This is a genomic window from Lentilactobacillus senioris, from assembly GCF_026798195.1.
In the GTDB taxonomy this organism is placed as follows: domain Bacteria; phylum Bacillota; class Bacilli; order Lactobacillales; family Lactobacillaceae; genus Lentilactobacillus; species Lentilactobacillus senioris_A.
The window spans coordinates 57,672-115,342 of record NZ_JAPQEZ010000002.1 but is presented as its reverse complement, the minus strand read 5'-3'; the positions used below and the strand labels follow the sequence as shown (position 1 = coordinate 115,342).

Below are 57,671 nucleotides of genomic sequence, written 5' to 3'. Positions count from 1 at the left end.
ACCAATTATCGCTGCCATTTTAATTTGTTTAGTTACTGCTTTTATCTTTATTAGTGCTTACGGCGTTGGCTCAGCGATTGCTATCGGGGTAATTTTATTGCCAATTATGTTCGCAATTGGGGTTCCTAGAAATATTGCAGTTACTGCATTTACCCTTTCAATCGGAGCCGCAATGTACGTCAACGTGGTATTATTTAATCAAATCAAAGCATTCTTCCCAGAAGTAACATATGGCGATCGTTACTTAAAATTCGGTTGGATCGGAGCTGCCATCCAAATGGTAGCGGTCATTATCTTATTGCTGTTAAACGCCAAGAAAATTCGGCAAAATAATCAATTAGGTAACGATGCCATTGCTGAATTTGATAGTCCTGATAGTGACGTCACTCCGGCCAAAAAAGTTTCTCACTTAACCTACATCATTCCGATTGTGCCAGTATTGTTAAACATGGTTTTCAAATGGGATGCAATTCCTTCGCTCTTAATCTCAACCCTACTAGCCATGCTAATGACTGGCGAATTCAAGAACTTTAAAAACGCTAGTGAGTTTATTGGAGCCACAATTCAAAAAGCCATCTCAGATATTGCCGGCTTAATTATGTTTTTAATGGCCATCGTAATGTTTTCAGCTGCTGCAACCAAAAATGCAGCCCGGTTCGCGGATATCTTTAAGTTTATTATTCCGCACAGCACCTTAGTTCTGTGTTTAATTTTTGGTATCTTAGCACCATTAGCACTATTTAGAGGACCATTACATGTTTGGGGAGCCGGAGCCGCCACTGCTTCAGTTTTAGCCGGCTTACACCTCTTCTCACCTTGGTTCTTACTACCTTTGCTTTACGTACCAACTTTGCTTGCCGTTTCAACGGATGTTACCCAATCATGGAACGTGTGGGCCCTGAGCTACTCTAAGCTAGATAATAAAACCTACTTAAAAACCGGGGTACCGGTAGCTTGGATCGTTGCTATTATTAATGAAATTGTTGTTTTCTTACTATTCGGATAATCATTGGAGGAAAAAATCATGAGTGAATTTTTAACAATTGGCGAACCCATTTCTTTATTTGCATCAGAAGATGCGGACATGTCTTTAGCTCAAGCAACTAGTTTCCACAAATACTTGGCTGGAGCGGAAGTCAACGTAGCCGTTGGCGTTTCTCGCTTGGGTCACGATGCTGAATACCTAACTAGACTAGGTCAAGATCCCTTTGGGGAATTTATTACGGATCAACTCCGCGAAAATAATATTGGCACTGAACATATTGAAACCACACCAGATTACTGGACAGCCTTTCAATTAAAACAACGTGTGACCCACGGCGATCCCGGTATTTTCTACTTTAGAAAGGGTTCTGCTGCTGCCCACTTCTTAAAGAGCACCTTGGATAAAGTCGACTTTTCTCACATCAAGCTAGTTCACCTTTCAGGAATCTTCCCAGCCATTTCAGAGCAAGCTAAGGAGGCCTTCCAGTACCTTATTGAATTAGTTAATCGTTACCACATTACTACTACTTTTGATCCCAATTTACGACCTCAACTTTGGGCATCTCAAGATGAAATGATTACCACTATCAATAGTTTTGCCGCTCAAGCTCAAATTATTCTGCCTGGTATTAACGAAGGTGAAATTTTAATGGGCAGCCGTGATCCTGAAAAAATTGCTGATTTTTACCTTAACCAAAGCGAAATTACCCACACGGTTGTAGTGAAAACCGGTGAAGATGGGGCCTACGTTAAGACTAAAGACGGCAACAGCTATTCAGTTTCTGGTTATAAAGCTGATGAAGTAGTAGACACAGTCGGAGCCGGTGATGGCTTTGCAGTTGGTCTAATCACAGGGATTTTAGAAGGCTTACCATTTAAAGAAGCTGTAGCTCGCGCTAATGCCGTTGGTTGCCTAGCTGTCCAAGCTCCTGGCGATAATGATGGTTACCCTACTCCTGAACAACTAAAAGCCTTCATGGCTAAGCAATAATTTCCAACTAATAATTTACTTACGAAGCTAAAAAATCCTCCAACGTTTTAAAACGTTGGAGGATTTTTCGATTAACTCTATTTATTATTTAACGTCTTTAACGACTGGCCATTGTGGTGCAACGTTGTCTTTAACTACCTTAACAATTTCACCAGCTGCATCTACTGCCATCCGGCTCATGCATTCCACGGTATTAGAAGCAATATGAGGAGTCAACAATACATTTTCTAATTGGAACAACTCGCTATCCATTGGTAGCGGTTCTTGGTCAAAAACATCCAAAGCTGCCCCGTAAATATCATGATTCTTCAAGGCTTCGATCAGATCGTCTGTCTTTACTAGTTCCCCACGAGCTAAGTTAATTAGGGAAGCTGAGTTCTTCATCATATCGAATTCAGCCTTACCAATACTATTAGCTGTTTCAGGAGTGACCGCCATGTGTAAGGTAATGATGTCTGCAGTTTTAAAGAGTTCTTCTCGACTAACCGCAGTGGCCACATCATTTTCCTTAGCAAATCGATCATTATAAATGATCTTCATATCCAATTGACTAGCTTTTTTAGCTACCATTTGGCCAATTCGACCAAATCCCAAAATTCCTAAGGTTTTACCCTCTAAATCGAAACCTCGATGGGAGTGTTTATAATCGGAAAAATCACCGTTTCGCATAGCTGTTGAATCATTATAAATGTTTTTAGACAAGTCAAACATTTCAGCCAAAGTAGTTTCTGCTACGGTAGAAGCATTAGCAGTAGGAGTAATGGTAACCCAGATTCCGTGTTGTGCACAGAAATCAACGTCAATATTGTTGAACCCTACCCCGTTTCTGGCGATTATCTTCAGGTTTTCAAATTGTAAAATTTGTTCGTTAGTAATTTTTTTAGTCCCTAATAGCAATCCATATGCATCTGGCGCCTTGACCAAAGCATCAGCAACGGTTCCGTCTGTTTCCACAATTTCAAAACCATTAGCCCTTAATAGTTTCTTACCATTATCAGCAAGTGATTCTGCAACAACAATTTTCTTCATGTGATTGAATCCCCTTTCATTGCTTAAAACTAGCTATTATTATTCTTAACACCATGAGTATATCACAATTTTGGGAACCGGTTCCCAAAATTTGCAAAAATCTATTGTTTTTTTCTGGAAAGTGCCAGATAATAACCATGGAACCGTTTCCCTAAAAATTAATCTAGGAGGCTTTTATTATGTACACTGCAAATGATAATCGTTACGACCAAATGCCCATTCGCCGGGCTGGTAATTCTGGATTTCAATTACCCGCCTTGTCATTAGGTTTGTGGCGTAATTACGGTAACCATGCCGATATCGCTAACAGCGAAGCCACAATGTTAACCGCGTTTGACAACGGAATTTTTCACTTTGACTTAGCTAATAATTACGGTCCGGATGCCGGTACTGCTGAAGAGACTTTCGGTCAAATTATGGTTAAGGATTTACGGCCGTACCGTCACGAACTAGTTTTATCTACTAAGGCCGGATTTAGCATGTGGCCAGGCCCATATGGTGAAATGAGTTCGCGTAAGACTCTAATTACTAGTTTAGACGAAAGCCTTAAACGCATGCAGGTCGATTACGTGGATATCTTTTACTCTCACCGACCAGATCCGGTAACTTCCTTTGAAGAAACCGCCGAAGCCCTAGCAGACATTGTTCGCTCTGGTAAAGCACTTTATATCGGTATTTCTAATTACAATACGGAACAAACCAAGCAAATGGCTACTTTATTGCGGAAACGAAACGTACCTTTCGTGGTTAACCAATATTCATATAATTTGTTGAACCAAGAAGCCGTAACTACCGGTTTGCTTGATGAACTCAAACAAGATAACGCTGGAATGGTGGCTTACGGCCCACTTGCAGAAGGATTGTTATCAGGTAAATACAATTCCGGCATCCCTAGTGACTTTCCTATCCACAGAACCAACAAGTTCTTATTTGCAAACGGGACCGATCAGGTAGTTACTAAATTAAATCAATTAACTGAGTTAGCTAATAATCGAGGACAAACATTAGCTCAAATGGCAATTGCCTGGTTATTACATGATCCAGTAGTTACCAGCATCATTCTGGGGGTTTCTAACCAAGACCACCTAATTTCTAATTTAGAGGCTTTAAATCACTTAGAATTTACCACTGATGAACTAGCCAAAATCAATGAGATCGTTAACCAATAATCGCAAAATAACCACCTCCATAATTAGATGGAAGTGGTTATTTTAATTTCTTAATTACAATCTAACGTGGCCAATTTTTTGTAATAATCTTCGACCATTAAAGAAATTGTGGGTAACCGAAACGTGTTTAATAAAATGAGCTCCTTTAGTAATTAAACGCACCGCCGAGCGGCTGGGCCAATAACCTTTAAATTGATTATGGCTGATTTTAACGTTCACCGTATGGGGCATGTGCCCATATTGATTAGAAATAATAATCCAATTTTCTGGTCGAGCTCGTTTTAAGGTAGCTTGAAAAACATTATGCTTAATTGAAATAGAACTGGACGATTCAAAATGTACCGGGGCCCCAAAGTAATTGGTGTCAGCCCCCATCCCGCTTAAGCGAATGGGATTTTTAATTAGATTATATTCAAACGTCACGTGTTTAATTTTACGTCGGTTACTACTAATCGTATCGTGCTCTCCAATAGCCGTCTGGGCTAATGAAACCAATCGTTTTCCGGAGTACTCTGGCCGCCAAGTGTTGTGGGTGACAGTTACGTAACTGGTAGGTTGATGATTGAAATGTCCCTTACCATAACGATTAAAATTACCCCCGCCACTATTGTAATTGGCGTAGTCAGTTTGAATTGCTTCCGCGTATTCACCGTGATGGCCTTTTTTACGCAGTTTTTTTAGGTTTAACGTATGACCATACCCATAAAACTGACAGTTAGTAATTTTGACGTGCTTACTTCCCATCAAATCAAAAATATGACCACCAACTCCACAAGCTTGATGAAAAGTTAGTCCATTAAAGACTGCATTTTGGGTGCGTAACAGTCGAAAGGAATGGCCGCCGCTATAAAAATATCCACCGGTCCATTTCAATCCCCTATTTACTATTCCGTAAAAGAACCCCCGCTTTCCCGTAAACGATGCCTTAGTCGCCTTCACTTTTACGTTTTTAGCCGTTGGTAATTTGACGTCCTTTTTCATTTTAAAATTACCTACCAAGGTAATCGTTTGTCCTTTATGGGCACGCTTAAAACGGCGACTCAAATCAGAACTAGTCTGCTGCGTTACTTTAATAGTTTTACTCTTAGTAACGTGTTGGTAACTAATTTTAATAGTGGCTTTGCCGGCTTTTATGCCCTTAATTTTACCGGCTTGGTTAACCTTAATGATTTTAGAATTACTTGATGACCAATGAGGTCGCGCCGTCATGTTGGTGATTTTGCCAGCTAACCGTTTGTGTTCCCCTACTAAAATTCGGGTACTCCCCTTTAATTTTAGTACCGGAGTTGGCGTAGCATTAGCCGTTGCTGTACTAGAATTAGAAGTTTGAGCAGTAACCGTATCAGCCAAAGCAGTTAAATTCTGACTGGTCTCTAATAAACCAAATCCCCCTAGCATTAACATCATAATTATTATTTTTTTCATTATTTCTACACCCGCTCAATTAGCATATCTATGCTTAAACAGTTAACTTCATCTTAACACTAATTTAACTTTTTAAAATCAATTAATTCTCAAGACAATAAAAAAGCCCGTAATTGAAATTCAATTACGGACAATTGATTATTTAACTGCTTTTAAAATCCACGTGATACCAAATTTATCTACCACTTGACCAGCCTTTTCACCAGTGGGTTTCTTTTCGTATGCACTAATAACTTTGACTCCATCCGAAGTCGAGACACGCTGATACAGTGCTTCTAATGCACTCACTGCGGCCGAGTCTTTTTGACTGACCTGCAACATCAAAGACACCAGTGAAGAAACTACTGGCTTTCCCAGAAAACTATCAGCACAGAAAACTTTTTGTCCAAGAATGGAAAAACCACCTTGCACAGTCAGTTCATTAAGATCAACGTCGGCATTTAACGACATTTCTTCTGCTTGTCTTGGAGTTGGCACTGTCCGAAAAACATCAGTGGCTCCGAAGATTTTTTGATAATAATCCAGAGCGCTTTTCGTATTTTCAAACGTCAAGTACGGAATTAACTCTGTTTCCATCAATTAAACTACCTCATTTATAATCATTTACACTAAAAATAAGAATAGACCTGATTTTCTGAATTGTCAATTTGTCACCCATGAGGCGCTTGGCCAGCTTTTTAGAATCGACAGTGCTAAACTGAGGATAAAGTCAATTTGGAGGTGACAGTATGGAATTGGCAATTACAATTTTTGTGCTTAACGCGCTGTATATTTCTATCAATACTTTTCGAACTATGTTAGTTGTTAAGGGCCACCGGTATCTAGCACCAGTAGTGGCAGTGGTGGAAGAATTAATTTACGTTATGGCGTTGGCAATTGCCTTGCAACACATTGACAGCAAACTAAATATCGCTGCTTATGCTATTGGATTTGGGGTTGGTATTTATATTGGGATCATTATTGAAGATCGCATCGCCTTAGGATACGTCAACTTCCAAGTAACCGTCCAAATCGACCCTACTAATCCCCTGCATGAACACAATGAAGAGCTGCCCGAAATTCTTAGAGAAAAAGGCTACGGAGTGACCGTTAGTCATGCTGATGGTCGTAGTGGTCCACGCCTAGTTTTAAGTATTTTAGCTCCTCGAAAAGCCGAACGTAGGTTGATGGAACAAATCAAAGAGATTTCCCCAGATGCCTTCATTATGGTTCAAGAACCAATTGAATTATCCGGCGGTTTTTGGAGCAAAGAAGTCGACAAACGATACCATAAGATTAATAAAAATTCCTAGTTCTTAAATAAATTCAGTTGAGATGGCTGCGAATGCTGTGCAGGCGTTTCAGCTGTTTTTTTCATTTGATCCATGGTTTGGTTTAATAGTTCATCCACAAAAACATTGCCGTGGTTTACAGCATGTCCCTTAGTCCATTCAAATTGTAATTGACTAAATTGCGGTAATAATTGATCCACCTGGCGCCATAACTCTGCATTTTTTAGTGGTGCATTACCGGCTCGGTGCCAATTTTTGCGTTTCCAACCAGCCAACCACCCTTTTTGAATGGCGTTTAAAACGTATTGGGAGTCCAATACAGCCAAAATAGCCTTCCGGTTATATTGATGTTCGATCAAGTACATCAGGGCCTTAATGAGCCCCATAATTTCCATACGATTATTGGTGGCTCCCCATTCACCGCCAGAATCACTAACTGTTTGCTGATCTGGCAATTCAATTAAATAAGCCCAGGCAGCTTTATCATCGGCATGCACATGATCACCAGCAACATTACCGTGGTTTCTAGAACCGCCATCGGTATAAAAAGTAATTTCGGATGATTGTAACGGAGTCACTGGTCGAACTGGCGCCTTAGTTTTAGCAGCAGTGTTATTAACAGTCGTCCCTTTCATGAAAGCATCAGCTTGGCTACGGCTAGTAAATCCCTTATAAACTGCTCCTGAATAACCACTCACTTGTTTTTTAGCTTCGTCCCAAGTAGTGTAGATTCCCGGTTTGCGCCCTTTTTTTATTGCGTAAAATTTTCCCATCTGTTGCCTCCAGATAATTATTAGTAAAATAAAAAGTTAATAAATGGTTATGAAAGTTCTTATTCCTTTTCAAGATATTCATTTTGTGCGAAAATATACATAAAAGGGGGTAAACTCAAATGACCCAAACAACTGCCCAACTAATTACCGTTGAAGACGCACGGGCGTTGCTTAAAGATCGACACGAACAAATTAATGATCGCTTTCCCCAACTGAAACGCCAAGGTAAATTCATTTTACCCGATTTTCGCTTAACAAGAAAACGGGAAGCGTTCAAAATTCGCCGCCATACCTTTTTGCAACATCACGCACGTTCCTATGTTGCTTTTGACTCTGAAAATGGTCAAACGCTTTGGATGCACAACTTCCCTAGTTTAACCGAAGCACTTTTTTGGTTAGACACTGGTTTAAAGCCTACCGATACTGATACTAACTTCTCATTTAAACAATGGAAAGTTAAACATGAGGATGATATCGTTGCCTTAAAAGACGAGCTCAAGGCTAGAAAACATAAAAAAGAAGTTGCCCACAAGAAGTATAAAAAAGCATAAAAGTCCGCCGATGGCGGACTTTTTTAAGCTTTAAAATAATTTTGGACGTGTTTAGGTTGAGTGGCTACCAAAATCTCCCCATTATGAATTGAGTATAAAATTTCAGCCCGTTCATTTAACGCATTATAGAAATTATCACTGTTCATCAAAATACAATTAGCAGGCATCCCCACCTTAATGCCGTAATGATCAGTGATGTGCATGGCCTTAGCTCCATGAGTGGTAACGAATTGATAAGAATTTAAGATATCGTTATACCCCATCAAATGACCAACGTGTAAGCCCATTGAAACTGGGTCCAACATATTGCCATTTCCCATTGGGTACCAAGGATCCTTGATATCATCTTCGCCAAAGGCTACGTTCATGCCGGCTTCACTAAGTTCTTTCACCCGAGTCATTCCCCGTCGTTTGGGGTATGTATCAAAGCGACCACCAAGGTTAGTATTAACTAACGGATTGGCAATAAAATTGATTCCTGACATTTTCAGTAAGCGGAATAATTTGTAAGTGTAGGCGTCATTGTACGAGCCCATGGCGGTAGTATGACTAGCGGTAACCTTGTCTTTTAAGCCACTTTCTAATGCCAAGGTAGCCAAGGTTTCCAAACTTCTAGATTGCGGATCATCGATTTCATCACAGTGAACATCGACTAAGCGGTCATTTTGTTCTGCTAGCTTGATAATGAAGTGAAGTGATTCCACCCCGTATTCGTGAGTAAATTCAAAATGAGGAATGCCACCCACCACGTCAGCTCCCATTGCTACAGCATCACGCATTAACTGTTGACCGTTAGGAAACGACATAATACCTTCTTGAGGAAACGCTACTAATTGTAATTCCACTTGGTCTTTAACTTCTTCTCGAACTTCAATTAAAGCTTTCAAAGCCGTTAAATCCGGATCTGTAACGTCAACGTGGCTCCGAACAAATTGAATGCCGTTAGCTACTTGTAACTTAATAGCATCCTTAGCCCGTTGTTTGACGTCTTCTTTGGTTAACGTTTTTTTGCGTTCACTCCAAATTCGGATACCATCAAATAGTGTTCCGGTCTGATTCCATTCTGGATCACCAGCAGTCATAGTAGCATCTAAATGAACGTGGGGGTCTACAAACGGCGGTAATAATAGTTTATGGTTACCATCTAATACCTCTTCACCTGGTTGAGGAGTTAAATGAGCGGCAATCTCACTGAATTTACCGTCAACAATCCGAACATCACTAGCTTCCGTTGCATTTTCAATCAAAACATTTTGAATTAACATGAAAGGCCCTTCTTTCATTGATTTTTATTATTATAATTCAAAACTGACATTTAGACCACGAATTTTTGGCCAAATAAAAAGCACGAAACAATGTTTGCCCCGTGCTCAGTATTATTTAGCTGGTTTTTGCTTCAAGAATTTTTGCAAATCTGCAACTTCTTTGTTACGCTTTTCAGCCTTTTTAACGTTGATTGGTCGACGGCCTTGTACACCGTGTGGATGACAAATACGCATAATTACAAATCTCCTTATCTTAAAAAGTTACTTCGGTTATTCCTAATTTCCAATAGACTATCACATTATAATACACATTTACTTTAAAAAGCAAATCGACTTACTAATGTGTTACCGTTTTCTTATTTGTGGTATCCTTAGCATAATAACTAGACTAAATTTGAGGTGACTAACATGTTAACACAATTTCCCCAAGCCCTAACCATTGCTGGTTCAGATAGTGACGGCAGTGCCGGTATGCAAGCCGACTTACACACGTTTTTCCGGCGTCACGTGTACGGTGCATCAGTTTTAACCGCCTGCGTTGCCGGTAATAGTTACGGTATCCACGATGCCGTTAATTTACCAACGGAATTCATTGACAATGAATTCAAAGACTTAGCCGATGATTATCATATCCGTGCTAGCAAAACTGGAATGTTATCCGATTCCACTTTGATTAACACCGTCGTTAAAAACTATCAACAATACGACCTAGGTCCATTAGTGGTCGATCCAGTTATCACTACTAAACACGGTAACGTTTTGTTAGAAGAAGAAGCCTACACCACCCTACGCGATGAATTAATTCCATTGGCAACCGTGATCACTCCTAATTTCTTTGAAGCTCAAAAATTAGCCGAAATGGAAATTAACGGTGAAGATGACATGGAAACTGCCGCACAAAAGCTTCAAGATCTTGGTGCTAGCAACGTGATTATTAATGGTCGCCATGATTCTGAAGACCAACTCGAAGTCGCTGATTTTGTTCTCTTGGAGTCTGGCAAGTCATTTTGGTTACGTGATCCTTACCACCATACTGATCGCGTCAATGGTACTGGAGATACCCTATCAGCATGTATCACTGCTGAATTGGCTAAGGGTAACGATATCGAAAGCGCTATTCGGATCGCTAAAAAATTCGTTAATATTGCTATTCAAAACGAAATCATCGTTGGTCATAAATTTGGCCCGATCAATCATTGGGCACCAGAAGACGAAATCTAAGCAAAAAGCTTTTAGTGTCGATTATGACATTAAAAGCTTTTTTGCTACCTATTATTTTCTATATCGTAAAGCATTCCACTAAATAGCGCAATAAAACTAAGAATGGAAATTACTGCTGCCGCCTTGGCCCATATAGTGTAGGTACTAGTCACTGTAACATTGCCTTTCATATGAGCCTTAAACGCTACAGTTCCCCGATTAGAAACATATGTATTGACTGGCTTTCCGCCAATGGTAACCCTAGTTCCCACACTATATATTATTGGGGTATCCACAATTTCTTTAGGAGTTACAAATTTAACTCGATTACCAAAAGAATCTCTGGTAATGATTTTTTGTTTTCCGTTAATAAAAAAAACATTAGTGGTGATTGATTTCATATTATGAATTACAGCTTTAGGTAAGTAGTCATTGATATTGTAAAAGCCCACTAAACCGGTTCCCACTTCATTGTTGTAGCTAATCCTTTCGGTTTGGGGCGTAGACAATTGCCATTGGACCATCGGAACCAGAAACGCTACTAAGGCAAAACCACTTACTAACCAACTCAACCACTGCTTTTGGTAAGAAACTACTACGAAACTTCCTACTAAACCAATAAGTAACGTTGCCATCATCATCAACATTCCTGGTAACATCAACACAAAATTAAACTGCTGGCCTAATAATGTCCAAGGAACGATGCCAGTAGCTAAAACTAAGCTAATGGTTCCTGCAATCAACGCAGAACGGTATATAGAGTTTAACTTTTGCCACTGAGTAAATGACCAAATTATTAAAACCAGAATGACTAATCCGATTCCATAACTAATTATATTGTTAGTAACTGAGTTGGTTAAAACTTTAATGGGACCCAGCATTGCTGGTTGAATTTGAAAATGTTTAGCCGGTTGAAACGGAATAGTAATTTCTTCTAATAATGGAATCCAGTAGAAAGATGTAGTAAAGAAAGATATTAATGCTGCCTTAGTCAATCCTAACCACATGGATTGCAGGTTGGTAACTCTATTTTTTAAAATGATTAATCCTATTATCAAATAAAGTGACACTACCCACGCAATCGTAGGATATGTGTAAGTAATTAAAGTCAGCGCCAAAGTTACTATCCACCAACTTTTGCCTTGGGTTTTCACCAGTTTATAAAGGCCAAAAAAAAAGCTAGCGGAATAAACGCAAAAACTAATGCCTCACCAGCAACGTTTCTGGTAATGTCAAAAGTTCTATACGCAGCAAACGTCCATATTGTTGCAAATAAAAATGCTTGGCTATTATTGTTAGTAACTTGTTTCACGACCAAATAAGCAATTGCCAGGGTTAAGTAGGTAAATATTGCAACAACAGCCATATAACCATAAATAAAGCTAGTTAGTACATGTCCAATCGGATATGCTATAAGATAAATTAACCACGGTTGAAATAAATTGGCTGGGCTGCCAACAAACCCGTCTACAACATAGTTGACTGGTCCTTTGAATATGGCTTTTATACTACCAATTCGATTCAATTCAAAAGAAAGTACTCCTGAATGACGTCCGATAATTGTTCTATCATAAAATAGAGCTACCATAAAAAGAATAGTTAATAGTAAAAATGATAACCATGGTATAATTTTTTTCATGTTTTTAATCTCCTAAACACATGTATACGTTGGTTATTTTATAATAATTATTTAGATAAATCTATAAGAATTAAAATTCAAATATAAAAGACATGATGACAAATAGACCCAAAATAAATTATATTTTTATCATCCATTAAACTATAACAACGCAATATCATCTTAATGCTAAGTAGTATACTAATTGCAGATAAATATACAAATAAAATCCCTTGAGTGAAATTAAAAATTTCACTCAAGGGATTTAACTTGATAACTTCTATAATTAATGACTCGTCATTACTACTAACAATAATTTACATACTAACCGCATTAGCAAGATTAATATTACCAATATATAGCATCTAATCCCTGTAAATTAAATATCTACTAGATTCTGATAATCTCATTATCAGTAACTAAAGTATTAATCTTAATATCATGATCTTCAATTGGCCATTTGTTAGTGGTAAAGCTCATCATTGGGGGAACCAAAGATACGGTTCTACCCAGATAATGGCTTAAGAAACGATCATAGTAACCACCACCAAAACTTAATCGATTATTACTGTCAAGGGCAAAAGCCAGCCCAGGAACGATAATTAAATCAATTTGCTGATTAACCAGTGTTTCGTCGTAAGCGGGTTCTAATAACCCAAAATTACTTTTAACTAACTGATCGTATCCGATAAAAGGTAAAAAAGCCATCTGCCTTTTAGGCATTACTTTTGGTAAATAGACTTGCTTACCCTCTATTTGTGCTTGCTTAATTAAATTTTTAGTTGGGAATTCAATTGGTCCACTGATAACGGTAGCAATGCTATGAGCTTCTTGCCATTCAAAAGTGCTAAATAGATTATCTAAAATTTTTTGTTCTTCTTGTGAATCTACATTGTCAGAGTTTTTTAATTTAGTTAGTTGATTATTTCTAAATGTTTTTTTATCAATCAATTTTTCCCCTCCTCTCAAGTTAAGTTAGCCTAATTAAAATATATTATAGTTTATAAATCTCTTTAATATCTACTATAACGACTACCGCATTAGGAAAATGTTCATCTAAGCCGCTTTGCTTCAATTCCGTTTCTGACACTTCATCATGATCATGAAGATAAGCAATTCCATTAATCCGATAAGATACATGGTTTTTATTATCAAATGAAGTTACAGCCACCCGATTATTACTTTGAATGTTATTGTACGCATGGTCTAAAGTAAATTCTACATAAATTAAATGTTGATTATCTAAAACCCGAATTGAGCCTTTAGGACCAATTTGTGGTTGACCATCATCACTTACTGTGGCTAAGTAATCTAGTTGATTATCAAAAAAAGAAGTTAGTTCAGAATCTAAGGTAGTTGTTTCAAGTAAGGTTGCCATTGCATTTTACTCCATTCCATTATTTTATAGTAAAGTCCGTAATCAAAAATAATTATTTTACTAATCTTTAGTTAGGCCTGCTATATAAGATTAACACCCCTTTATAAGCCAAATTAATCCAACTAATAATCCATAACTATCTATTATTATGATAAGCTAAATATACATTTACATATTTGGAGGACTAATTTTGATTTATAATTATCATCAAAACCACTCATTAACCTTAGACTTAGTAGCATTATCGCAAGCAACACCTGATTTACATCCGTCTTCTGCACTATTGATATGTAAAACTGATTGTATCTTACAAATTGATCAACGTAATTTTCATTTGAAGCAACAAGATATAGTTCTTTTACGCTATAAACAACCAATTAATTTAATGCCTATAGATCAGCAAGCTTTTTACGTTAGTTTATTTTTTGTTCCTATCGCTTGTGGTATAGAATGTGGACCTAACGAATTAGTTACTTCTATGACCTGCTCTCAAACGGATGCACACATTGTTTTTCGGCGATTTAATTATCAAATATGCGTTAATTATCTTAACCAAATTAAGGCATTAACAACTATTCAACCTCAAGATAATTTCTTAAAATACCAAGAAAGTACCTTAATGAGCTTATTACTAACAGAACTATCTAGGTACGGCATTGACGCTATTGCAATGATTGAGTCTAATTTTTTAGAATATGATTTAAAAAAATCATCTCGATCCATTCAATTCGGTATTATTTTAAACTACATAGTAGCGAACTTAGCAACCGTGAATCTAACTAAAGCGGCTTTGCATTTTGAGTACGATCCCAACTACTTCTCTAGATTAACGCGCCAATTATTCCACAAAACTTTCACTGAAGAAGTCCGTTTTATTCGCATGAGTGAAGCCCAAAAACTATTAGAAATAACTAACCGTTCCGTTGCGGATATTGCGTTAACTTTAGGATATCAGTCCCCCTCTACTTTTAACCGTTACTTCAAGCAACGAGCGGGACAAACCCCGTCCGCTTATCGCAAACTATATCAAACATAACAACTTTAATTAAGTAACTGTATATCATTTCAACTATCTATCAAGTAGAACTTAAAGAATTTATGGAATTACTTGGGAACGGCGTAAGATGGGGGAACTAGCTAAATATCGTCGTGGTTCATTCCCACAACCATATGGAAATAAAGCATGGTATGACGGTAAAGACGCTATGCCATTCGTTCAAGTTGTAGATGTGACTAACCAACTAACTTTAGTTGAAAATACAAAACAGAAAATTAGCAAATTAGCTCAACCCAAAAGTGTATTTGTTCCAAAGGGTAAAGTTGTAGTTACGTTACAAGGAAGTATCGGACGTGTGGCAATCACGCAGTATGATTCATTTGTAGACCGTACCTTGCTTGTTTTTGAAGGCTACGAAAAAGAAACTGACGAACGATTTTGGGCATATACAATTCAGCGAAAATTTGAGTTTGAAAAACTAAAAGCTCCTGGTGGAACTATTAAAACAATCACAAAAGAAGCCCTTTCGTCATTTGTTGTTTATTTTCCTCAATTTGAGGAACAATTAAAAATTGGTTCATTATTTAATGTGTTGGACTCCCTTATCGCTTCCAACCAGTTCCAGCAAAAAAGACGTTTTCCGGGCTTAAAAAACGTCTTTTTGTCGTACTTATATAAGGCTAGCTAAATGTTTCATAACTTTATCATTATCTTGATTCTCTAATTCCTGAATTATATGCAAATATGTTTGCTGAGTCGTATTCATATTGGAATGACCTAATCTGTGGGCTACCGAAGCTATGCTTACTCCCGAATACAGCAATAGTGACGCATGGGTATGGCGTAGTCCGTGCACTGAAATAACAGGGATCTCTGCTCTCCTACATAATCTTTCTAAATAGTGATTAACTGTATCATTATAAACCTTCTTATCCTGCACAAAAATTGGTTGTTGTGGTGGCATTCCCTTAGTTAACTGGGAAAATTGAATTACCGTTTGCCAATCTAATTGAACATTTCTAACCGAAGCATGATTTTTAGTAGGTGCAAAGTCGCCCTTATCAGCTTTATAGTTCCACGTTTTATCTATCTTCAAATTTTGTCTAGCAAAATCAAAGTCATCTGGGGTGACACCTAAAGCTTCCGCAAACCTTAATCCCGTTTTACTAATCAACAAAATAAAATAATCCCAATTAACCCCTTCGTTTAAGGTTAGGACGTTCAACAATGATTGGACTTCATGTTGGTGTAAAAACTTAGTTTTATGTTTTCGATGTTTAATTCCCTTTAAAACGGCTTTTCTGGTCGGATCTCGTTCAATAATTCGTTCTTCTAATGCATCCATCAACGCACTTCTAACATGTCGATGAAAATCCATAACCGTTTGACGTTCATGAGTTGTAGCATACTCATTCAATATTTTTTGGTAAGTTAATCTCGATATTTGGTTCATTCTAATATCTGGGGCTAATCGGCATAATTGACGATGTGTCATTTCGTATTTTTGATACGTAATTGGTTGTACCGCGTCTCGCTTATACAGTTGCATCCATTCGGCAAAATATTCGTGTAACTTGGGTGACTGTTCCATCGATGTTCCCTCCAAATAAAAAAATTAGAATCTCATTTTGAGATCCTAATTAATTATTACAGGATATAAACTAGTTTAGCTAATTTGAAGAAACTTTCGCTGATTAGATGCGACAGCTAGTTCAAATTAAACAAACATATTTTGCATTAAATATTTTTTAAGCGTTTTAAGTTGATTCAGGTGTTGTTGGTTGGAAGCGATAAGGGAATCAATACTTTTTAAGAACATACCCACTTTTAATTGTTCTTTTTTACTTTCTGGAAAACAAACATGATAATTCAAAAAATCATTTGGAGTAATTCTTTTTTGACTATTAGACGTACCGGATGAAATTGACTCTAATTTTATTGTTGTTTTATCAGATAGCATAATTTGTTTCAAGAAATTTAAATCAACATCTAAAGACCTATAAGGAATGAATTCTTCTGATGCAACTGACGATTTATCTTTGACGTGAACTAACCAAATTCTTTTTTTTCTTACATTAAGTTTGTTTACCAATAAAATTTCACCGGAAATTCCGATTCGATTGCTACGCATAACTTTTCCTAATACAACTTCAGGTTCTTGATTTTTATCATATGCAGGCATACTGTATTCAAAAAAAATATTGTTAGGAAACAACTGAGGGTTAACACTTACTTTGATTATTTTTCCTACTTCCCCCAACTTACGCCGTTCCCAAGCATCAGCAAACCCTGCAAATCTTAATTGTGGGAACTTGCTACCATTTTTGGGGAACAATTTCTGCAAATATCCCTGTTTAAGTTCCTTAAGCTTAGCTAACTTACGCTGATGAAGAGCGATAGTGTCATCTAAATGTTTGAAGAATGAACCGATTTTTTGTTGCTCTCTTTCAGAAGGACAATAGAATTCAAAATTTTCAACGTTTGGTTTTGAAATATTTTGAACCTTAGTTCCGGCTCCTCTTTTGCTAAAATATGCTTGTGATCTATTTATAGACATAGATAAAAAATAGCTGTCTATATTTGTATTTGGTTTTATTTCTGCGACACGTTGATTGAGAACATACCTATTGTTTTCTGGTATTTTAGCTGTCATTCCTAATAATCCAGGAGCTTGTTCGCTTAAAATCATAACTAGTGTATCTTTTTCTAAAGTTTTAGTTTCTCTATTTATAAATTTTCCAGAACTCACTAGTTTTCCTGACATATTTACTGATTTTAAAGTAATTAATTCATAAGTACCGTTTTCTACAACGTCATTTTCATAACTTCCACCGTTTGAGTATTTTGAGACTTCCCCCAACTTACGCCGTTCCCAGTCGTCCTGAAATCCCTTAAACCTAATTCTAGGTGTCATTTTTTCATCCATTACTTAAACAGCTCCTTTAACTTCTCAAGCTGCTGTTGAGCGTCAGGGTCTTGACCTACTAGTTCAGCTAGCATGCTGGTAAATTCTGTTTCCTGTTCAACGATTTCTTGATTAGTATCTCGGATATCAGCCACTAGTTTATCCACATCAACCGGTGGTTCCTCTTCAAACGTATCTACATAGCGCGGAATGTTTAAATTAAAGTCGTTTTCCTTAATTTCATCAAGGGGTGCAACATGGGCATACTTATCCACATCAGCTCGTTGTTGATACGTTTCCACAATCTTATCCACTTGTTCGTCAGTTAAATTATTTTGGTTTTTCCCCTTCTCAAAGTCATTGGAAGCATCAATAAAGAAAATATCATCAGTAGTGCGTTGTTTCTTAAATACTAAGACTACCGTTGGAATTGACGTTCCATAAAATAAGTTAGCTGGTAATCCAATTACGCCGTCCAGCACATTATCGCGTTCAATCATGAATCGGCGAATCACTCCTTCGGCAGCCCCGCGGAAAAGTACTCCATGGGGTAAAACTACTGCCATCTGGCCGTCATCATTTAAGTGAAACAACATGTGCTCTACAAAGGCAAAATCAGCTTTGGATTTAGGCGCAGTTTTCCCGTATTTTCGGAACCGTTCATCGTCTAACTTACCATCCGTACTCCACTTAGCTGAATATGGTGGGTTAGCTACCACCGCATCAAATCGTTGACCGGCAAACTTATCGTCTTCTAATGTATCGCCTTGTTTCATTTCAAAAAGGCTAAAATTGATGCCGTGCATCAGCATATTCATCCGCGCCAGGTTAAATGTCGTGCCGTTTAATTCTTGACCGTAGTAGTTTCCAACGCGAGCGTATTTACCTACTTGCAATAATAGAGAACCAGATCCCATCGTAGGATCGTAAACACTTTTAATTTCTGTTCTATCTAACGTTACTAACCGGGATAATAATTTGGAAACTTGTTGGGGGGTATAGAATTCACCAGCCTTTTTACCAGCAGTAGAGGCAAATTGACCGATCAAATATTCGTAAGCATCCCCCAAAACATCAATCTCAGCTTTACCTTCACCAAAGTCTAAATCAGCCAAATTTAGCATTACTTTAGCAATTAAATCGCTTCGCTGAGCCACGGTAGAGCCTAATCGAGATGAGTTTAAGTCTAAATCTTCGAATAAGCCCCGAAAATCGGTTTCAGATTCCTTACCAATTGTGGAATTTTCCAATTCATTAACCGCATTAGCCAATTTTTCCACATCAAAATGGCCTGCTTGAATATCCGCCACTAAGCTAGAAAATAAATTATCCGGACTAATGAAAAAACCTAAAATATTAGTAATTGCATCTTGCAACATATCTCTCATATCTTCATCAGCATAAGCTTCTTCAAATGTTATCCCGTCGTTGGCTAACTGTTCAGCAGCCACATCATCTTCTCTTTGGGATAAGAAGCGGTAAAAAATTAATCCTAAAATATAATTCCGAAATTCGCTCGCATCCATATTGCCCCGCAAATCATTGGCAATACTCCACAAGCGTTTTTGTAATTCAGCTTGCTGTTGAGCTTGCTGAGTGTGTGTTTCTGACATAATTCTTTTCTCCTACGACATCGTGAACCGTTCAACGGTTTGCAACACGAAACTCTTTATTTTTTTAGACAATGAAACTTTTTCCTTAAAGCCATAGCCCGCCTTATTCAACTCTTCTGTTACCCTTCTGGGGTTAGTATGACCGTAAAAATCATAATCATCAATTTCACTATTAATTAATTGGGCCGGCACCTTATTTTCTTCAGCAAAATCATTTACTTCTAATTTGCGACGTTGAGCCAAGAACCGGTTTAGTTCATCACCCACATTAGCATTATCTGGTAAATTAGGAACGACTGAATCCAAGAAGGCAGCAATCAAATCAGCCTTAGATCTTAACTTCAGATCATTAGTATCGTTAAGCATTTGTTTGATCCGCTTACTATCGGATTGACGGTTAGCCTGAGAATCTAAATCGATCGCTTTGACCAAGTTAATAATATAATCAACATCAATTCGATCAGTTTCTAGCAATTCAATTTCAAAGTTAATATCTTCCAAAATAGAGGCTGCCTCTGGCTGTTCTCTATTGCGTTGCAAGTAGCGATAGGCATCCACATATTTACTTTGAAAATCAGCCATTAACTGGGCATTAAGACCATCTGCAGTAAAATTATCCCACTTAAAATCTTCATAGACCCTAATCTTATTATGAATACGCAATACTTCTCGAAAAGCTAATACAAAGGTCTTAATAGCTGAATCTCCTTGATTAAATAATTCATCCACTGCCTTTGCATCTGGAGTAATAGTTACTAAAGTAGCAATTGCTGGACGCAGTTCCGCTGCCAATTCAGCGTAACTTTTAACGTAAAAATCCTCTTTAGAACCAGCAGAATAAAGGGTCACTGCTTGATCCGTAGCAACTTTAAGATTGCGATAGCTAACAATATTGCCGCTGGGTTTAGAATCTGTTTCTACCCGGTTAGTCCGCGAAAATGCTTGAATCAAACCTTGATACTGCAAGTTTTTATCTACATATAAAGTGGCTAACCGCTTAGAATCAAACCCAGTTAAGAACATGTTAACCACAATTAAAATATCAATATTGCTGTCAGGTGATTGATCATTATGTTCTTTCATCCGTTTAGAAACATCAGCAAAATATTCAGAAAACGTATCAGTACTAAATTCCGTTCCATACTGTTCGTTATAATCAGCAATCACTTGGTCTAAGCCCAATCGGGATGATTTAATTGCTTGATCTTGTTTTTCCACTGCATTTTCTTCGTTAGCGACCCAAGTAAAAATAGTGGTAACTTTCAACTCATGATTAGGATCTAGTTGCTTAAATGCCTGGTAGTACTTTAAAGCTATTTCCGTACTAGGAACCGTAAAAATAGCGTTATAATGACCATTTTTGGTAAGTTGCCCATGATTCATTAAGATGTGTTTAGTCACTAGTTGAACCCGTTCATCAGCTTCAAATACTTCAGCCGTATTGATTTTAGCCACTTGCTCATTAATTTCTTCAGTGGAAAGGTCATCCTTGCCTTTTAAGGTGTTAATGTATTGTACGCTAAATCCTAGAACGTTATGATCACGAATGGCGTCTTTAATAAGGTAGTGGTGTAATTCTTCGTCGTACAATGATTCGGTAGTGCGTCCATCTTGGCCCACGTTTTCTGCAAAAATAGGTGTTCCAGTAAATCCAAAATGTTGCGAATTAGCAAACCACTGATTAATGTTTTTACGCATATCACCAAATTGACTCCGATGAGCTTCGTCTTCAATAAAAATAACGTGTTTATCGTGAAATTCTGTTAATAATTTACGATAACGAGAATCTTCTTTCACTGCCGTATTCATCTTTTGAATGGTAGAAATAATTAGGGGTGTATCGCTAGCCTGTAGCTGCCGCACCAAACTAGCGGTACTATTGGTTTGATCAATAGCGGGCTCATTTGTGGTAGATTGCGCTGAATAGGCATTAAAATTCTTAGCCGTTTGGATATCCAAGTCCGAACGATCGATTAGGAAAATAACTTTTTCTGCATCAGTTTCCCTAGTCAAAATCTGACTGGCTTTAAAAGCCGTAATGGTCTTGCCTGAACCAGTTGTATGCCATACATAGCCATTTTTATCAGGGTGATTTTGAGCCTGATTAACTATGGCCTCCACTGCGTAAACTTGATAAGGTCGCATAATCATAATACTGTCATTACTATGATCAAAAACGGTGTACTTACTAATCATGCTATGTAGCCTAGATTTACTCAAAAATGAAGCAGTAAAATCCGTAATATCATTTAACCAATTATTTTCTTTATCGGTCCAATAAAACATAAAATTAGCGTTTAAATTGCCATCACCATTAGCGAAGTATCTAGTATCAACACCGTCAGAAACTACAAAAATTTGGACGAAACGATAAAGATTTCTAAAAGAATCATTTCTATACCGAATGATTTGGTGGAAAGCTTCTTCGAAGTCCCCGCCCCGGCGTTTTAATTCTACCTGAACTAACGGCAATCCATTTACTAAAATCGTAACGTCATACCGATTAGTATATCTAGCATTAACGGTTACTTGATGAGTCACTTCAAAAATGTTATTTGCAACTACTCGTCCATCAAAGAATTCTAAATAAACGTTCGAACCATCATCACGTTGGATGCTAATCTTACCCGCTGGTTGAATATCAGATCCCCGCAATAATTGAGCAATTTCAAACAACGTTTTAGAACCAACTAATTCATTCATTACCCGACTAAATTCCGTATCGGTTAATTCTTCATCCTTTAAGTTAACTCGATTACGTTGATTTAAAATCAGCCTAAAATGATTGATTAATTCCGTTTCGTTATCAATTTGAATTGTTTGATAGCCTTGCTTTGCTAACTGCTGCATAAACCGATCTTCTAGTTGTGCTTCAGATTCTACTTCTTTAGCCACTTGGCTCACCTCTTTTGAGTCCTTCATATCTGTCATTAGTATATCAAAATAATGAACATTAAAAAATGCCAGCAATATTGCTGGCATTTTTATTATTTTTAATCCCCCACTCTTCCCCTCAAATACTTCAACGTCAAACTCTGCACGCCCTCCTGCACTAATTTCAGTGGGCTGCCAGCAGCCATAATTCGGCCACCTTGATCGCCACCCTTAGGACCCATGTCAATCATGTAATCAGCGTTAGCAATCAAATCTAAATCGTGAGTGATCGTAATTACCGTTGCTCCATTAGCAAGTAATTGATCAAAAATTCGTAAGAGAGTTTGCACATCAAGAGGATGTAGTCCCACCGTCGGTTCGTCAAAAATAAACAACGAATCATTTAACTGGTGGGCCAAGTGAGTAGTTAATTTCAAGCGTTGCGCTTCCCCACCGGAAAGAGTTGGCGTGGCCTCACCTAATTTCAGGTAACCCAGTCCCATGCCGGTTAAAGTAGTCAAGGTGCGCATAATTTTAGGATTATCGTCTAACACCGACTGAGCTTTATCGACTTCTAAGTCTAAGACGTCGGCGATACTCATTGATTGCCACTTCACTTGCAACACATCAGGGTTAAACCGTTTGCCGTGACAAGTTGGGCATACTTCCACCATGTCCGGCAAGTACTGAATATCTAGCGAAATTTCACCAGTCCCGCCACATGTAGGACAAGCGCCCTGTTTATTATTGTAGGAAAAATACGACGGAGTAAATTGTTTTTGCTTGGCTAATGGTTGTTTCGCATACAGTTTCCGCAATTCGTCCATAATATTGGTATACGTGGCCACCGTTGATCGAGCATTTTTGCCGACCGGAACGGCATCAACACTTACCAAGTTGTTAATCGCAGCCGCATCTAACTTGATCACGTGGTCAGGCAGCTTTTCTCCGTGAGCTTGAGCGGTTAAGGCTGGCAATAAACTGTCCAATATGAGCGTCGTTTTCCCTGCTCCAGAAAAACCAGTCACCGCAGTTAATCGATTCAATGGAATTTGAACGTTCACATTATGCAAATTAAAGCGTTCCTCAACCGTCAAATCAATACTACCGTTAGCCATAATTTCTGCTTCAGCAATTGGTTTGCGGACCAACAATGGTGCTTTTCCGGTTAAGAATGGTCCAATTAACGACTGCGGGTCCCGTTTGATTTCTGCCGGTGTTCCCTGAGCAATCACCTGACCACCTGCAGCACCAGAACCGGGTCCAATTTCAATAATCCAATCGGCGGCATCAATAATGGAAGTTTCATGATCCACCACGATCACCGAATTCCCCTGTTCAATCAACTGATGAAAAATTTTGATTAATCCGGCTACGTTATCCGGATGCAACCCGACAGACGGTTCATCTAAAACATACAATACTCCCGTCGTTTCGGTTCGCAACGTGCGCCCTAATTGAATTCGTTGTAGCTCGCCAGTTGAAAGACTACTACCGGCTCGGTCCATTGTCAGGTAGTCCAGCCCCAAATCAAGTAATGGTTGCAATTGGTTCACCAGTTCTCCGGTTAAATTATTAGCTAAGTTCAACATATTTTCCGGTAACCATTCTTTAGCTTGAGCAACCCAAGCCGGTAATGCCGCCAATGGTAAAGCACTCACCTCAGCAATATTTTGACCGTTAACTAATTGAGTTAATCGGTTCGGATTTAATCTGGTTCCATGACAGGTTGGACAAGTTGAGAACCGGTAAAATCGATTTAACCGTTTCAGGGCTACTTCACTTTTGGTAGTAGCCATACTATCGGTAACGGCGTTATAGGCGTTTTCATAAATGGCGTTATCCATATGAAACACCCGGCCGTTTTTAGAAGGAATGTCCACCGGAATCGTTTGATTGGGGCCATGCAGTACAAAATCTTTTTCCTTATCAGACAAATCTTTAAACGGAATATCAATCCGAATCCCCGCTGAACGAGCAACACTGGGCATAAAATTACGTCCCGGAATCCGCCAAGCCGCTACTGCCCCATCCTCAATAGACTTATCCGGATTATCAATTAATTTACTAGGATCCAACTGCTTGGTAACCCCTAATCCATCACATTCTGGGCAGGCACCATCAGAATTAAAAGCAAAGTCCTCGGCCCCATATGCATAGAATTCAACTCCACAAGTTGGACACGTAATCCGCCCCATGGCCTCACCAGTTTTATCCATCGCTTCTGCAATTTCAATTGTGGGTGGAACTTGATGACCATTAGGACATTTAGGCGATCCTAACCGTGAATAGATTAAGCGCAAAACGTTATAAACTTCAGTCATGGTTCCAACAGTCGACCTAACTCCTGGTACTGAGGGTCGTTGACGTAGTGCCAATGCCGATGGAATATGTTTCACAGATTTGACGTCAGCCCTACCAAACTGGCTAATTCGCCGGCGAGTGTAGGTAGCCAAAGCGTCCAGGTATCGTCGCGCTCCTTCAGAATACAAGATTCCCATCGCTAACGATGATTTTCCAGAACCCGAAAGTCCTGAAATTGCCACAAATTGATGTAGTGGAATATCAACATCAATATTCTTTAAATTATTAACATTACCGCCCCGTACTTCAATATGGTCAGCAACATTTAGCTTACTTGTCATAGCTACCTCCTTAACTCTTATCCTTTTATTATAAGCTTTTGAATGAAAGTCATGCTCTTATAAGCAAATTAATATCTGTCCTTCAAAATCTGCGATAAACTTATAGTAGTAACTATTTATTAGGAGGGATTTCCATGGCAAGATTTATCACTCACACTAAACTCAAATCCATCGGCCGCCAAACTATTAACCAAGCGGGGACTCACCAGTATCTAGCAGATGAACCATTGTCTCAACACGGAACCGACGCCGGACCATCTCCAGTTCAGTACCTCTTAGGAGCCCTGGGGTCTTGTCTCGGCGCTAGTATTCGAAGCATTGCCGATAAGGATCCTAATATTGAAATCAAGCTTTTTAACGTTGATACCCTCGGCGAAATGGAAATTTACCCCGATAAATCCTCAAAAATCGTGAACATTTCAGTTAAAATCACTTGTCACACTAATTTAGAACCAGAACAACAAACCGATCTCATTAACCGCGCAATTCATATTTGTACCGTTCATAATACTTTAAGGGCCGCTATTCCCATCGAAATTGAAATTCTAGATTGATAACTTTAAAAGTTAGCACTCGTTTAAAACGAGTGCTAACTTTTTTAATATATTTTTAGACAAACACTATTAGGTAGGCGTTTTGTGGTGGAATTATTTCGAGCATATCATTTGTATACATTACTAAATAGTGATAATATATAAATGTTGAAAGAAAACATCTTTTAATCTTTAATTTTAAAACCACTCGATTTAAGGGAGGAATTATTACATGAATAACGATATGTTTGGCTTTAACAACTTAGACGATATTTTAAACGATCCATTCTTCCGAAACGCCATGAATACTGGCAACGGTCGAATGACTATTAATGGGCAACCAGTGAGTCCCGAACAACTAAAACAAATGCAAGCTGGTCAATCTGGCCAGCAACCACAACAACCTAAGAGCAAACATCCTTTGCTCGATGAATACGGAACCGATATGACTCAATTGGCTAAAGACGGCGATTTAGATCCCGTGATTGGTCGAGACAACGAAATTGAACAAATGGAAGAAGTCTTGAGTCGCCGAAGCAAGAATAACCCCGTTTTAATTGGTGAAGCTGGGGTTGGTAAAACTGCCGTCGTTGAAGGGCTTGCCCAAAAGATTGTAGACGGCGATGTTTCTGAAAAACTCTTAAACAAGCGTATCATCTCCATTGATGTTGTGTCCCTAGTTCAAGGTACCGGGGTGCGGGGCCAATTTGAAGAACGGATGAAACAATTGATCGATGAAGTTTCTGAAAACAGTGACATCATCCTCTTTATCGATGAAATCCACCAAATTGTTGGTGCTGGTTCTACTGGTGAAGGCGACAAGATGGATGCTGGTAACATTTTGAAGCCTAAATTGGCTCGGGGTGAATTCCAATTAATTGGTGCCACTACTAACGCCGAATTCCGTGATATCGAAAAAGATCAAGCCTTAGCTCGGCGGTTCCAACCAATTACGGTTAACGAACCTAGCGAAGAAGACACCATCCAAATTTTGGAAGGCTTGGCTCCTAAGTACGAAAAGTATCACCACGTTCACTACACTCCAGATGCTTTGAAGGCTGCCGTTTCATTAGGTAATCGTTACATCCAAGATCGGATGAACCCCGACAAGGCAATTGATTTAATTGATCAAGCTGGTGCTAAAGTCGCCATGACCTCTCACCTTTCCAAGGACAAAGCTACCTTGCAACAACAAGCTGAAGACCTAGAAAAACAAAAGAACGAAGCTTCTCAAGCCGAAGACTTTGAAAAGGCCGCTCAACTTAAAGACCGCATTGGTAAAATTAATCAACAAATTGAAGATATCGATGATGGTAAAAAGGTAGAAACGCCAGACGTTACCGCAGCAAATATTCAAGCAGTAGTTGAAAAAATCACTGGAGTTCCTGTTACTAGTGTTGATGAAGACGAAGTCAGCCAATTAAAGAACTTAGACAAGGATATGAAAGCCGAAGTAATTGGCCAAAATAAAGCCATTGACGCTATTTCCGCTGCCATCAAGCGTAGTCGGGTCGGCTTTACTCAAGGTAACCGCCCTATTGGTAGCTTCCTCTTCGTTGGCCCTACCGGGGTTGGTAAAACTCAAACTGCTAAGGCTTTAGCTAAGGAACTGTTCGGAACTGAAGATTCCATGATTCGATTCGATATGTCTGAATACATGGACAAGATTAGCGCAAGTAAATTAATCGGTTCTGCTCCTGGTTACGTAGGCTACGGCGAAGGTGGCCGATTGACTGAAGCAGTTCGGCGTCATCCATACAGTTTGATTTTGATGGATGAAATCGAAAAGGCTCATCCAGACGTTTTAAACTTGTTACTTCAAATCTTAGATGACGGTCGTTTGACTGACGCCCAAGGGAAAACTGTTGATTTCAGTAATACCGTTATCATCATGACCAGTAACGCCGGTCAAGATAACTTAGACGAACAACCAGACGTGATCGAACGTCTCAAGCCATTCTTTAGAATTGAATTCTTAAACCGAATTGACGATATCATCCAGTTCGAAGCCCTTTCTAAAGACAACATTTTGAAGATCTTAGACCTCATGCTTAACGATCTTAACAAGATGGTTAACAAGGCTAAGGGAATCTCCTTCACCGTCACTAACGACGCTAAGAGTAAATTAGTTGAATTAGGTTACAACGAACAAATGGGAGCTCGCCCTATGCACCGGGTTATCACCAAAGAAATCACCGATCCATTGACTAACGTCTACTTGGAAAATCCTGAAGTTAAGGAATACAAAGTAGCCGTCAAAGATGGTAAGGTTGTAGTTGAACCTGCCAAATAATTTAACTGCCCATAAAAAAATAAAGCGATATCATAAAGATCAGAGTGGCCACCCGGTTTCTCTGGTCTTTTTTGAATTTTATTAAAATTTATTTTAGTTAAAACGATTTTCATAGAGTAAAGTAGTTTGACATTCCCCCCAGTTGTTGGTATATTATGGTCAATGTGTTTTAGAGTTTCGCTTTTTAAGGTAATTGTTTTATAGCTTTATGAAATAACTCCTTAATCGTGTTCAACTAGTTAAGATGCATTACATTAGATCGCGCTTAGCGCAAGGAGGTTTCATAATTATGAAACAAGGTACTGTTAAATGGTTCAACGCTGATAAAGGTTACGGCTTCATTACTACTGACGATGGTGACGTATTTGTTCACTTCTCAGCTATCAACAAAGACGGCTTCAAGTCATTAGACGAAGGTCAAAAAGTTACCCTTGACGTTGAAGATAGCGACCGCGGCCCACAAGCTGCTAACGTTAACGTTGTTGAAGAAGGCTAATTTTTAATTAACTTTCCAAAGAGTCTGGCATTTGCCAGGCTCTTTTTTTATTTTTTAAACTAAATCCTTGCATTTTAAAAAGTAATGAGCGTATAATATAGGTATAGTTTAGCTAATAAAAAGTAAGTAAATTGGAGGCATCAGTTCATGACTAATGTTGGAATTATCGTTGGGAGTCTACGTGAAGACTCTTTCACCAAAAAAATCGCCAAATCAGTTGCCAGCTTCTTGCCTAGCGACTACAACGTATCTATCATCGACATCAATTTAGATCTTTACAATGAAGATTTAGATCAACCTGGAAAGGTACCTGCATCTTGGGAAACTTTCCGAGCTCAAATGAATGACGTAGATGCTGTGATCTTTGCTACCCCAGAATACAACCGTTCTATTCCTGGTGGTCTTAAGAACGCAATTGACGTTGGCTCTCGGCCAATGGGTTCTAGCATTTGGGACAAGAAACCCGCTCTTATCTTGAGCGTTTCTCCTGGTGCAATTGGTGGTTTCGGTGCTAACATGGCTCTTCGCCAATCACTCGTCTTCTTAAATATGCCAGTGGTTCAACAACCAGAAGCATACATTGGCGGCGTAACCAATATCTTGGATGCTAACGGCGAAGTAACTGAACAACGTGAGCTTGACTACTTCAAGTCAATCGCTGATACCTTCGTAGACTTAATCAACAAAAATAAATAATAAATAAAAGCCACGACAATTCACTTGTCGTGGTTTTTTAATGCTAAATTCCGGCTAAATCAAATGACTAGCGTTAAAATAAAAAACAATGATTTTAAAGATTCTAGAGGAGATATTTTTATGAGTACCTTATAATCAAAGCTCACCCTAACGTTAGTCAAATTTCCAATTCAATGGCAATTTGTGATCGGTTTGTTACAGCTTATCAAGAAACCCACCCTAACGATACCGTTCTACAGCATGACTTATACGCTGAAGGCAATATTGAAATCGATAGTTCCAATTTCCAAACTTGGGCTAAATTGTCCGAAGGCGTTAAATATTCTGACTTATCAAGTGATGAACAAATTTTAGTAAGCCGTCAACAACTCCTGCAAGAAGAATTCATCAAAGCCGACAAATATGTCTTTGCTAACCCAATGTATAACCTCTTCTTACCTGCGCGGCTTAAGAGCTACTTAGACGTTGTTTGCGTATCTACTAAAACCTACAAGGCAACTACCAAAGGTCCTGCTGGCCTCCTAAAGGATAAGATGGCGGTTCACATTCAATCAGCTGGCGGAACTTATCAAAATAGTGATAACCCTCATATGCAGGCCCTAGACATGGGGACTCAATATCTGAGAACTATCTTGAGCCAAATGGGAGTTACTGACGTTAAAGGCGTCTACAACGAAGGAAACAGCAAATTAGATGAAGCCGCAATGCTCCAAAACAGACAACAATCTATGGACGAAGCCGTTCAATTGGCAGAACGATTCTAAATTAAAAAGCCCGACCATAATTTTATGGTCGAGCTTTTTTCAATTGTTATGAAATCAAGCCTTGATTATCTTGTAAACTTCGCAAAATAAAATCAGCTAGTTGCTTTTCATCAATATTTTGTAAATGACCTACAGAAACTGCCGTTTTAATACCTTCGCCATCAGCAGCGCCACCAACCAAAGCCGCTTCCACTGCTTTTAGATCACCTTCAACTTTGAAGAATGGGTTGAATTTAAATCTGGTGAAGACCCCGGTATCAATTGAAAAATTAATGCCCATTTTGCCATTAGCTAAATCAGAATCAAAGTAACGATCATATCCCGGGTTACGACCAAAATTCCATTCGTCAGTGCCGTATTCATCAGCTAATCGTTTATCAATGATATCCCAATCTTGGGAATTTAATTCGTAGGTTTCAATTTCATCCACAGATTCGACGTTGAAGACTTCTTTAAGGATTGCTTCACGCAGATCTTCAATGGTCATCTCATTGGGCAAGAAATCCTTCAAATTTACGATGTGACTGCGTTTGGAAGCCACCCCTAACTTCTTATCCTTTTCGGCTGGATCTTCGGTTAAGACGTGTTTAGCTGCCTCTACGTTCAAGTCATACATTACAGTTCCACCAGCAGCTAAATTATTCCCGTTTTTAAACATCGTCATCCCAGAGAACTTCTTACCATCCAAGATTAAATCACTACTATTTTCCTTCATCGAAACATCTAAACCGAGTTTTTGAAGAGCTTTCAACACTGGTTCAGCAAAATAAGCATAGTCATTAAAATGACTAGTATCATCTACCAAAATATTTTCAAATACCAAATTACCTAAATCATGATAAACTGCCCCACCACCGGAAGTCCGGCGCACTAGTTCAATATCGTTTTCGTGTAAGTAATCAGTATCGACCTCCGCCCAAACGTTTTGGTTTTTACCGATAATAACAGAGGGCCGGTTAATATAAAGCATAAATCCCCGCCCAGGTAGTTTTAAATCATTAACTAAATAATTATCAATTGATTGATTAACACGTGCATCATAAACGGGTTTACCGTTTCGTTTAATATCTACTAAGTACATAAGCAGCCTCCTTAGATTTCATATTTCTATTATAGTGTATAATTAAAGTAAAATGTGTGGAGGCGACTACTAATGTCTGAATTATCATTGTGGCAACGAATCAAAGCGTTCTTCAAAAAGCCCCAAAATCCTGACCAACCCGGGCCTACTGAAATTAAAGATGGTATTTGGTACCGTAAGCAACCTAGTGGCGACTACCTGTTAGGCGTAGATGCCAGTGTCTTTGAAGAAATCGGTCAAATTACGTTTGCAGATTTTTCCACTAACCAAACTGAACTTAAAGCTGGTGACGATCTCTTAGATCTTGAGGGAGATAAATCAGTAGAGACCCTTAAGTCCCCATTAACTGGTACGGTTATTTCTAGAAATCACGAACTAGTTAACGACTTAACTAATATCACTGCTGTAGATTCTGCCACTAGTTGGATCATGGAATTAGCACCCCACAAATAATCGGTGAGCTAATTACTACCCCCTTTTTCCAATAAGAACTACAATAGGATTATAGAAATGAAAGGGAGGTCTGTAAAATGGCAGAATCACCATTTTTGGATAAACATCTAAACGAGGTATTTGATTGGAGCGACAGCGACATGCCTGTTCGCGACGCATTGTGGGATTATTACATGGAACACAATGGTCATGACACCAAGGCCACCGAAGAATCAATGGAAAAATACATGACAATGTCAGCTGACGACATCAAAGCTGATGCCGAAAAATTACTTAAATAATAAAAGCATCCCACTGAAAATTATTCAGTGGGACTTTTTATTGTTTTTTACCACTTATGGGAAGTTAGCGTTATAATTATAATAACATCAAAAAATATCTAAACATTCCAATAGTGATTATAAAAACAACCTTAACCTACTTGGACTTTTTTTGTCTTTAGTTAATTAGCTTTAAGGCTTGATTTAACACATCATCAGTTACCATTTCCGTAGTGAAGCGTTGCAACGGAGTTAGCGAATGTCGATCCTTAAACGCTAATGGCAGTTCGGCCACGATAACTACTTTTAAGTTATTTTCAGTTATTAAAATTTGGCCAACTTGACTAAATTTTCCCCTGGTATGCTTACCAGTGCGCCAGCTATGGGAGTGAATTTTATTTTGGTCGTCTTTTTTAAGTTGATACCGACCAGAATTATCGGTGATTAGTGGAATTCCCACGTATTCATGAACTTCATATTTACCTTTCATTGTTCCTCCTAAATGACTATTTAATCATAACCAAACCGGTTTTATTATTTTGTTATTCTCCAATATTCCAATATACTTATTCTAACAACATTCGTAAAGGGGGACCTTCTTTTGGCTAAGATCAAAATCGTTACCGATGCAGTCGTTAACAGTACGGCTTGCCCTGACGATATCGTGTCAATTATCGATTTACCCATTACCATTAATGGTCAAGTGTTTAGTCATATTAGCAAAATTAGTAAAACTAAATACTTGCAACTCTTAAATCAATCATCCACTCCCCCCCAGATTGGTTCTGTCGCGGTAACTGAACTAGAAACCCTTTATAATAATTTGGGGAGTGATGGTAGTCAGATATTATCACTGCATATTAGTGACAGCTTCGCTGATACTTGCCATACGGCCCGCCAAGCTGCTGCCAGAAGTAACTCCGCCGTAACAGTTATTAATAGCGGGGTACCAGCTGCCGGCCTAACCTATCAACTATCTGAAGCGGTACGCTTAATTCGACAAAACGCAGATTTAACCACTATTGTGACCCGCCTTCAAAATATTTTGCAACGTACTCGCGTCTACATTTCCATTAACAATAATAGTCAATTAATGATTAAACGCAAAATTAGTCGCTTCCGGGGAGCTTGGGAAAAACGTGCTAATATCAAATATTTAATGCGATTTGCCAATAACAATTTTGAATTCATTGAACGAACTACTGATGACAACGTCATTAGTTCTTTTTGGCGCCAACAAGTAGAACAAATGCACCAACAAGACATCGTTAGTTTAGACATTATCTATACCGGTTCTGACCATCGAGCCCAAAAAATTTACAGGCTGATGAATCAAGAATTTCCGTTAGTACCAATTACTCTCCAGTTAGCTAATCCCGAAATGATGAACTACATTGGCAAAGATGCCACGGGGGTTACTTACTTGGTAGGTTAATTGACTAATAGAATACTTTTTTGCACTTTATTAAAATTCAATAATAAAAGCGGCTGTAACGTATAGTTGTTCTAAAAAATGGTCTTTAACACGAAAAAATGTGTTAAAGACCATTTTTGATTTGCTTGGAGAAAACTTGTTACAGTCTCTTTTTAGCTTTTATTAATTACAGATAAATTATTTTCATCAATGCATTTTAAAAAGGTAAATCGTTTATGCGAATATGTTAAGTATCCATTTCGTTGCAGTTTGGACACCACTTTACTAGCCGTTTCTCGTGTCGTAGCACTCACTTCAGCTAGTTCGTTAATATTAACCGGGTAATCAATTTTAAGGTGTTCATTTTCATCTAACGTGCCTAGCTTAACTCCCATCAACAAAATAGAATATGCTACTCGCTCTGATGCAGATGAGGTGATCATGTGCTGCAGGTGATCTTCATCTTGGCTAATAATGGCTTCCATTTTAATAACAATATTTTGCATCATGGCTAAATTACTTTTGATTTTAGCTTCAAATTTTCCCATAGGTAAATCAGCCACTAAAATTTCGGTCATGGATCTTACTGAATAAGCATAGGTATCAGCCACAAATAATCCACGATACGGAAAACCGTGATTCATGGAAATATATTCATAAAAGTTTGCATCCCCATTCACATCGAAACGCTCAACTCTTACGATACCGTTCAACAAGTAATAGAAATGGTTTCGCTGATCATCTTGATCAAACAATATCTGTCCTTTAGGGTACAAGCGAAATTTAACATCAGCAGTTAAGTCAGTAAATTCTTCCTCGGATAGTTGCTCAAATTCCTGTTGAGTTCTTAATTTTAATAAGTACTCTGGGTACTTTTGCCGACTAATCAATTTCTTCACCACCACGTACCCAAGAGCTGTAATGAATTGCTTGGGTCACTTAATTTAGATTGTCATTTTCCATTGGAAACACTAAAAGTAGAACGTTCCAATTCATATTTACCAGTTAACCTACCATCAATTTTGCATTATCTCTAACTGAACCGATCTTAACATATTCATCTTAAAAACAAAAATGTAAGGAAATGTCTAGCTAGTGATAATGGTTTCCGCTCCTTCAGCTAAGAACTGCCCCACATTTTCAAGAGAGGTAACAACCGCCTTACTGTTATTACTGTTTTCGACAAATTCAATTGCTGCTTGAACTTTAGGTAGCATCGAGCCTTTCGCAAATTGATCTTCGTCAATGTACTTTTTTAATTCAGCTACCGTAACGTTTTCTAATTTCCTTTGATCCGGCTTATTAAAGTTAATGTAAATATTATCCACCGCGGTCAAAATAATTAAAGTGTCTGCAGCTACTAACTCAGCTAACTTTTCAGAAGCAAAGTCTTTATCAATGACTGCTTCTCGCCCAGCTAAACGATTACCTTCTTGAACAACCGGGACTCCCCCACCACCAACCGTAATTGGCACAACTCCAGCAGCAACCAGCTGCTTAATAACTCGGTATTCCTTCACCCCAATTGGGCGTGGTGAAGCTACTACCCGCCGATATCCGCGACCGGCATCTTCTACAAAGATAAAGTCTGGGTGTTCAGCCTTTTGCTTATCAACTTCTTCCTTACTGTAAAATGGTCCAACTGGTTTAGTGGGATCCGTAAACGCCGGATCAGCTGCACTTAACTTCCACCTGAGTAATCACCGTGGCAACGTCTTTATCAATTCCCTTTTCACTTAGCACTTCGTCCATTGCATTTTGCATCCAATATCCAATGCTGCCCTGGGTCATAGCCACGTCTGTGTCTAGTGGCATGGCGGGATTCTTATCAGTAGAGCCACCGGCCATTTGTAATAGTAAATTTCCCACCTGTGGACCGTTACCATGAGAAATGATTAAATCATCACCATTTTCGATAAATTGGACTAAATATTTAGCAGTTTTCCGCAGAGCTGCTTGTTGGGCTTTTGCAGAAGCGTTATTAGTTAAAATAGCATTGCCGCCTAATGCGACCACAATTTTTTGACTCATAAGATTAGACCTTCCTTCCAAGCTTAATTTAGCTAAAAACAGGTGTACAGCTATATAGCTATACACCTGTTGTTTCAAGGTTATTAAAACTAACTACATCTTAGGAATATAAAGATCACCAAGGGTAGCTGCCATGATTGACTTAATTGAGTGCATCCGGTTTTCAGCTTCTTCAAATTGTCGGGCAAACTTAGAATTGAAAACTTCGTCGGTAACTTCCATTTCAGTAATTCCGTATTTTTCAGCAATTTCCTTGCCGTATTCAGTATTAGTATCATGGAATGCTGGTAAACAGTGCATGAAAATAAACTTTTCTTCGGGAGTTCCGGTTTTTTTAATCATTTCCATATTAACTTGGTACGGAGTTAGCAACTTAACCCGTTCTTCCCAGTTACTTTCACCCATAGAAACCCAAACATCAGTGTAAATTACGTTAGCTCCCTTAACTCCTTCGTCGATGTCTGAAGTGATGTTAAAGCGGGCCCCGGTTTGGACAGTAAAACTCTTAGCAATATCCACAATTTCTGGAGCTGGCTGCAATGAATCCGGCGCTAAAATAGTTACATTAACTCCTAGCATGGAACCCGCCACCAGTAAACTATTAGCCATATTGTTGTGACCATCACCAACGTAAGTTAGGTTAAGTCCCTTAAGGTGACCAAAGTTTTCCTTAACGGTCATGAAGTCAGCGATCATTTGGGTAGGGTGCCATTCGGTAGTTAACCCATTCCAAACGGGAACGCCAGCGCACTTCGCAAGTTCTTCAACGTCTTCATGAGCGAACCCTCGATATTCAATCCCATCAAACATACTCCCCAAAACTTTAGCCGTATCTTCGATGGACTCCTTTTTACCCAATTGAATATCACTTGCCCCCATAAATTCAGGTTGGGCACCCAAATCAACAGAAGCCACCGTAAACGCTGAACGGGTCCGAGTTGAAGTCTTAGCAAAGAGTAAAGCGATGTTTTTACCTTCTAGGTAACGATGAGGGATTCCCGCTTTTTTCATACTCTTTAAGTGCAAAGCAAAGTCTACCAAATAATTAATTTGAGCTGGAGTGAAATCTTTACAAGCTAAGAAGCTTCTTCCCTGTAATTCTGAAACGTTAAATTTTTGGCTGTCAATCATATTGCTAACTTCCTTTCACACTTTAAATTTAGTAAGTTTAGTTTATAAATCTTCACGAACCAGTGGCATACTCATGCAACGAGGCCCCCCACGACCACGGGACAATTCACTGGAAAGAGTATCAATAACTTTAAGTCCGTGCTTTCTAAGTAATTCGTTAGAAACATAATTCCGGTTGTAAGTTACCACTACCCCAGGAGCAATTGCTAAAGTATTAGAACCATCATTCCACTGCTCACGACCAGCAATGATAGGATCACCGTTTCCGGTTGGAATTAAATCCAGTTCACTCAAACCTAATTCCTTCTTCAAAACCTCTTTAAGATCTTGATTATGTTCAATGGTGAAGCCATCTTCATTATTAGCTGGATGCATAGTCCAAGTATCAATCTTACCGCCGTCGCCTAAAATACCCGGATGAACTGTAAATTGATCGTGATTAATCATCGTGAAAACAGTATCCAAATGCATCATAGCGTGGTTATGTGGAATTTTAATGGCAATAATAGTGTCATAGCCACTGTCATTAGCTGGATCAAACAGGCTACGAGCCACGTCTTGAATAGCGTCAGCCGAGGTCCGTTGAGAAACCCCAATAGCCAAAACGTGATCGGAAAGGACTAATTCATCCCCACCTTCCAGCCGAGTATTGTGATAACGATCACGCCAAACATGTAAGCCTTTATCAGCAAAACGCGGATGATACTTAATAATGGTTTCTATGAATAATGATTCGCGGTGACGAGCATCAAAGGTCATTCGATTGATGGTTAATCCATCACCCATCGAAGCAGCCGGGTCGCGAGTGAAATATAGATTAGGCATTGGATCCATAAAGAATGGGTAGTCCGTATCTTCTGCTGCACTTATTAGGTCACTAGGAATAAAATCAATTTCATTTTTACGTACCCCAGACATAATTTTATTAACCATATCTAAAGTAGACATACTTATTAAATATTCCTTCAAAGCATCGTGAGTAGTACCAGCAGCATAACCAGATTCTACCAAAATCTCCTCTAGGAAAGCATCTTTAACGCTTCCAGCATCAATTGCTTCTGCAGAAAGATTTTCTAAGTATAAAACTTCTGCGCCGTTAGCTCTTAAAATATCAGCAAAAGCATCATGTTCTTTTTGCGCTTCTGGCAAGAATGGAATGTCATCGAACAATAGCCGTTCCATCATTTCCGGAGTAAAGTTTTCAATTTCTTCACCAGGCCGTTTAAGCAAAACAGTTTTCAACTTACCGATTTCAGAATGAACGTGAATTGGAGCTGTCATAGATGAATACCTCCTAAATTTAATTACAATTAAAGTATATAGTTGTAACCGTTTTCCAGGAGGCGATTTTTGGGCTTTTAAAATGCGAACCAGTTAGCATTTAATAAACATGCACTAATAATTAAGTGAATAAGTTTTAGTAATATGTTTTAATCTTGTTTTATCCTGTATATATTACAAACATGTTACAAAGACTTCCACTAATTTGAATTAATATTATAATCAGCAGCTTCTTTTAAAGTAATTATGCACTATTCATTTTCAATCACCTTAAATGTGAATATTTTCACGTATAAACGGTATAAAAATACTATTTCCTTTAAAAAGACAAAATAAAAACCCGATCCTAAGATCGAGTTTTTCAATATTAACCAAAAAAGATTTTGCCTAATTCAATGGCACAAATACTAGCCAAAATGGGAGCTACTACTGGAACAGCAGCATAACCCCAATGGGAGTCTTTTTTATTAGGGATTGGCAACAATGCGTGAATAATCCGAGGACCTAAATCCCGAGCTGGATTCAATGCTGGACCAGTAGCCCCCCCTAGGGAAGCCACCAAGGTCATCACTAAAAATCCTAAAGCAATAAAAACCGCCGCATTGTTGTTTTCAAAATAAGGTGCATGGGTTAAAACTGATGCCCCTAAAAAGAGTAAGAAGGAACCAACAAATTCATTAATGAAACCGTTCAAGCGGCTATGAGCTGCATCGATAGTGCTAAACGTTCCTAAAATAGCTTCAGCATCCTTAGTTTCATCATAATATGGTTTATAAGTTGCATAAACCACTAACTGACCTACCATAGCGCCGAGTAATTGGACTACGATAAATGGTAAAACTTGACTCCAAGAGAACATGCCGGCTACTGCCAATCCAATTGTAAACGCAGGATTAATTTGAGCGCCTGAGACAGTCCCAAACATCAATGCAGGAATCATTACCCCGCAACCATATCCTACAGCGATTAACAGCCAATCACTACCGTTACCCTTAGTGCCCTTTAATTCTACGTTGGCTACTGAACCATTTCCTAAAATAACCAAAATAGCCGTGCCAATAAATTCTGCCAGTAATTTAACTGGGAATGAATAATCCATCATACTCCTCCAATAATATGTACCTTAAAATAAGTGCTATAAAAAATTATACAGTAAACCTATATCTAAAATCCACTAAAATTTCACAAAGAAAAAAGGAACTTATCCCAGTCATAGACTGATTTAAGTTCCTCTTTGTTAAATAAAAGTATTATTTTGAACTTCGAGCCGTTCTTGTTTGATCACCTGAATTAGTCTTTGCTGACTTACTCCATGGTAGGTGGAATGGTTCGTAAGTTAATTTGATCAATGCTGGGAAGACGATTGGAATAGCAATCACTAGGATAACCAGACCTAAGATAACCCCAACAGCCACTTGGATCAAAGTCATTACTCCAGATGGCATCAAGGCAGCAAAAGTTCCACCTAAGATAACCACCGCAGAAATAACTACTGAGCCAATAATTCCGGCAGCTTGAATAATTCGTTGACTTGGGAAAAGGGTATGATCTGGATTATTGTGATATTGCATAATCAAGAAGATACTGTAATCCACTCCTAATGCAATTAGCATAATAAAGGTAAAGAATGGTGTATTCCAAGTCAAAGTATCCTGATGCAATACCTTACCACTAATTAATTCAGTCAAACCAAGGGAAGTAAAGTAAGTTAATAATAACATTACCATTACGTAAACTGGTTGAAGAAGTGAGTGTGAAATCAACATTAAAGCAAATGTGATTCCGACAATCATGATGATAGCAGTTCGTAAGAAATCACTAGTAGCAATGTTCTTAGTATCATTCAAGTTAGAAGTTTGACCACCTACTGCTACGGTAGCATTCTTCATGTCAGTTCCCTTCAAGTTATCCTTAACTACTTGCTTCAAGCTAGAAGCCCGATTCATTGAAGTTTCGGTACTTGGGTCCGTCTTCAAGACCACAATCATTTTAACAGCCTTCTTATCAGATGACATGTAAGTATCTGTAGAAGTCTTAAACGTCTTGCTCTTCAAAACATTGTTAGGAATATAGAAGGTGTCTGCAGCGGCAGATTTTTGAACTCCCTTAAGGTATTGGTTAGTTTGTCCTAAACCATCATTAACGGTATCAATTCCGTTACCGGCAGCCATTAACTTAGTTTGCATTTGTTCTAGTTCCGTTTGCAATAACTTAGCATTAGTTCCGATAGACTTAGTATCAGAAGCTACCCCTTGAAGGGAAGATTGCATTGTAGAAGCCGTTTGTTGTTGCTTAGCTGCTACCTGCGTTACGGCTGAGGTTAAGGCAGACTGTTGAATACTGTTAAGGCCTTGACCACCTGCAGAAAGCTGTTGATTCAACTGACCAACCATTTGAGTTGGTGTAGCACTGGTACCAGCAGCTTGATAACTTTGTTGAATAGCAGTTAACTGGCTAGCAATACTTTGAGTGGAAGAACCAATATCACTCAATGGAGTGGTGTTGAAATCAGAATTCTTCATTCCTTTAGATACTTTCTTCAACCCTTTTTGCATGGTGTTAACGTTACCTGTCAACGTGCTTAATTGATCACTGAGGTATAGTTGCTTCAACGGTACCCCACCAGGTTGAGTAACGGTATTAACGGAATCGATGCCTTTTTCTTGTTGGACTTGTTTAGTAATTCGATCGATTTCTTTAAGGTCTTTTTCATTGTCCAACTTATGATCAGCTTTAATGTAGATCGTAGTTGGTTCAGCAGTCCCTTTACTAAAGTGATCTTGAACTACTTCAAATCCTTTTTTAGCAGAAATACCGCTATTTAGTTCGACCACGTTATCGTAGTCTAGTTGACTGTTGTAGTTAAGCACGAACGGTACCGTTGCTACTAGTGCAATCAACAAGGCAATAATTGGGTGAGCAACTGAATGCTTGGATAAGAAGGTCCATGTCCGACTATTGCTTTCCCCCTTCAAGCTCTTAGAAGGCCAGAAAATTCGTTGGCCTAATGTGGACATGAAGAATGGATTAAGGGTTAACAGTACTAATAGCAAGACCGCTACCCCAACGGCTACCCCAACGGCTGACCGGTAAATGGAGAATTTGGCTAGTCCTAAAGCTGAAAAACCAATTAACAAGGATGTCCCACTGTATAAAATGGTCCGACCAGCAGTTTTTCTAGCTGCAATAGTGGCTTCAACCTTGTCCTTACCTTGCGACAACTGGTTTTTAAACTCGTTGAATAACAAGATATTGTAGTCGGTCCCAATCCCGAAAAGGACCACCACCATGAAGATTTGGGTGAAATTAGAAATTGGGAAATTGTATTTATCGACTAAGTTCATCACGATACTTTGAGATACCAAGAAGGAAACCCCAACGGATAGTAAGGAAATGAACGGTACGATAAGGGAACGAAAGACGATAATTAAGACGATTAAAATAAAGACTACCGTAATTAACTCTGTCTTCTTCAAACCTTGTTCCGTTACGATTCGGAAATCATCATTTAAGATATCACTACCGGTAACGTAGGTTTTAACCCCGTTAGTTTTAGCAGCCTTAGTGATATCTTTATTCATTTTATCAACAGAATCGCGTTTGCCCACATCTAGTTGAACTAATTCCGTGGTTTTATCTTTAGAAATTAATTGCTTTTTGGTAATGGCATTTTGGTTTGGACTAGTAACTTTTTTAATGTCAAAGTCCTTTTTGTCACTTTCAAAATCGGCAATGGTTCTATCAATAGCGGCTTGTTGACTGCTAGTGATTTTTTTATCGCCGTTGTTAAAAACTACCACGACTTGTCTAGTGTTACCAATTTTGTGTCCCCAATGGGATTGAATGGTATCGGCCACCTGACTTTGGGCAGACGATGGAATTTTAGTTTCTCCTTTATCTGTAATCAGTTGGGAAACGTTGGGTAGCATTACTACACTGGCTATCAACACTGCAAGCCAGATGAAGAAGCTAACCGTATATCTACGAATAAATTTATTCATCTTCTAGACCTCTCTAATCTATTGTTATCCACTCTTTGGGTGCTGTTTCGCAGTAGTACATTATGATCTGAGCAACTTCGTCCGGCGACTCTGGTTGGTCTTTAGACAACCAATGAAGCACAATCCCCATCAGCGCGTTTAACACAATTTCTTCAATATAGTCCGGTGGGATATTGTTGTCGTACGAAATTGTCCCTTGATAAGAACTAATATCACGGTGAATTTCTTGACTAAACAAGTTCTTCACCCTGGTTAAAAACGCTGGATCACCACGGGTACTTAGTAACGCAATGATTAACTCTCGATCAACTAAAAATTGATTAAGCGTCGAAATCACGGCCTTATAAGGTACTTCCCAGGCACCATCTCGTTGTTGTTCAATTGCTCTTGGAATTACTTCTTCCAAAATCTTTTGGAGTTTTTGTAATAGATTATCTTCAACGTGGTTTAGTAAATCTACCTTATCTAGATAATGAATGTAAAAAGTCCCCCGACTGATCTTGGCTTCGCGAGTAATGTCCGTCACACTAATGTTGTTAAAACCTTTTTGGTTAATTAACACCGTTAGTGCATCTTCGATCTTTTGTTCTGTTTGAGCAGCCCGTTTATCAATTGCCATCTCAACACCTCTTAATAATTTCACATTAAAATTATAATGGTTTGAAATTATAAGTCAACACGTTGTTCATAAATTTTCTGAAGAAGCACTTTTTTTATGAATAGCGAGAATAAAAACGGTGCTGACAGTCAAGATAGCGCCTAGTGTTTCTGCCCAGTTAAAGGAAGTATTAAGAAACAATACTGCTCCTAATGTGGCTGCTAACGGTTCAAAAACATCTAACAAGCCAGCCACCGTTGGCGAAACATACTGTAGGCTTTGAGTAAAACAAACGTAGGCCAAAATGGTGCCAAAAATAATAATAAAACCGACTCCTAACACTACGCCTAAAGTCATTGGTGGAGTATTCACCCAAACCGGGTTGATAATCGAAAAAATAATTCCCCCAAATAACATCCCCCAACCAGTAACTACTAACGTCCCATATCTCCCAATCAAGCTAACCGGGATCATGGTTTGCATTGCCCCAGCAAATGCTAATAACAAGCCTAACCCTAGGGCTGAAGGAGACATCGCTAAGTGCCCCAAGTCGCCCTTGGTAACTAATAACCAGGTTCCTAACAGAGCAACTAATACTGCAATCACTTCCTGGCGACTGGGCAGCTGCCGGTACAAAATAATCGTAATAATCACGATCATAATCGTCCCTAAACTCTGCATAATGGTAGCAGTTGCTGCATTACTAGCTTGGACCATTAATAAATAACAGTATTGAACAGCGGCCAGGCCAAATACCGTGTATGCTAATAACGTCAACCTTACTGACCTAGTCTCGAAAATTTTAGTTAGTTCCCGATGTTGAACGAATTTGGCGTAAAGAAGAATTGCGATCCCCGCAATCAACATTTTAACCCCCATTAACCATTCCGTTGATAAATTGGCTTGGGCAAATAAATATTGTGAAACGGGACCTTGAATTCCCCAAAAAATGCCCCCACTACTGGCCAAGATAATTCCTTTTTGTTTATCTGCTAACACTATTAGCCTCCTAATAATAAAACCCATCGAGCCCAATTAGGCATCAATGAGTTTCTACCTTATATTATGTAATCACACAGTTAATTAAAATTTTATCATGTTTTCAAAAATAAGTTAATCTGATTAGCGTTTAAATTGACGCTTAACCTGATAATTTCTATAATGAGAATATCAAAATACGAAACTAGTATTTACCCTTGGAGGGATTTAGTTTGACTCAAACTGCGGAACAGATTTATACCACTTGGTTAGAACAAACCAATTTACCAAGTAACTTAGTTGCCGATTTAGAAGCAATGAAAAATCAACCAGACACCATTGCTGATGCCTTTTCAGCTCCATTATCATTTGGGACTGCCGGAATGCGTGGCGTGATTGGTGCTGGAATCAATCGGATGAACATTTATACCGTTCGTCAAGCTGCTGAAGGTTTGGCCCGGTTTATGGATACTTTAGATGCTGATACCAAAGGTCGCGGAGTGGCCATTAGTTTTGATTCTCGGTACTTCTCTAAAGAATTTGCCCACGAATCAGCTAAGGTCTTAGGTCATCACCAAATCAAAACCTATGTATTTGACCAAATGCGGCCTACTCCGGAATTGTCATTTGCCGTTCGCCATTTAAATACATACGCTGGCATTATGATTACTGCTAGTCATAACCCTAAACAATACAACGGATTTAAGATCTATGGAGAAGACGGTGGCCAAATGCCACCAAAGGAATCTGATCAAATTACCGAATACATTCGCCAAGCTAGCGATTTATTTACAATCGAAGTAGCTAACGAACCACAATTACGTAATGATAAAATTATGAATCTGATCGGTGAAGATGTCGACCAAGCTTACCTTAAGGAACTCAAAACGGTTAACATCAATCATGATTTAATCGCCCAAACCGGAGCTAACATGAAGTTTGTGTACACTCCTCTTCACGGAACTGGTCAAGTCATTGCACGCCGGGCCTTAGAAGAAGCTGGCTTCAATGATTACGAAGTGGTGGCTGCTCAAACCATCGCAGACCCAGAATTTCCTACTACTCCGTTTCCCAATCCAGAATTTGCTCAGGCATTTGACTTAGCTATTGAACTGGGAACTAGAATCGACGCCGACATTTTAATCGCTACCGATCCAGATGCTGATCGTTTAGGAGCAGCGGTTCGTCAACCAGACGGCACCTATAAGCTCCTCACTGGTAACCAAATTGCCAGCGTGTTATTAAACTACATTCTAACTGCCAAGCAGGCTACTGGAACCTTGCCTGCCAACGGTACAATTGTTAAATCAATTGTCTCCACCGAATTAGCAGCTGATATTGCCGCTTCCTATGGCGTAGCTACTCAAAACGTCCTCACTGGCTTTAAGTACATTGCAGAAGCCATTCATGAGTATGAAACTAACCATGATCATACTTTCCTCTTTGGTTTTGAAGAAAGTTTTGGTTACCTAATTCAACCATTTGTCCGCGATAAAGATGCGGTACAAACCCTCTTGTTGTTGGCCGAAGTAGCGGCTTACTATAAAGATAAAGGTCAAACCCTTTATGATGGTGTTAACGAAATGTACGAAAAATTTGGTTACTTTGAAGAAAAGACCATTTCTAAAGAAATGGATGGCTTGGCCGGCAAAGAACAAATTGCTAATATGCTAAAAGAGCTACGAGCTAATCCGCTAACTGAGTTAAATGGCCACCAAGTAATTAGCACCACCGATTACCAAACTGGTGTGCACGTAGACGCAGATGGTAAAGAAACCAAGATCGACTTGCCTACTTCTGACGTTTTGAAGTACTGGTTAGATGATGGAACTTGGTTGGCAGTTCGACCTTCCGGAACAGAACCCAAAATCAAATTCTACATTGGTACTAAAGATAGTAGTCAAGCATCAGTAGATGCCCGACTACAGTCATATAATGATGCGGTAGAAGAATTGCTTACCAAATTAACTAAATAATAGCTTGTTTTTAACCTAAAAAGGGTAACTAATGACAACATCATTAGTTACCCTTTTTTCATGATTTATATCTACTTGGATGCCACCAATTTCGATCAATCAAATACATCAATAAAATTAGCGCGATTAACACCCCAGAACCCAGATCAAAGTCGCCAAACCAAATTCCAAAGTAATGTTGGACAATGTTAACTGCTGGGAAAATAACAGCCATAATTATTACCCGCTTTAAGGACAAGTTGTGCCCCTGCCAGCTGCCCAATGTGAAGCAAATCAAAAGAAATATATCACTCAAAATAATGGATTGCATTTAGTGACCTCCTAGTCCGAAACAGTCTTTACTTAATAGCCTAACCACTTATCCCATCATCACCAGTGCGACTAAAATTAGCTTAAAATGATTCATAATTGTTTCCCCCTTAGATATATTTATGTATAATACAAGGTTATTATACTATGCTGGTTTTATTACCAGCCTAATTTCAGTAAAACACTTAGAATCTAACTAGAGAAAGCGAGCCTCAATGAAAACTGCTGTAATTACTGATAGCGCGAGTTATCTAACCAAAGAACAAGCACAGAAATATAACATTACTGTCTTGCCCATCACCGTTATTTTTGGGATGGATCAATATGCTGAAGGAGTAGACATTTCTGCTACCGAGTTTTTAACTAAATTAGCTGATACTGAAAAACTCCCCACCACCGCTCAAGTTACCATGGGTCAAATGCAAGAAGCATTTGATCAACTAAGCGCTGCTGGTTACGAAGAAGTTATTTGCGTTAATCTTTCATCCGGAATTACCACCTTTTACGAAAATCTAGTAATGTATTCTCAAGAAGTTACCAACATTAAAGTGTATCCATTTGATTCTAAAATTGCTAGTGTGGGCGAAGCTGATTTAGCTTTATTAGCCGGCAAAATGGCTACGGAAGGTAAAAATGCTGCAGAAATCATCCCCCGTCTAGAGCAATTACGCGACTCCATCAAAGTAGATCTAGTAGTCGATAATATTGGACACCTGCTACGAACTGGCCGAATCTCTAATACCTCAGCGTTTATTGGTAACATGCTGCGAATTAAACCGATTCTCACTTTTGATCACGACGGCAAGATCGTTCCCCTAGCCAAGGAACACACAATGCGCCAAGCATTCAATAAAGTGCTAGCTACTATGGACGACTCGATTCTTGAGTTTACTACTCCCATCAGAATTTCAATCGTGGATGCTAATAATCCAAAAACTAAAGCTAGTTGGACCGCAACTATCCAGGAACGGTTTCCTAATGCAATCGTAGAGACCAACCAAATCGGCCCTTCCATCAGTGTACATACAGGTGAAAAAGCTATGGGAGTCCTGTGGGCAACTGATTGGCAGTATTTAAGTGAACTATAGCAAATAAAAAACAGCTAATAATGACCGCAATGGTCAAATTATTAGCTGCTTTTTTAATCCGGATTGAATTTATAATTTATTATTCGCCGTACAATCCTTCTAACTGCTTCTTCACTTCTGGATGGGCAATAAACTCATCGTAAGTAGTTTCACGTCGGTCAATAATTCCGTTCGCGGAAACTTCGATGATGTGATCAGCAATTGTTTGAATAAATTCGTGATCATGAGACGTAAAGATCAAAGAACCTGGGAAACCAACTAACGCTTCGTTTAACGCCGTAATGGATTCCAAATCCAAATGGTTGGTTGGATCATCCAAGAGTAATACGTTGTTTTTTTGCAACATTAACTTAGATAACATCACCCGGACTTTTTCCCCACCAGATAAGACGTCCACGTGCTTGTTAACATCGTCCCCGGAGAAGAGCATCCGGCCTAAGAAACCACGTAAGAAGGCATCATCATCGTTACCTTTTTCAGCAAATTGACGTAGCCAATCCAAAATACGGACGTCGTTACCATCGAATTCTGAAGTGAAGTCTCTAGGTAAATAGCCTTGAGACGTCGTTTGGCCCCAAGTAACGGTTCCCGTATCGGGTTCCATAGTGCCGGCAATAATTTGCATCAAGACGGTAGTAGCCAAATCAGAACGGCTAACCAAGGCGGTCTTGTCGCCAGGGCGCAAAGTAAAGGTAACGTTATCTAAAATCTTTACTCCGTCGATAGTTTTACTAATGTTATCCACCCGGAGCAAATCGTTTCCGACCGGCCGGTTTTGTTCAAACTTAATGAATGGGTATTTTCTAGATGAAGGCTTAATGTCATCCAACGAAATTTTGTCTAATTGTTTCTTTCGCGAAGTAGCCTGCTTAGATTTAGAAGCGTTGGCACTAAATCTAGCAATAAATTCTTGTAATTCTTTAATTTGATCAGCTTTTTTAGCGTTAGCATCGGCCCTTAATTTAGCCGCTAACTGGCTAGATTGAAGCCAGAAATCGTAATTACCGACGTACATTTGAATTTTACCAAAATCCACGTCACACATCATGGTACAAACCGCATTTAAGAAGTGGCGGTCATGAGAAACAATGATGGTGATCTTAGGATAGTCAGCCAAGAAGTCTTCTAACCATTGAATGGTGTAGACATCTAGCCCGTTGGTTGGTTCGTCCAAAAGCAAGATATCAGGTTCACCGAACAAGGCTCGGGCTAGCAAAACTTTCACCTTTTGGCCTTCGTTTAATTCACTCATCATTTCATTATGCAGATCTTCAGCAATTCCGACAGATTGCAATAATGATGAAGCATCTGCTTCGGCATTCCAACCGTCCATTTCAGCAAATTCAGCTTCTAAGTCTGCAGCTCTTAACCCATCAGCTTCACTAAAATCAGCCTTAGCATATAAGGCGTCTTTTTCAGTCATGATGTCAAATAATTTTTGGTTACCTTGGATTACGGTCTGCATCACAGTTTGATCTTCAAAACCGTAGTGATCTTGACTTAAGCTAGACATCCGTTCGTTTTTATCTACTGAAATGGTTCCGGTAGTGGGTTGCAGTTGGCCCTGTAATAATTTTAAGAACGTAGACTTACCAGCCCCGTTAGCCCCGATAATTCCATAACAATTACCCGGAGTAAATTTTAAATTAACGTCTTCATAAAGTTTCTTGCCCGAAAACTGCAGGCTCATGTCAGTTACTGTAATCATGTTTCGTTTTCTTCCTTTCGGCTGGTTCAACAATGAGTTGCAACCATCTAACCACTATTTCAGTATTAATAACAAAGTGCAATTTCGACTTTAATTCATCGGAATTGCACTTTTTTTCGAGTCGAAATTAACTATTCAAACTCGTCATTTGCATTCTTATCAAGATACCATAATTATCGCTTTCTCTCAACCAGGGTTAAACTTCCCCCAAGTTGTTGAAGTACTCTACTTGAATATCATCATCAGTAATAATTAACTTAGTCACACTCCCATTGGCAGTAGCTTGACCGATATCCAATTTAGGTGCATAGCGGTCAACAATCGAACGAATCGTCATCCCATGAGACACGATTAATATCGTATCGCCATCATTAGTATTACGCCGAATCTTGTCAAAACCATAATCTAATCGTTCCCAAAACATTGCGTTATTTTCCGCTTGGTTGTATAGATCTGCTCGTTGAATTAGATCCCGGGCCCGTTCGAGACCAAAATTATTCAAAACTCCGGCTTCAGTAGTCGTTTCTACTTGCGCTCCCACAAATTGCCACATTTGACTTAAGTCGCTGCCTTCAAAATAACCATGGAACTGTTCGCGCAATTCTGGGTACTGATAACGCACAATATCACTGTTGTGGGGGTTAGCCTTTAAAATTAATCGCGCCGTATCAATAGCCCTCCCGGAGTCACTAGAAAACGCCGCATTAAAATTAATTTGAGCTAGCCGCTGTCCTGCATTTTTAGCATCTTGTTGGCCTTTATCGGTTAGTGGTGAATCAATCCATCCTTGAACCTTATTATAAAGATTCAAATAGGTTTGACCATGGCGAACTAAATATGCTGTAACTGTCTTCATGTCATCATCCCACTTTCTTGACGTTCTTAAGTTTAGTATAACGTATCCGCTGTCTTTCGCCCACCATTAGAACTCCAATCCTTAGTATGGTAAAATAGATAGGCAATCTTTATACTAATTATTATAAATTTGATGGAGGTAATTTAAGATGCAAAAATACGTTGCTGAATTTATCGGTACGTTTATGTTAGTTTTTGCTGGTACCGGTGCGGTAGTCTTAGCCAAAGGCGATCCGTTAACTATTGGACTAGCTTTTGGTTTAGCAATTACCATTATGGCTTACGCATTTGGTAATGTTTCCGGCGGTAACTTTAATCCCGCAGTTTCATTGGCTATGTTAATCAACAACCGGTTAAGCTTAACGGAATTTGTTGGTTACGTAATTTCCCAATTTCTAGGGGCAATTGCTGCTTCTGCTATTATTAAAACCCTAGTGGGCGATTTAGGTTTAGCTACTAATCAACTTGGACAAACTGATTTTCCTAAAATCAGTGCCGGCACTGCCTTTTGGGTGGAAGTTTTAATCACTTTCATCTTCATCCTAGTTATTTTAATGGTCACTAGTGATCGCTTAGGCAATGCTAACTTGGCTCCATTAGCAATTGGTTTAGCTCTAGCATTCTTGATTATCGTTGCTTTGAACTTAACCGGTGGTTCATTGAACCCTGCTAGAAGTTTCGGTCCTGCCTTAATGGCTGGCGGTTCAGCACTTAGCCACTACTGGGTTTACTTGTTAGCCCCATTAGTTGGTGGTGCGCTAGCAGCTTTTGTTGGCCGTTGGTTCGGTAGTGAAGCTTAATTAAAATCAACAAAAAAAGACGCCCGCAGGCGTCTTTTTTGTTTACATAAAGGCCGGTTTATCACCGTCAGTATTGGGTTTATTCACTCCGATAGAAGCTCGTTCATATTTTTGTGGATTTTGGACAATAGCCGTTACCACAGCGGCAATTGACTTGCGAGAAACTTCAGTCCCCTTAAAGGCTTCGGTGCGACCCGTTACTTCATAATCTACCTCATCCTTATCAGTTAGCCATGCAGGCCGAATAATCGTGTAGTCGAGGTCAGAATCTTCAAATACTTTAGCAGCTTCAGCATAGTGAGTTAAATAATCACCTAGGGTTTCATTATTCCACTTACCAAAGTTACCGGGAACTTCGTCATAGATTCCTAGTGTGGAAATCCAAACAATTCGTTTAACCCCAACGGTCCGCATAGTTTGCTCAATTAATTTAGCCATCTCAATAACGTCACCCGCTAAATTAGCGTAAACAATGTCGACACCTTGCATTGCGTCAGTAAGGGTGGCTTGATCCAAGACGTCACCAACGATAATGTTAGCTCGTTTTTGCTGTTCAGAAGTTAAATTCAGCTTGTTAGGATTGCGGAGCATCAGAGTTAAGTTAACCCCTTCGTCAAGTAACATTGGTTCAGCCTGTTGAGCAATTCGTCCGGTTGCACCTAAAACTAAAACATTTGTCATCTTAATCCCTCCTTGAATAATTTCATGGTAGCATCACAACTTACTAATTACAAGTTAATATAGCAAATTACTTATTTTTTTATAGTTAACGGGCTGTTATTGGTTGATCACTATTAAACAATCTCCACAAAAAAAAGCATTCCGTTACGGAATGCTTTTCATTAACCATTTAAATTATTTCTTCATGTCCATTGCGTGACCACCGAAGCCGTTACGTAAAGCAGAAACAACTTTACCAGTAAAGCTATCGTCAGTCATTGAAGCGTAACGTTCGTACAATGAAGCAGTGATTACTGGAGTAGCAACGTTTTCTTTAAGGGCTTCTTGAACAGTCCACTTACCTTCACCAGATGAGTGCATAACACCAGCAATGGATGAAAGTTTGTCGTCCTTAGCAAAAGCTTCTTCAGCTAATTCCATCAACCAACCACGAACAACTGAACCGTGGTTCCAAACTTTAGCAACTGCTTCGTTATTGTAATCAAATTGACTGTTTTCCAAAACGTCAAATCCTTCACCAATGGCACCCATCATACCGTATTCGATACCGTTGTGAACCATCTTCAAGAAGTGACCTGAACCAACTTTACCAGTGTAAAGGTAACCGTCTTTTTCTGCAATTCCTTCATACAATGGTTTCAAGTGTTCGAATTTTTCAGCACTTGGGCCACCGATCATGAAGTTACCGGCGTTCAAAGCACCGTTCATCCCACCAGAAGTACCACAATCGAAGAAGTTGATTCCTTCTTCAGCGGCTAACTTACCATGACGGATTGAGTCTTCATAAAATGAATTACCACCATCAATAAGGTAATCGCCTTCTGAAAGCAAACTAACCATGTCGCTAACGGTTGAATCAGTTGGGGCCCCAGCAGGAACCATGATCCAAACAGTGCGAGGACCATCTAATTTGCTAACCAAGTCAGCGTTACTAGTTGCGCCAGTTGCACCAGCAGCAACAGCTAATTCAACACTTTCAGGGTTAAGGTCAAATGCTACTACTTCGTTACCGTTTCTAATCATGTTCTTAACAAGGTTAAGGCCCATTTTACCGAGACCGATCATACCAATTTGCATTTCGTATACCTCTTTCATCTACTTTTTCTGAGTTCCTATCACGGTTTTAATTATATGATTCGGACTAATTTTTCGCAAGAGAAAAACGAAAATTTTTTTCAAAAATGACAATTTATAAAATTTAATCATTTTACAAATCCTATTTTAAAGCGTTTTCTTCACTGGCATTAAAACAAAAAGACAACCTAATCAGTCGTCTTTTGTAAAAAATTTTCACTTTTTAAAACGTTGCCAAACTACCGTTCCCAGCATCATTAAAGCGCTCATTATGGATACTAAGATCCCTGCTTTTAATCCTTCTACTTGGTAATTAAATTGCAAGCGGTGCTGTCCCGGGGTTAATTCAACTCCCAAAAGCCCATCTGCAACCTTCACGGTAGGTACTTGTTTACCATCTGATTTAATTTGCCAACCATCGTTGTAGGGAAGACTAACCAGTAAAATTGGTTTATCTTTATCAACGGTTATTGTCCCTGCGAAATGACTACCATTATTAGTTAATCGTTCAGCATTTTTAACGTTCAGACTGTGACGATTTAGTTCTTGATAAACTTTATTGAATCGAGGCTGATCAAAACTAGCCACCATTTGAGATAACTCATAAATTGGTTGTTTAGAATCAATTTTAATATCAGTCAGTTGCCCCTTTTTAGCTCGATTAATCTTAATCACCTGGGTACCTAATCCTCGTAGTCTTGGATCTACTACCTGGTTATTGATTTTCACCTCGGTTTCAGCCAATCTAACTTGAGGAACATACAGATACTGTTGGCCATCTAGCTGTGCTTTAACAATCAAATGGTATTGAAACCGATCATGATAAGTTGTCTGCCGGATCTTAATATCTTGAGCTAACACAAACGGATTTTCCGATCGTCCCGTTTCCGCATTAATCAGCATATTCAAATTGTAAAATGGTTGGTTAGCACTAAAGTGAACATCTTTAATCTGTCGATTAGTCATAAATCCTAAGCCACTGGTTTGGTGATCAACAATAATTTCACTGTGCTTACCATCTACTACTACATCGTACTTAAGTCCCAACAATTGACGCGTAATTGGGGTCGCTCCCATGGAACCAATGCGGCGAACGTTACGACTATCAAATCCTAAACTGTTTAATACATGCCAAGTATTAGAATTAAGTGTCGAACTATACGAGTTAATTCCGCGATACCCAAAAATTAAGGAGTCATTATAGCCGTTATAATCCACCGGAAAAGATTTCCGTAAATCCAAATTATAAACGTTACTCCGGTAAAACTGTTTGTCCTTTAACTTACTGAATTGTTTTTCAGATCGTTTAAACGCCTGGGAATACTGTTTAGTTTGTACTAATGGCATGGCTTTGTTAGCTTCCCAAAAGTTAAAGCCCATTTCAACACTTACTAAGAGCAAAATTAAATACTGTGCTAGCTGATAATGATTTTTACCAGTCCCAATCACCAATACGGTGGTTAATAAAAATGCCGCCGCAAAAATAATATTCCAATTACTTACCAAATATTGATAAGTAAGTAATTGATTTAAGTCTTGCTGATTAGCCGTAAAGTTTGCCACCGCATAACCAATCAATATAAGGACCATAATTAATACGGCCGTTTTAATCACGGTTTGTTTTTCAGCAAACATCCCCTTTAAATAGCCTTCATAGGTCAGCATAATGACTGCAAAACTAAAAAGGTAAACCATTCTAAACGGAAAGCCAGCTGGTTGTTGCAACATATGCCAAATAGTATTAAAGGTTTCAATTCCCATTCCCAACAAAACCGCTAATAATAACCAGCCAGCAGCTCGCTTGTTTTGTTTGGTAATTTGAGCAGATCGAAAATAAACAACGGCTCCAATTAAAAAGAACGAACCAGAAAAAATACTAGGTCCATGAAGTAAACGGCCATCAAAATTAGAGGCCCCCACGCCTAAATTCACTAAGGAACTAGGCCCAAACGCTGGCAATGGCATAAAACTCCACCAAGAAAAGACTCCTTTTCCCGTTGATAGCATGGCCAAAACCGTTGGTAATAACATAAAACCACTTAGTAACCCGGCCATTAATGAAAACCAGATAAACCGGAAAATAGTTGGTCGTATTACTGATACATATTTAGACCAGCGCGTATCTTGAGGACGTTGCTTCATTAGTAAATAAACAAAATAAATCACCGCAAAGACACAGATTATGTACCCCATATAGTAATTCACAATAATGGTAAGTGCTAAGGCAAAAGTATATAACCAACTTTTTTGGCGTTGAACTAATTGTTCCAATCCATAAATAACAATTGGCAAAGTAATCAAAGCATCTAGCCACATCAAATCATAAAAATACATGGCTACAAAGCTACAAAAACCATAAGCGATTCCGCCAGCTACCCCTACTAAACTAGTAGATTGATATTTCCGTTGTAAAAACCAACTCATCGAAACGCTACTTAATATGATTTTCAAACTAATAATTAAATTAATGGCTAATGGCAACTGGGCCTTAGCAAAAAAGACAATTATTAAATTAAACGGACTCATTAAATAATAAGTGTAAATTGGTAACATTCCATCCCCAATAGAAACCAAAAACGAATAGCTACTTATGGAATGCTGCAACAATTGTTCTCTTAAATACGCAAAAAAAGGCAGGTATTGAGTCGCTAAATCACTAATCAGCAAACTTTTACCGCCAAAGGGGGCAATCTGCAAAACACCAAATATAATTGCTAATAAAATTAACGGGACTAATATCGCCCACAAATAATAGTTTAATTTAGTCCGTGGTTTAGTACCGGACGACTTTGAATTAACCATTTTTTACTCCACTCTTTCGAAATTTATCACCGCTAACATTGTACCGTACCCCACATTTAAAGTCAGTCAATGTGGAGCCTTTTGTCGTGATATTGGTTCTTTCTTAATACATTATGCTAAAATAAAAAATAACCTACTCAATCGGAGGCCGTTATTCATGAATCCGGAATCCATTTACGTAACGTTTAAAAACATTTCAACATTGTTAGATAGTTCTATCAAAGCCGCAATAACCGTTGGCGGTTGGCACAGCTACACTGTCTTTTTTCTGATTATCTTTTTAGGGTGTGCTTTTATTTTCTTAGCCTGGCTGCCCAGTGATGTTTTAATTTTCTTATGCGGCACCATGGCTAGTACCGGTCGTTTAAATATTTTCCTAGTCATCATCGTCGGAAGTCTGGCAGCATTTTCTGGTAACCAACTGAAATATTTTTTGGCCAGCCATGATAAACGAGCCGCTAAAAAAATGAATAATTCTAAAACTGAAAATTACTTTAATCGCGATCAAAAAGAAGCGGTAATTAGTGGTAACCTTATTCCGGCCGTGGGAAACTTAATTCCCATGTTAGCTGGCTACAATAAGATGAACTATCACGAATTCACCAAGGATAACGCTAAGGGGGCTTTTCTTTGGCTGACTTTATTTGCCTTATTAGGGTTTGCTTCCACTGCCATTCCAATTGTTGCCCATAATATGGTTCTTTCATCATTAGTTATTAGTTTAGCAGTTGGTCTATTGTACCGATTTGCAGTTCAAATTATTACTTCTCATAAAAATAACTAAATAACAATTTATTTTTTCACAAGTATTAGGTTGCTTAAAGCCCTATTTAACGGCAAGCAGCCTTTTTTTGTTACCTAATTGTCACATATCTTAATATACTTGCAAAGTTTCTGAGAAGTTGTAGTAGCATTGAATCCCTATAATGGCATTTGTACATTCAAGGGAGGATTTACTTTCATGAAAAAAACGACTAAAAAAATCATGGGCGCCGCACTGGGTTTACTAGCAGCCTTTACTGTTAGTTCCACAGCGTTGGCCAGCCAAACTAAAATCGCAGATGTATCTCAATATCAAGGTACTATCAATTGGAAGAAAGCTTCCAAAGAAATTCAATTAGCAATTATTCGGGTGCAACATGGTAACACCGGAGATGCTGATTTCAGAATTGACACTCAAAAAGACATTAACGCTAACGGCGCTTACAAAAATGGAGTTCCATTTGGTCAATATGATTACACTGAATTTAGTAGTGTAGCTGATGCCAAAAAGGAAGCTAAAGACTTCTACAAACGGACTAACAGTCATGCTAAGTTCTTCGTATTAGACAACGAACACCGTAAAGGTAAGGGTAGCGAACAATCATATGTTAACGCCTGGTATTCAACCATGCGTAAGTTAACCAAAAAACCATTGATTTACTACACTTACGAAAGCTTCGTTAACCAATACAAGATTAACTTCTCTAAGTTTGATGGCTCCTGGATTGCCAACTACTCCAACAAACCTTCAACTGTAAAGGCCGACTTATGGCAATATACTTCTAAGGGTCGCATTGGCGGAATCACTGCTAACACAGTTGACCTCAGCAAAGCCCTTAACTCATCAGTAGTTAAGTCTTGGTACACTACTAATACCAAAGCTAGTTACTACAAGAGCGTTCCTGCTAGCAAAACCATTAAAACTACCCACAGCATTAACGAATACAAAACTGCTAATTTAACTGGTAAATTGGCGGCCGTTAAAGCCGGTAAAACCCTAAAGGTTACTAAAATTGCTAGATCCAGTCACGGTGCTTATCGCTTCCAATTAAGTAATGGTCGCTATATCAGTGCTAACAAAGAATTTCTTACTGCTCAATAAAAAAACGAAAACAACATTTTAAGGAGAGTTTATTATCAAAACCAACAGTCTTTCATTCTTACTCAAACCACTTATGATTTTTGCATTCGCCCTTAGCTTCTTTGGCGCAATGAACTTAAACCAAACTGCCAGCGCTAGCGATAACAAGGAATACTCAGCCGTCTACCAAACAGCTAAACAGCAACTTGGCAAGCCATACGTTTATGGTGCCGTTGGTCCTAGCTACTTCGATTGTTCAGGATTCACTAAATACGTTTACAAAAAATCAATCAAAAAGACCCTACCTAGAACTGCTCAAGCTCAATATAACGGAACTAAAAAAGTTTCTAAGAATAACGTTAAAAAGGGTGATCTAGTATACTTTGGTTACAGCAAACGTAGCATTAGTCACGTTGGTATGTACATTGGTAACGGTAGAATGATCGATGCTCAAAACCGGGGAGTTATTACTGAACGAGTTTACTCACCATGGTGGCACGTAGTTGGTTTTTCACGCCCTGTAACTAACTTAAAATAATATAACGTTAAATCCTTAGGGAGTTAACAACAAAAAATAGCGATGCTGATGAGCATCGCTATTTTTTAGTACCTATAACAAATAAAAAAGGCGCGCCAATTGGCACGCCTTTTTGCGGCATTCAATTAAGAATGGATTAGTGAAGTTCCACAACATCAGCTAATCAGACACCTACAATACGGTAGATATGTGTCCCGCTCGAAAAATCACTTAAATCGCTTGCGCGAACAACCGAAGTTGCGTGATAGCTCGACTCATCGCATAAAAGCATTATAACACATTTACAATCATCTTAAAACTACTAATCTTCAAAAGTGTTATCTTCCACCGCATCAATTTTAGCTTGAACCCAGTCGTTCATTTCGGTTTCGTACTTTGCTAAATGATCATGAAATTCATCGGCGTTCGTAACCACATCAATTCGTAGTCCCGATTGGTTAACTTTTTCACCTACCGCTACCAAATAAACGTTAACGCCCGCTTCTTCTTCATCACTCATGAATTTTTCAATTCGGGCTGGTTCGTCTAACGGTAAATTCACAACGTTAGTTTCTACTCTGATAGCTAGGGCCTCTCCAACTACTAATTGAGCACCACCTAGCTGATTCTTGCCAATTTGGTCGCTAACAAAATCATAAAGAGGTTGCATAGTTTTAGCAACGTCTTTTTTTAATTTAGCCATCGTTGTTTCAAAAACTTTGACGGTGATTTTTTCATTATTAATTTGATCAATTAAAGCTGCGATATTTTGTTTCATTTTTGATTACCTCGTTGTTGAGCCGTCACCTGTTCAATGCGGTGATTAATATAAAGTCTGCGGAGCTTCAAAACTTGCATAAACCAGTTCACACTGAGCACAATTCCAAAAGCCGCTACTAGTCCAATTAGGACTCTAACGGTTAGCATTCCCGTAGCCCCACTAATCATCGTAATAAATACTCCGACCAAACCAATACCATAAATTGCCACTACAGCTGACATTAAATAATAACCTAAGCGCAACCGCAAAGCAGCTAAAATGATAGTAACCGCATATAATCCAATAGCCGTCACGAAAGTTTGTAAAAATTCTCCTTGAGGAACTGCTTTAACTAATTTAACCGCTGGAATTAACGTTAATGCCATAACTCCCAAATACATAATTAAGGTTACAATGGCCAAACTAATTACTCGTTTGCTTTGCTCTTGCATCTTATCCTCCAAAATAAAAAGATAAATTCTAGGTTAGAATTTATCTTAAGGTTATTAATTATCTTAACGTATTTTCTTAGTTTAGAAAAGCATAGAGAGAAAGTCATC

General features: G+C 38.7%; 55 protein-coding genes and 1 pseudogene (2 of these 56 cut by a window edge). 22 read left to right on the top strand and 34 right to left on the bottom strand.

Annotation, left to right across the window (positions count from 1 at the left end; all coding sequences use genetic code 11):
- Together OXT66_RS02630 and OXT66_RS02625 are read left to right on the top strand one after the other, a co-directional pair.
- A protein-coding gene (locus OXT66_RS02630; RefSeq protein WP_056978745.1) for a hypothetical protein crosses the window boundary here: on the top strand, positions 1 to 1,006 show its 3' portion. 293 nt of this gene lie to the left of the window's left edge; 1,006 of the gene's 1,299 nt are visible here — the last part of the coding sequence; its start codon lies off the left edge, out of view; the stop codon is at positions 1,004 to 1,006.
- An 18-nt stretch (positions 1,007 to 1,024) separates the two neighbouring features.
- Entirely contained in the window at positions 1,025 to 1,975 is a 951-nt protein-coding gene (locus OXT66_RS02625; RefSeq protein WP_268595527.1) for a sugar kinase, read from the top strand.
- Between the two features lie 84 nt (positions 1,976 to 2,059).
- Here OXT66_RS02625 and OXT66_RS02620 read toward each other — a convergent pair whose 3' ends face one another.
- A complete protein-coding gene (locus OXT66_RS02620; RefSeq protein ID WP_268595526.1) occupies positions 2,060 to 3,004 on the bottom strand; it encodes a phosphoglycerate dehydrogenase in 945 nt (314 codons plus the stop codon).
- A 179-nt stretch (positions 3,005 to 3,183) separates the two neighbouring features.
- Between OXT66_RS02620 and OXT66_RS02615 the strand changes: the two genes are divergently transcribed.
- The gene (locus OXT66_RS02615) at positions 3,184 to 4,173 is read left to right on the top strand and encodes an aldo/keto reductase (RefSeq protein WP_327058991.1); all 990 of its coding nucleotides are present in this window, start codon (positions 3,184 to 3,186) and stop codon (positions 4,171 to 4,173) included.
- Between the two features lie 54 nt (positions 4,174 to 4,227).
- Here the strand turns inward: OXT66_RS02615 and OXT66_RS02610 are convergent, their stop codons facing one another.
- Together OXT66_RS02610 and OXT66_RS02605 are read right to left on the bottom strand one after the other, a co-directional pair.
- Positions 4,228 to 5,598: an Ig-like domain-containing protein gene (locus OXT66_RS02610; protein ID WP_268595525.1), complete on the bottom strand. Its 1,371-nt coding sequence runs from the start codon at positions 5,596 to 5,598 to the stop codon at positions 4,228 to 4,230.
- A gap of 138 nt (positions 5,599 to 5,736) precedes the next feature.
- The gene (locus tag OXT66_RS02605; RefSeq protein ID WP_268595524.1) at positions 5,737 to 6,174 is read right to left on the bottom strand and encodes a glyoxalase/bleomycin resistance/extradiol dioxygenase family protein; all 438 of its coding nucleotides are present in this window, start codon (positions 6,172 to 6,174) and stop codon (positions 5,737 to 5,739) included.
- A 152-nt stretch (positions 6,175 to 6,326) separates the two neighbouring features.
- Between OXT66_RS02605 and OXT66_RS02600 the strand changes: the two genes are divergently transcribed.
- Complete coding sequence (locus tag OXT66_RS02600; RefSeq protein ID WP_268595523.1) at positions 6,327 to 6,890, top strand: DUF2179 domain-containing protein; 564 nt, start codon at positions 6,327 to 6,329, stop codon at positions 6,888 to 6,890.
- Here OXT66_RS02600 and OXT66_RS02595 read toward each other — a convergent pair.
- Positions 6,887 to 7,642, bottom strand: a complete 756-nt coding sequence (locus tag OXT66_RS02595) for a ribonuclease H family protein (RefSeq protein WP_268595522.1) — start codon at positions 7,640 to 7,642, stop codon at positions 6,887 to 6,889. The genes OXT66_RS02600 and OXT66_RS02595 overlap by 4 nt on opposite strands.
- Positions 7,643 to 7,761: 119 nt before the next feature.
- On the opposite strand from OXT66_RS02595, the gene OXT66_RS02590 reads away from it, so the two are divergent.
- Positions 7,762 to 8,193 carry a hypothetical protein gene (locus OXT66_RS02590; RefSeq protein ID WP_268595521.1) on the top strand — a complete coding sequence of 144 codons (432 nt, stop codon included), beginning with the start codon at positions 7,762 to 7,764 and terminating at the stop codon, positions 8,191 to 8,193.
- Between the two features lie 23 nt (positions 8,194 to 8,216).
- On the opposite strand, the gene codA is transcribed toward OXT66_RS02590, so the two are convergent.
- Together codA and OXT66_RS02580 are read right to left on the bottom strand one after the other, a co-directional pair.
- Positions 8,217 to 9,458 (bottom strand): cytosine deaminase, encoded by a 1,242-nt coding sequence (codA, locus tag OXT66_RS02585; RefSeq protein WP_268595520.1) that lies wholly within the window; start codon positions 9,456 to 9,458, stop codon positions 8,217 to 8,219.
- A 111-nt stretch (positions 9,459 to 9,569) separates the two neighbouring features.
- Positions 9,570 to 9,692: a hypothetical protein gene (locus OXT66_RS02580; RefSeq protein ID WP_263862245.1), complete on the bottom strand. Its 123-nt coding sequence runs from the start codon at positions 9,690 to 9,692 to the stop codon at positions 9,570 to 9,572.
- A gap of 174 nt (positions 9,693 to 9,866) precedes the next feature.
- Between OXT66_RS02580 and thiD the strand changes: the two genes are divergently transcribed.
- On the top strand, positions 9,867 to 10,679 hold the full coding sequence (thiD, locus tag OXT66_RS02575) for a bifunctional hydroxymethylpyrimidine kinase/phosphomethylpyrimidine kinase (RefSeq protein ID WP_268595518.1): 813 nt from the start codon (positions 9,867 to 9,869) through the stop codon (positions 10,677 to 10,679).
- Between the two features lie 44 nt (positions 10,680 to 10,723).
- Here the strand turns inward: thiD and OXT66_RS02570 are convergent, their stop codons facing one another.
- The 4 genes from OXT66_RS02570 to OXT66_RS02555 form a co-directional block, all read right to left on the bottom strand.
- A complete protein-coding gene (locus OXT66_RS02570; protein ID WP_268595517.1) occupies positions 10,724 to 11,776 on the bottom strand; it encodes a hypothetical protein in 1,053 nt (350 codons plus the stop codon).
- Positions 11,777 to 11,808: 32 nt separating this feature from the next.
- Complete coding sequence (locus tag OXT66_RS02565; protein ID WP_268595516.1) at positions 11,809 to 12,297, bottom strand: hypothetical protein; 489 nt, start codon at positions 12,295 to 12,297, stop codon at positions 11,809 to 11,811.
- Positions 12,298 to 12,666: 369 nt separating this feature from the next.
- Positions 12,667 to 13,227 (bottom strand): 5-formyltetrahydrofolate cyclo-ligase, encoded by a 561-nt coding sequence (locus OXT66_RS02560; RefSeq protein ID WP_225425425.1) that lies wholly within the window; start codon positions 13,225 to 13,227, stop codon positions 12,667 to 12,669.
- A gap of 43 nt (positions 13,228 to 13,270) precedes the next feature.
- Positions 13,271 to 13,654 carry a pyridoxamine 5'-phosphate oxidase family protein gene (locus OXT66_RS02555; RefSeq protein WP_054670375.1) on the bottom strand — a complete coding sequence of 128 codons (384 nt, stop codon included), beginning with the start codon at positions 13,652 to 13,654 and terminating at the stop codon, positions 13,271 to 13,273.
- 190 nt (positions 13,655 to 13,844) lie between these two features.
- Here OXT66_RS02555 and OXT66_RS02550 point away from each other — a divergent pair, with 190 nt between their 5' ends.
- Positions 13,845 to 14,690: a helix-turn-helix transcriptional regulator gene (locus OXT66_RS02550; protein ID WP_268595515.1), complete on the top strand. Its 846-nt coding sequence runs from the start codon at positions 13,845 to 13,847 to the stop codon at positions 14,688 to 14,690.
- 88 nt (positions 14,691 to 14,778) lie between these two features.
- The gene (locus OXT66_RS02545) at positions 14,779 to 15,339 is read left to right on the top strand and encodes a restriction endonuclease subunit S (protein ID WP_419146373.1); all 561 of its coding nucleotides are present in this window, start codon (positions 14,779 to 14,781) and stop codon (positions 15,337 to 15,339) included.
- On the opposite strand, the gene OXT66_RS02540 is transcribed toward OXT66_RS02545, so the two are convergent.
- From OXT66_RS02540 to OXT66_RS02520, 5 genes are all read right to left on the bottom strand, one after another.
- Complete coding sequence (locus OXT66_RS02540; protein WP_268595514.1) at positions 15,322 to 16,242, bottom strand: site-specific integrase; 921 nt, start codon at positions 16,240 to 16,242, stop codon at positions 15,322 to 15,324. The genes OXT66_RS02545 and OXT66_RS02540 overlap by 18 nt on opposite strands.
- A 126-nt stretch (positions 16,243 to 16,368) precedes the next feature.
- A complete protein-coding gene (locus tag OXT66_RS02535) occupies positions 16,369 to 17,577 on the bottom strand; it encodes a restriction endonuclease subunit S (protein WP_268595513.1) in 1,209 nt (402 codons plus the stop codon).
- Positions 17,577 to 19,169, bottom strand: a complete 1,593-nt coding sequence (locus OXT66_RS02530) for a type I restriction-modification system subunit M (protein ID WP_268595512.1) — start codon at positions 19,167 to 19,169, stop codon at positions 17,577 to 17,579. The genes OXT66_RS02535 and OXT66_RS02530 overlap by 1 nt, the downstream gene beginning before the upstream one ends.
- A 12-nt stretch (positions 19,170 to 19,181) precedes the next feature.
- Entirely contained in the window at positions 19,182 to 22,064 is a 2,883-nt protein-coding gene (locus tag OXT66_RS02525) for a type I restriction endonuclease subunit R (RefSeq protein ID WP_327058990.1), read from the bottom strand.
- Positions 22,065 to 22,162: 98 nt separating this feature from the next.
- Positions 22,163 to 24,688 (bottom strand): excinuclease ABC subunit UvrA, encoded by a 2,526-nt coding sequence (locus OXT66_RS02520; protein ID WP_268595511.1) that lies wholly within the window; start codon positions 24,686 to 24,688, stop codon positions 22,163 to 22,165.
- A gap of 134 nt (positions 24,689 to 24,822) precedes the next feature.
- On the opposite strand from OXT66_RS02520, the gene OXT66_RS02515 reads away from it, so the two are divergent.
- The 5 genes from OXT66_RS02515 (at position 24,823) to OXT66_RS02495 (ending at position 29,470) form a co-directional block, all read left to right on the top strand.
- Positions 24,823 to 25,242: an OsmC family protein gene (locus OXT66_RS02515; RefSeq protein WP_268595510.1), complete on the top strand. Its 420-nt coding sequence runs from the start codon at positions 24,823 to 24,825 to the stop codon at positions 25,240 to 25,242.
- Between the two features lie 211 nt (positions 25,243 to 25,453).
- The gene (locus OXT66_RS02510; RefSeq protein ID WP_268595509.1) at positions 25,454 to 27,514 is read left to right on the top strand and encodes an ATP-dependent Clp protease ATP-binding subunit; all 2,061 of its coding nucleotides are present in this window, start codon (positions 25,454 to 25,456) and stop codon (positions 27,512 to 27,514) included.
- 289 nt (positions 27,515 to 27,803) lie between these two features.
- Positions 27,804 to 28,010 (top strand): cold-shock protein, encoded by a 207-nt coding sequence (locus OXT66_RS02505; RefSeq protein ID WP_268595508.1) that lies wholly within the window; start codon positions 27,804 to 27,806, stop codon positions 28,008 to 28,010.
- Positions 28,011 to 28,157: 147 nt separating this feature from the next.
- Positions 28,158 to 28,706: an NADPH-dependent FMN reductase gene (locus OXT66_RS02500; protein ID WP_268595507.1), complete on the top strand. Its 549-nt coding sequence runs from the start codon at positions 28,158 to 28,160 to the stop codon at positions 28,704 to 28,706.
- A 131-nt stretch (positions 28,707 to 28,837) separates the two neighbouring features.
- Entirely contained in the window at positions 28,838 to 29,470 is a 633-nt protein-coding gene (locus OXT66_RS02495; RefSeq protein ID WP_327058994.1) for an FMN-dependent NADH-azoreductase, read from the top strand.
- 46 nt (positions 29,471 to 29,516) lie between these two features.
- On the opposite strand, the gene OXT66_RS02490 is transcribed toward OXT66_RS02495, so the two are convergent.
- Positions 29,517 to 30,551 carry a lipoate--protein ligase family protein gene (locus OXT66_RS02490; protein WP_268595506.1) on the bottom strand — a complete coding sequence of 345 codons (1,035 nt, stop codon included), beginning with the start codon at positions 30,549 to 30,551 and terminating at the stop codon, positions 29,517 to 29,519.
- 72 nt (positions 30,552 to 30,623) lie between these two features.
- Between OXT66_RS02490 and OXT66_RS02485 the strand changes: the two genes are divergently transcribed.
- The gene (locus OXT66_RS02485; RefSeq protein WP_268595505.1) at positions 30,624 to 31,004 is read left to right on the top strand and encodes a glycine cleavage system protein H; all 381 of its coding nucleotides are present in this window, start codon (positions 30,624 to 30,626) and stop codon (positions 31,002 to 31,004) included.
- 77 nt (positions 31,005 to 31,081) lie between these two features.
- Positions 31,082 to 31,285, top strand: a complete 204-nt coding sequence (locus OXT66_RS02480) for a hypothetical protein (RefSeq protein ID WP_054671325.1) — start codon at positions 31,082 to 31,084, stop codon at positions 31,283 to 31,285.
- Between the two features lie 157 nt (positions 31,286 to 31,442).
- Here the strand turns inward: OXT66_RS02480 and OXT66_RS02475 are convergent, their stop codons facing one another.
- Complete coding sequence (locus OXT66_RS02475) at positions 31,443 to 31,754, bottom strand: DUF7671 family protein (RefSeq protein ID WP_268595504.1); 312 nt, start codon at positions 31,752 to 31,754, stop codon at positions 31,443 to 31,445.
- A 111-nt stretch (positions 31,755 to 31,865) separates the two neighbouring features.
- On the opposite strand from OXT66_RS02475, the gene OXT66_RS02470 reads away from it, so the two are divergent.
- Positions 31,866 to 32,699 (top strand): DegV family protein, encoded by an 834-nt coding sequence (locus OXT66_RS02470; RefSeq protein WP_268595503.1) that lies wholly within the window; start codon positions 31,866 to 31,868, stop codon positions 32,697 to 32,699.
- Between the two features lie 152 nt (positions 32,700 to 32,851).
- Here OXT66_RS02470 and OXT66_RS02465 read toward each other — a convergent pair whose 3' ends face one another.
- The 8 genes and pseudogenes from OXT66_RS02465 to OXT66_RS02430 all read right to left on the bottom strand — a co-directional run bounded on the left by OXT66_RS02465 (position 32,852) and on the right by OXT66_RS02430 (position 42,719).
- The gene (locus OXT66_RS02465) at positions 32,852 to 33,568 is read right to left on the bottom strand and encodes a Crp/Fnr family transcriptional regulator (RefSeq protein ID WP_268595502.1); all 717 of its coding nucleotides are present in this window, start codon (positions 33,566 to 33,568) and stop codon (positions 32,852 to 32,854) included.
- Positions 33,569 to 33,766: 198 nt separating this feature from the next.
- Positions 33,767 to 34,709, bottom strand: a pseudogene (arcC, locus tag OXT66_RS02460) (carbamate kinase).
- 93 nt (positions 34,710 to 34,802) lie between these two features.
- Entirely contained in the window at positions 34,803 to 35,840 is a 1,038-nt protein-coding gene (gene argF / locus OXT66_RS02455; protein WP_268595501.1) for an ornithine carbamoyltransferase, read from the bottom strand.
- A 42-nt stretch (positions 35,841 to 35,882) separates the two neighbouring features.
- Entirely contained in the window at positions 35,883 to 37,121 is a 1,239-nt protein-coding gene (arcA, locus tag OXT66_RS02450) for an arginine deiminase (protein ID WP_268595500.1), read from the bottom strand.
- Positions 37,122 to 37,488: 367 nt separating this feature from the next.
- Entirely contained in the window at positions 37,489 to 38,220 is a 732-nt protein-coding gene (locus OXT66_RS02445) for an MIP/aquaporin family protein (RefSeq protein ID WP_268595898.1), read from the bottom strand.
- Between the two features lie 151 nt (positions 38,221 to 38,371).
- A complete protein-coding gene (locus OXT66_RS02440; RefSeq protein ID WP_268595499.1) occupies positions 38,372 to 41,122 on the bottom strand; it encodes an MMPL family transporter in 2,751 nt (916 codons plus the stop codon).
- Between the two features lie 13 nt (positions 41,123 to 41,135).
- On the bottom strand, positions 41,136 to 41,741 hold the full coding sequence (locus OXT66_RS02435; protein WP_268595498.1) for a TetR/AcrR family transcriptional regulator: 606 nt from the start codon (positions 41,739 to 41,741) through the stop codon (positions 41,136 to 41,138).
- A 66-nt stretch (positions 41,742 to 41,807) separates the two neighbouring features.
- On the bottom strand, positions 41,808 to 42,719 hold the full coding sequence (locus OXT66_RS02430; RefSeq protein WP_268595497.1) for a DMT family transporter: 912 nt from the start codon (positions 42,717 to 42,719) through the stop codon (positions 41,808 to 41,810).
- 212 nt (positions 42,720 to 42,931) lie between these two features.
- On the opposite strand from OXT66_RS02430, the gene OXT66_RS02425 reads away from it, so the two are divergent.
- Positions 42,932 to 44,674 carry a phospho-sugar mutase gene (locus OXT66_RS02425; RefSeq protein ID WP_268595496.1) on the top strand — a complete coding sequence of 581 codons (1,743 nt, stop codon included), beginning with the start codon at positions 42,932 to 42,934 and terminating at the stop codon, positions 44,672 to 44,674.
- Between the two features lie 58 nt (positions 44,675 to 44,732).
- Here OXT66_RS02425 and OXT66_RS02420 read toward each other — a convergent pair whose 3' ends face one another.
- Positions 44,733 to 44,984: a hypothetical protein gene (locus OXT66_RS02420; protein WP_268595495.1), complete on the bottom strand. Its 252-nt coding sequence runs from the start codon at positions 44,982 to 44,984 to the stop codon at positions 44,733 to 44,735.
- 214 nt (positions 44,985 to 45,198) lie between these two features.
- Between OXT66_RS02420 and OXT66_RS02415 the strand changes: the two genes are divergently transcribed.
- Positions 45,199 to 46,071 carry a DegV family protein gene (locus tag OXT66_RS02415; protein ID WP_268595494.1) on the top strand — a complete coding sequence of 291 codons (873 nt, stop codon included), beginning with the start codon at positions 45,199 to 45,201 and terminating at the stop codon, positions 46,069 to 46,071.
- A 79-nt stretch (positions 46,072 to 46,150) separates the two neighbouring features.
- On the opposite strand, the gene OXT66_RS02410 is transcribed toward OXT66_RS02415, so the two are convergent.
- The gene (locus OXT66_RS02410) at positions 46,151 to 47,779 is read right to left on the bottom strand and encodes an ABC-F family ATP-binding cassette domain-containing protein (RefSeq protein ID WP_268595493.1); all 1,629 of its coding nucleotides are present in this window, start codon (positions 47,777 to 47,779) and stop codon (positions 46,151 to 46,153) included.
- Between the two features lie 196 nt (positions 47,780 to 47,975).
- Positions 47,976 to 48,635, bottom strand: a complete 660-nt coding sequence (locus OXT66_RS02405; protein WP_268595492.1) for a histidine phosphatase family protein — start codon at positions 48,633 to 48,635, stop codon at positions 47,976 to 47,978.
- Between the two features lie 148 nt (positions 48,636 to 48,783).
- Between OXT66_RS02405 and OXT66_RS02400 the strand changes: the two genes are divergently transcribed.
- Positions 48,784 to 49,434, top strand: a complete 651-nt coding sequence (locus OXT66_RS02400; protein WP_056978808.1) for an MIP/aquaporin family protein — start codon at positions 48,784 to 48,786, stop codon at positions 49,432 to 49,434.
- Positions 49,435 to 49,476: 42 nt separating this feature from the next.
- On the opposite strand, the gene OXT66_RS02395 is transcribed toward OXT66_RS02400, so the two are convergent.
- The 3 genes from OXT66_RS02395 to OXT66_RS02385 all read right to left on the bottom strand — a co-directional run bounded on the left by OXT66_RS02395 (position 49,477) and on the right by OXT66_RS02385 (position 53,991).
- Positions 49,477 to 50,115: an NAD(P)H-binding protein gene (locus OXT66_RS02395; protein WP_056978809.1), complete on the bottom strand. Its 639-nt coding sequence runs from the start codon at positions 50,113 to 50,115 to the stop codon at positions 49,477 to 49,479.
- A gap of 174 nt (positions 50,116 to 50,289) precedes the next feature.
- Positions 50,290 to 51,192, bottom strand: a complete 903-nt coding sequence (gnd, locus tag OXT66_RS02390) for a phosphogluconate dehydrogenase (NAD(+)-dependent, decarboxylating) (protein ID WP_268595491.1) — start codon at positions 51,190 to 51,192, stop codon at positions 50,290 to 50,292.
- A 213-nt stretch (positions 51,193 to 51,405) separates the two neighbouring features.
- Positions 51,406 to 53,991 (bottom strand): YfhO family protein, encoded by a 2,586-nt coding sequence (locus OXT66_RS02385; protein WP_268595490.1) that lies wholly within the window; start codon positions 53,989 to 53,991, stop codon positions 51,406 to 51,408.
- A 157-nt stretch (positions 53,992 to 54,148) separates the two neighbouring features.
- On the opposite strand from OXT66_RS02385, the gene OXT66_RS02380 reads away from it, so the two are divergent.
- From OXT66_RS02380 to OXT66_RS02370, 3 genes are all read left to right on the top strand, one after another.
- The gene (locus tag OXT66_RS02380; RefSeq protein WP_268595489.1) at positions 54,149 to 54,775 is read left to right on the top strand and encodes a DedA family protein; all 627 of its coding nucleotides are present in this window, start codon (positions 54,149 to 54,151) and stop codon (positions 54,773 to 54,775) included.
- Between the two features lie 177 nt (positions 54,776 to 54,952).
- On the top strand, positions 54,953 to 55,855 hold the full coding sequence (locus OXT66_RS02375; protein WP_268595488.1) for a GH25 family lysozyme: 903 nt from the start codon (positions 54,953 to 54,955) through the stop codon (positions 55,853 to 55,855).
- A 73-nt stretch (positions 55,856 to 55,928) separates the two neighbouring features.
- Positions 55,929 to 56,372, top strand: coding sequence for an NlpC/P60 family protein (locus tag OXT66_RS02370; protein ID WP_268595487.1), 444 nt, complete (start codon positions 55,929 to 55,931; stop codon positions 56,370 to 56,372).
- Positions 56,373 to 56,673: 301 nt separating this feature from the next.
- Here OXT66_RS02370 and OXT66_RS02365 read toward each other — a convergent pair whose 3' ends face one another.
- The 3 genes from OXT66_RS02365 to OXT66_RS02355 all read right to left on the bottom strand — a co-directional run.
- Positions 56,674 to 57,129, bottom strand: coding sequence for a hypothetical protein (locus OXT66_RS02365; RefSeq protein ID WP_268595486.1), 456 nt, complete (start codon positions 57,127 to 57,129; stop codon positions 56,674 to 56,676).
- Positions 57,126 to 57,563 carry a hypothetical protein gene (locus OXT66_RS02360; RefSeq protein ID WP_268595485.1) on the bottom strand — a complete coding sequence of 146 codons (438 nt, stop codon included), beginning with the start codon at positions 57,561 to 57,563 and terminating at the stop codon, positions 57,126 to 57,128. The genes OXT66_RS02365 and OXT66_RS02360 overlap by 4 nt, the downstream gene beginning before the upstream one ends.
- An 81-nt stretch (positions 57,564 to 57,644) precedes the next feature.
- Positions 57,645 to 57,671 carry the 3' portion of a lipoate--protein ligase gene (locus OXT66_RS02355; RefSeq protein WP_268595484.1) on the bottom strand. 984 nt of this gene lie beyond the right edge of the window, so 27 of the gene's 1,011 nt are visible here — the last part of the coding sequence; its start codon lies beyond the right edge, outside the window — the gene reads right to left on this strand; it ends in the stop codon at positions 57,645 to 57,647.

What these genes read in the sequence shown, in the direction of transcription:
- OXT66_RS02625 (WP_268595527.1), top strand. Translation starts at nt 1,025, where the DNA reads ATGAGTGAATTTTTAACAATTGGCGAACCCATTTCTTTATTTGCATCA.
- OXT66_RS02620 (WP_268595526.1), bottom strand. Translation starts at nt 3,004, where the DNA reads ATGAAGAAAATTGTTGTTGCAGAATCACTTGCTGATAATGGTAAGAAA.
- OXT66_RS02615 (WP_327058991.1), top strand. Translation starts at nt 3,184, where the DNA reads ATGTACACTGCAAATGATAATCGTTACGACCAAATGCCCATTCGCCGG.
- OXT66_RS02610 (WP_268595525.1), bottom strand. Translation starts at nt 5,598, where the DNA reads ATGAAAAAAATAATAATTATGATGTTAATGCTAGGGGGATTTGGTTTA.
- OXT66_RS02605 (WP_268595524.1), bottom strand. Translation starts at nt 6,174, where the DNA reads ATGGAAACAGAGTTAATTCCGTACTTGACGTTTGAAAATACGAAAAGC.
- OXT66_RS02600 (WP_268595523.1), top strand. Translation starts at nt 6,327, where the DNA reads ATGGAATTGGCAATTACAATTTTTGTGCTTAACGCGCTGTATATTTCT.
- OXT66_RS02595 (WP_268595522.1), bottom strand. Translation starts at nt 7,642, where the DNA reads ATGGGAAAATTTTACGCAATAAAAAAAGGGCGCAAACCGGGAATCTAC.
- OXT66_RS02590 (WP_268595521.1), top strand. Translation starts at nt 7,762, where the DNA reads ATGACCCAAACAACTGCCCAACTAATTACCGTTGAAGACGCACGGGCG.
- codA (WP_268595520.1), bottom strand. Translation starts at nt 9,458, where the DNA reads ATGTTAATTCAAAATGTTTTGATTGAAAATGCAACGGAAGCTAGTGAT.
- OXT66_RS02580 (WP_263862245.1), bottom strand. Translation starts at nt 9,692, where the DNA reads ATGCGTATTTGTCATCCACACGGTGTACAAGGCCGTCGACCAATCAAC.
- thiD (WP_268595518.1), top strand. Translation starts at nt 9,867, where the DNA reads ATGTTAACACAATTTCCCCAAGCCCTAACCATTGCTGGTTCAGATAGT.
- OXT66_RS02565 (WP_268595516.1), bottom strand. Translation starts at nt 12,297, where the DNA reads ATGAAAAAAATTATACCATGGTTATCATTTTTACTATTAACTATTCTT.
- OXT66_RS02555 (WP_054670375.1), bottom strand. Translation starts at nt 13,654, where the DNA reads ATGGCAACCTTACTTGAAACAACTACCTTAGATTCTGAACTAACTTCT.
- OXT66_RS02545 (WP_419146373.1), top strand. Translation starts at nt 14,779, where the DNA reads ATGGGGGAACTAGCTAAATATCGTCGTGGTTCATTCCCACAACCATAT.
- OXT66_RS02540 (WP_268595514.1), bottom strand. Translation starts at nt 16,242, where the DNA reads ATGGAACAGTCACCCAAGTTACACGAATATTTTGCCGAATGGATGCAA.
- OXT66_RS02535 (WP_268595513.1), bottom strand. Translation starts at nt 17,577, where the DNA reads ATGGATGAAAAAATGACACCTAGAATTAGGTTTAAGGGATTTCAGGAC.
- OXT66_RS02530 (WP_268595512.1), bottom strand. Translation starts at nt 19,169, where the DNA reads ATGTCAGAAACACACACTCAGCAAGCTCAACAGCAAGCTGAATTACAA.
- OXT66_RS02520 (WP_268595511.1), bottom strand. Translation starts at nt 24,688, where the DNA reads ATGACAAGTAAGCTAAATGTTGCTGACCATATTGAAGTACGGGGCGGT.
- OXT66_RS02515 (WP_268595510.1), top strand. Translation starts at nt 24,823, where the DNA reads ATGGCAAGATTTATCACTCACACTAAACTCAAATCCATCGGCCGCCAA.
- OXT66_RS02510 (WP_268595509.1), top strand. Translation starts at nt 25,454, where the DNA reads ATGAATAACGATATGTTTGGCTTTAACAACTTAGACGATATTTTAAAC.
- OXT66_RS02505 (WP_268595508.1), top strand. Translation starts at nt 27,804, where the DNA reads ATGAAACAAGGTACTGTTAAATGGTTCAACGCTGATAAAGGTTACGGC.
- OXT66_RS02500 (WP_268595507.1), top strand. Translation starts at nt 28,158, where the DNA reads ATGACTAATGTTGGAATTATCGTTGGGAGTCTACGTGAAGACTCTTTC.
- OXT66_RS02490 (WP_268595506.1), bottom strand. Translation starts at nt 30,551, where the DNA reads ATGTACTTAGTAGATATTAAACGAAACGGTAAACCCGTTTATGATGCA.
- OXT66_RS02485 (WP_268595505.1), top strand. Translation starts at nt 30,624, where the DNA reads ATGTCTGAATTATCATTGTGGCAACGAATCAAAGCGTTCTTCAAAAAG.
- OXT66_RS02480 (WP_054671325.1), top strand. Translation starts at nt 31,082, where the DNA reads ATGGCAGAATCACCATTTTTGGATAAACATCTAAACGAGGTATTTGAT.
- OXT66_RS02475 (WP_268595504.1), bottom strand. Translation starts at nt 31,754, where the DNA reads ATGAAAGGTAAATATGAAGTTCATGAATACGTGGGAATTCCACTAATC.
- argF (WP_268595501.1), bottom strand. Translation starts at nt 35,840, where the DNA reads ATGATTGACAGCCAAAAATTTAACGTTTCAGAATTACAGGGAAGAAGC.
- arcA (WP_268595500.1), bottom strand. Translation starts at nt 37,121, where the DNA reads ATGACAGCTCCAATTCACGTTCATTCTGAAATCGGTAAGTTGAAAACT.
- OXT66_RS02445 (WP_268595898.1), bottom strand. Translation starts at nt 38,220, where the DNA reads ATGGATTATTCATTCCCAGTTAAATTACTGGCAGAATTTATTGGCACG.
- OXT66_RS02440 (WP_268595499.1), bottom strand. Translation starts at nt 41,122, where the DNA reads ATGAATAAATTTATTCGTAGATATACGGTTAGCTTCTTCATCTGGCTT.
- OXT66_RS02435 (WP_268595498.1), bottom strand. Translation starts at nt 41,741, where the DNA reads ATGGCAATTGATAAACGGGCTGCTCAAACAGAACAAAAGATCGAAGAT.
- OXT66_RS02420 (WP_268595495.1), bottom strand. Translation starts at nt 44,984, where the DNA reads ATGCAATCCATTATTTTGAGTGATATATTTCTTTTGATTTGCTTCACA.
- OXT66_RS02415 (WP_268595494.1), top strand. Translation starts at nt 45,199, where the DNA reads ATGAAAACTGCTGTAATTACTGATAGCGCGAGTTATCTAACCAAAGAA.
- OXT66_RS02410 (WP_268595493.1), bottom strand. Translation starts at nt 47,779, where the DNA reads ATGATTACAGTAACTGACATGAGCCTGCAGTTTTCGGGCAAGAAACTT.
- OXT66_RS02405 (WP_268595492.1), bottom strand. Translation starts at nt 48,635, where the DNA reads ATGAAGACAGTTACAGCATATTTAGTTCGCCATGGTCAAACCTATTTG.
- OXT66_RS02400 (WP_056978808.1), top strand. Translation starts at nt 48,784, where the DNA reads ATGCAAAAATACGTTGCTGAATTTATCGGTACGTTTATGTTAGTTTTT.
- OXT66_RS02395 (WP_056978809.1), bottom strand. Translation starts at nt 50,115, where the DNA reads ATGACAAATGTTTTAGTTTTAGGTGCAACCGGACGAATTGCTCAACAG.
- gnd (WP_268595491.1), bottom strand. Translation starts at nt 51,192, where the DNA reads ATGCAAATTGGTATGATCGGTCTCGGTAAAATGGGCCTTAACCTTGTT.
- OXT66_RS02385 (WP_268595490.1), bottom strand. Translation starts at nt 53,991, where the DNA reads ATGGTTAATTCAAAGTCGTCCGGTACTAAACCACGGACTAAATTAAAC.
- OXT66_RS02380 (WP_268595489.1), top strand. Translation starts at nt 54,149, where the DNA reads ATGAATCCGGAATCCATTTACGTAACGTTTAAAAACATTTCAACATTG.
- OXT66_RS02375 (WP_268595488.1), top strand. Translation starts at nt 54,953, where the DNA reads ATGAAAAAAACGACTAAAAAAATCATGGGCGCCGCACTGGGTTTACTA.
- OXT66_RS02370 (WP_268595487.1), top strand. Translation starts at nt 55,929, where the DNA reads ATGATTTTTGCATTCGCCCTTAGCTTCTTTGGCGCAATGAACTTAAAC.
- OXT66_RS02365 (WP_268595486.1), bottom strand. Translation starts at nt 57,129, where the DNA reads ATGAAACAAAATATCGCAGCTTTAATTGATCAAATTAATAATGAAAAA.
- OXT66_RS02360 (WP_268595485.1), bottom strand. Translation starts at nt 57,563, where the DNA reads ATGCAAGAGCAAAGCAAACGAGTAATTAGTTTGGCCATTGTAACCTTA.